Source organism: Paenibacillus odorifer (assembly GCF_000758725.1).
Classification (GTDB): domain Bacteria; phylum Bacillota; class Bacilli; order Paenibacillales; family Paenibacillaceae; genus Paenibacillus_AQ; species Paenibacillus_AQ odorifer.
Map to the genome: position 1 here is coordinate 980,418 of NZ_CP009428.1, position 57,671 is coordinate 1,038,088.

Genomic DNA, 57,671 nt, shown 5'->3' on the forward strand with positions numbered 1-57,671 from the left:
TACGTTTAATACGATATTGGATGAAATTAAACCACACAGCAATCATATTTATCTTCACGTAAAAGGGGAGCCGTTGCTGCATCCCAAGATAGGTGAACTGCTGGATGCTGCTCATGCCAAAGGGTTCAAGGTTAATATTACAACTAATGGCACGTTAATTCATAAAGCCGGACCTAAAATTCTTGGTAAGCCCGCACTGCGTCAGATGAACTTTTCTCTGCACAGCTTTGATGGGCATGAAGGGTCAGAGAACCGTGAAGGCTATCTTTCAGAGATAATTTCTTTTGTACGGGAAGCCTCTGCGCAAGGGGTCATTATTTCTTTCCGCTTGTGGAATTTGACGGAGGATAATCTGACGAATCTGGAAAGAAACCGTAACCGTGAAACCCTCGCCCTGCTGGAGGAAGCCTTCAACTTGGATTTCAAGATCGAAGAAAAGGTTGTGCCTGGCAGTGGTGTCAAGATTGCCCCGCGCGTCTACCTTAATCAGGATCATGAGTTCCGTTGGCCAGCGCTAAATGAGCCGGAAGATGACGGAAAAGGGTTCTGTCATGCCCTGCGGAGCCAAGCGGCGATTCTTGTGGATGGCACTGTTGTGCCATGCTGTCTGGATGGTGAAGGAGTAATTAACCTAGGCAACATCCATGAGACTCCGTTCTCAGAGATTGTGGAGGGGGAGCGGGCGAACAATTTATTCTATGGCTTCTCACGTAGAGAAGCGGTGGAGGAGCTATGCCGCAAATGTGGGTATCGGCAGCGGTTCGGAACCTAATGACTGGAATGCAAACAGAACCGGGACATGGCTATTTCATGAATCCTGGTTCTGTTTTTTAATTAACGGGATTGTATATATATAATAATAGGTCTTTATAGTCTCCACTTTGGAGCGAAGGAGGAGCATATGCTGAAATCACTGGAAGCCATCGCCTTATACCGTGAAGGTGTGCAAGATCATTTGGAGGATAACCTTTGGCTGAAGCTTATTGTCCAAGCGGAGGAGCAGATAGTAAATTTGGAACGTGTGGAATCTCTGGAGGAGCTGGATCGCAGGAATCCCGTACTGGATTATGTGGAACGTAGCTTGCAGATTCTGGACCAACTCCCCCGTTCTATTTGGATAAAAGAGCTGGTGGAAGAAACGTTAATTTGGTCAGAAACGGCTAAGGGAGGTACAGCAAAGGAGCGGCTGGTTTGGCAGGAGGAAGGGATTAATTGTTTTGTACATAATTTAGGTTCCGCACAGTTATATGAGAGATATTTAGGGAGGGCTGTCTCCGAGAAAGGTGCGATGATTCAGCGGCTAATTGAAACTCATGGACTCATAGGACAGCAAATTCGCGGAGAAGTGCCGCCGGAAGTCAATAAGCCACTCCATGATATAGTGGAAGATCAGCTGCTGACCGCGGAGGAACTGGAACGCCTGCTGACCGTGCTCAATCATTGCATCATCGGAGCTGTGTCTCCCGAGTTATGGCAGAATGTGCAGCATGAAGTGAAGCAGCTTATTGAGCTGATTTCTTCAGGCAATCTTGCTAGTCCTATGCCGATGAAGGAACGACTGCGCAGAATGCGGCTGGGACCGATCTCTAGAGGAGAGGATTTCACTACGGAATGGGCTAAGCTGACGCAGGAAGGCTTCCATGCTGAACGGTTGGAGTCATTAAGTAAGATCACCTTCTGGTATGTAGAATCTGCACTACAGACCTTTTCGCTGGAGCAATTTCTGAAGGTGATGGTGCTTGCTGCCCAGAAGGCGCAGAATGAATCCTTAAGCCATATCAGCTTCGAACATGTCATGAACAGCATTTACTACGATTACAAGGGTGTTAAGAAGACCAACATTTATAAGAAGCGGATTATCGAAAAATATTTAGCGGAGCTTACATGGAAGGATATCGAGCAAGGGACTTTGCCTGCTGAGAACCCTCACCTACTCTTGCGGCAATATTCTAAGGAACATCTGCCAGACACGGTATTTTTTCAATTCCAATTCTCGGCAGCGGCTGAGAAGCTGATCGAATTCTGTATGGAAGCAGAAAAATCACCCTTGTATGAACGTGCTGTATTGCTGTTATTCGACCTATTCGAGCTGCGCAGGGACGCTTTCGACCGTTTTCATAATGAAGATACCTACTTAAGCCAAATGAATAATACAGCAGATTATAAAGCCGTAATTCTGGATCATGTCACTGGACAAAAAGTGCTGGATATCGGTCCGGGCGGCGGTGTGTTGCTGGATTTACTGGAAGAGCGTATGCCTGAGGTTACTCCTATCGGCATTGATATCTCAAGCAATGTAGTGGAAGCCTTGCGGCAACGCAAGCAGCGGGAAGGTCGCCAGTGGGAGGTGCTGCAGGGAGATGCGTTGAACCTTAAAGATTTCGTGGAGGCTGGAACGGTGGACACGGTAATCTTCTCTTCGATTTTGCATGAGCTATATTCTTATGTGCCGCTAAATGGTAATAAGTTCAATCACGACACCGTCTCCGCAGCTCTGCGAAGTGCCTTTGCGGTATTGTCAGCTGGCGGGGTTATCATTATCCGCGATGGGATCATGACCGAACCTGCATCATTGCTGCGGAGAGTTCACTTTTTGGAAGAGGACGGTCTGATGTGGCTGGAGCGTTATGCGAAGGATTTTGCTGGACGTCAGATTCAGTTTCAAAGATTAGGGGAACAAGAAGTGCTCATGCCCGTTAATGATGCCATGGAATTTTTATATACGTATACCTGGGGGGAAGAGGCTTATATTCATGAAGTCCAAGAACAATTTGGTTATTTCACCCCTACGGAGTTTGCCTCATTTATTGAACAGATTTTAGGAAAGCAGGCGAAGCTTGAGATCTTCCGGCATTACCTGCAAGAAGGTTATACCGAAGCTTTGCGTGATAGAGTAAGGTTCATGGATGAGAGCGGACAGGAAGTGGCGCTGCCGGACAGCACCTGCTTTATTGTGATTCGGAAGGAATAGCCGAAAAATAACATCAGCTGCATCTAAAAAAGCAATCGGCAGACCCTCTGATGCAGAGGAGATCCGATTGCTTTTTTATATAGAGAATCTTGCCCTTGTTAAATTAGTATTTCTAGCTGCGACTTGTCAGATTCTTCAGCTAAACGTTGAATTTCTTGATAGGTAGCTAATTGTTCCGTCCGCTCATTGGTGTTCTCTTCAGAAGGTTTAATTTCTGTTGAACCTGCTTTATCGATCTGATCTTTAATTTTATCTCCCGTGTCTTTCATGGCATCGCCTAACGTTTCGTTCATTTCCGATAGTTTATTTTCTATTTTGGATAACTGCTCCCGTTTGGCTGTTGCAGAATGAGTAGAACGAGCCTCATCCAGCTCTATTTCCTTGGTCAGAACTTTAGCCTCGCCACGCATCTTAGTGTGGGTAGAAGAAACTACCTCCATTTGGCTAACATCTTGGCTTACAGAAACAAGCGTATTTAATCTTTCGTTTTGTATCTCTTGCTCGGTTTTAGGTTCATCCGATTGATTTTCTTTTTGAGCATTTTCTAAGTTCTTTTGTTGCTCTTCGAAGCTGTATTTTGCAATTTGTTGGTCAATCGTTTGGAGCTGCTTGTCGAACTCCTTAAGTTGATCTTGAATAGATTCGAGATTATGCGAACTTTTGGTAGTTCTTTCAATCAGACTGTTCTTACTGTCGATGATACTTTGTTTTTGTTTAAGCAGGGAGTTAACCATTCCGTCCATTTTGGATTGATTTTGAAAAGCGGCCTTTGCAGATTTACTTATTGATAATTTGTCTCCATTGCCATTACCACTAGTATTGCTGTTTGATTTCATGGTTTTATCGTTAGTTTGGTGACTAACAGAGACATTAAACCTCGTTCCCATAGATGAGGTCATATTCGTTATGTGCATGGTTCTTTATCCTCCTACGACGATAAGATCTATCTATAATATATCGGCAAATCAGCAGTAATACTTAATAAGGAGAGCTGTTAGCCGCAGCGCTGGTTGATGGATACTTAACGGCTTCTTTGTCCTAATTATCCTGGAATGTTATTCGTTTGCAGCGTGTCTAAAGATTTGATTAGCCTATCTGAACAAAGCCCGGAAGAGGAAGCTGTTTTCGATTCCAGGCTTTTTCATGTCTATTTTCCAGTGAATTTTTGTCGGAAGTGAGAGGGAGAGATGCCTTCTTTTTTGGAGAAGCAGGAAGAGTAGTAAGTAATATGATGGAAGCCAACCTCTTCAGCAATGCGGGCGATGGACCAGGAAGTCTGAATTAACAGCCGCTTGGATTGTTCTAGACGATAGGACAGGAGATAGGCCATAGGGGTCACACCATATATTTTCAGCATGTTTTTGGCGAGATAGTTGGGATGATAGTTAAGTTCTTTTTGAAGTAAGGAGTTAGTTACATCACGAGTATAATTTTGCCGAATGAACAATTCAATCTTCTCGGCGAGATGAATGGCGGTTGCATCTGATGCCTCGGCGAGATCGCGGTCCAAGAATTGCAGAAACTGTTGAAAGGAGGCTTGGCGCTTCCAGTTGCGCATCGATTGGGGTTCTTGTTCCAGATGGAAAAAGAACTCTAATACCTCCATTGCCTTCTCTGAAATTTTCATATACTTCGGAATAAAAATCGAGCATATATCGCAGTGATTTAAATAAGCTTTTTGTTTATGGCTCTCGATGAGCTCGCTCTGATTTTCCAGACATTCGTTCATATCCTGACACTCGATCCAGCTGCCGAAAGTCTGAAAATGAATCCAGATGATTTCTGTTTCGATAGGACAGGGGGCAAAGCCATAGTGATGGGCATCTGGTCGAAGGATGAGGAATTCTCCTTCCTTTAGCTCCCAGTGCACCTCGTTCTCGGCGATAGGCAACGTACCCTTTTTAACAATGATTAGATCAAATACGCCGATGCAATTACGACTGATATGATAGTCTCCAGCATTGTAGTGAGCACGGCCACAGTCTATGAAATAAGGAATAGGCGGTGTGATAAAGCTAAGAATCGGTGAGTTCATCGCGAGCCTCCAAAAGGTTGTAATTCCTAAAAATCAGGTTGGAATCCATCGTTTTTGCATGAAGTAGATGAGACTAGCCCGCACCTTTCCTAAACTCCGAAGGCGAGCATTTCATCGCTTTGCGGAAAACCTTTATAAAATAGCTTACATTATCAAATCCGACCTCGAATGCGATGTCGGATATTTTTCTTTCACTTTGCTGCAGCAGATCGGCAGCCTGGCGAATCCGGTAAGAGTTGATGTAATCGACTGGCGTTTTACGAGTCATCATTTTGAAGAAGCGGCAGAATTGCCCCTCGCTCATGGGAATAAGCTCTGATAGATCACGGGTACGGATCGGTTCCTGATAGTTATCTTGGATATAAAGGATCACCTTTTTAAGGCGGTTAATCTTGGTAGTATCTGCATCATCCGATTGGCTGCGGTTCTCAAATCGGCCCTCTGCGGTAATCTTGGAAAGCATGATTAGCAAAGTTCCTTTCATAAAGGTCTCAAATCCGGGCATTTTATTAGCGTATGCCTCCATCATTTGCTTCAGATGATGAAGCAGTTCCTGCTGCCAAGGGATAGCGGGTGTAATATGTCTCGGAAAGCTTTGGCGTTTCTCTTGCAGTGGCAAAATCGCGTTTTGCTGGATCGTATCGTACTGGGCGCTAGCCAAAAGATCAGGCAGAAATACAAGCGCACAGAATTTGCAGGGGGTGTCTTCGTTCAGCACATAGGCGGCGTGTATATCGCCAGATTCGATAAATACCGCTTCTCCAGCTCGGAGAGGAAAATATTCTGTGTCTACTTGGAACAGAATTTCTCCTTCTAGCAGCATAAAGAACTCCGCTTCTTCATGCCAATGTGTATCAAGTACATGCGTTCCGGATGGAAGCTCGATCCAATAAGCTGCGAGTGGAAACATACTATCTCCATGAACTCTGTTTTCTTTTAGCAAACTCTGAGTTGTACGGTCCATATAAACGCCTCTTTTCTTAAAAAACATCAAAATAGTGTTATAAATGAGCTATATAGTATTAGTTTTGTTCATTTTTTATCGGTATAATGCAACTATAAACACCAAATTGAAAGGTGGCAAGTACACAATGAAATTTACTGATGGTCTCTGGCTGGTTCGTGAAGGTATCACGATTAACGGCGCAGTTCAAAATTATGTTGTAGAAAAGACTCCCGAAGGATTAACAGCAATTACACAAACGACTCCAATCACAGGGCGCGCAGCAACGCTGAATTCAACCCTGCTTACTGTAAAATTCCATTCCCCGCTTCCAGGCGTGGTAGGCATTAAAATTATTCATCATGATGGTGTACAGGAACGTGGTCCGGTTTTCGAACTGACTAAAGGAACTGGCGATCATGTGAAGATTGAAGAAACGGATCTCGAAACCGTGCTGATCAGCGGCGGACTTCGTGTAGTGATTCGCAAAGGCGAACAATGGGCGGTTGACTTCTATCGCGGCGAAGAACGTATTACAGGCAGTGGCTTTAAATCCATGGCTTACATCACCGACCAAGACGGCAACACGTACATGCGTGATGAGCTGGATCTCGGCGTAGGCGAATTCGTATATGGTCTGGGCGAACGTTTTACAGCTTTCGTGAAAAATGGACAAACCGTAGATATCTGGAACAAAGACGGCGGTACTAGCTCCGAGCAAGCTTACAAAAACATTCCTTTCTATGTATCAAGCAAAGGTTATGGCGTATTCGTTAATCATCCGGAATTGGTTTCCTATGAAATCGCTTCAGAAAAAGTGAAAAAGGCCCAATTTAGCGTAGCTGGAGAAAGCTTGGAATACTTCGTAATCGATGGACCTACCATTAAAGACGTTATTAGCAACTATACTGCTCTTACAGGTAAACCAGCGCTTCCACCAGCATGGACTTTTGGATTGTGGCTGACAACTTCGTTTACTACCAACTATGATGAAGAAACTGTAAATTCCTTCGTAGAAGGTATGGCAGAACGTGATCTGCCGCTGCATGTATTCCACTTTGACTGCTTCTGGATGCGTGAGTATCAATGGACTGATTTTGAATGGGATAAACGTGTATTCCCAGATCCAGAGGGCATGCTGAAACGCCTGAAGGAAAAAGGCCTGAAGATCTGCGTATGGATCAACTCTTATATTGGCCAACGTTCACGCTTGTTTGAAGAAGGCAAGAAAAACGGATACTTGATCAAAAAGCCTAACGGTGACGTTTATCAATGTGACCTGTGGCAAGCGGGTATGGGACTGGTGGATTTCACTAACCCTGCGGCTTGTGAATGGTATGCCGGCTACCTGCGTGATTTGGTAGATATGGGCGTAGACAGCTTTAAGACAGACTTCGGTGAGCGGATTCCTACAGATGTAGTTTATTTCGACGGATCTGATCCGATGAAAATGCACAACTACTACACGCAACTGTACAACAAAGTTGTATTTGAAGTATTGGAAGAGAAGCTTGGCAAGAATGAGGCAGCATTGTTCGCACGTTCTGCAACTGCTGGCGGCCAACAGTTCCCAGTTCACTGGGGCGGAGATTGCTACGCAGATTATGAATCCATGGCAGAAAGCCTTCGTGGCGGTTTGTCCCTAGGTTTGTCCGGTTTCGGTTTCTGGAGTCACGATATCGGTGGTTTCGAGAACACTGCTCCGGCACATGTATTCAAACGCTGGTTAGCTTTTGGACTGTTGTCCAGCCACAGCCGTCTGCACGGCAGCACTTCGTATCGTGTACCTTGGGCGTACGATGATGAAGCTTGTGATGTTACCCGCTTCTTCACGAAGCTTAAATGCAGCTTGATGCCTTACCTGTATGATGTGGCTGGCCAGGCTGCAGAGCATGGCTGGGCTTCTATGCGGGCGATGGTTATGGAATTCCCGGAAGATCCAACATGCGAAGTGCTCGATCGCCAATACATGCTGGGTGATTCCTTGCTCGTAGCGCCTATTTTCCAAGAAAACGGCGAAGTGAAATACTATCTGCCAGCGGGTCGCTGGACACACCTGCTATCTGGTGAAACTGTACAAGGCGGATCATGGCGCAAAGAGAAATATGATTTCTTCAGCTTGCCACTGTTCGTTCGTCAGAACTCCTTGCTGGCAATCGGCAGCATCGACAACAAACCGGATTATGACTTTGCGGATGGCGTGAAATTTGGCCTGTATTCACTTGAAGAAGGTACTACTACTTCTGCAACCGTACGTGATCTTAAAGGTGCTCCTGAATTGACTGTGAAGGCTGCCCGCAAAGGCAACAGCGTAACAGTTACTGCAGAAGGCAGCGGTAAAGAATTCTCGCTTTCCCTTAAAGATCTGGGAGCTATCGCTTCCGTAGAAGGTGCAGAGCAAGTAGATGAGACTACAGTGAAAGTAAACGCAGGTGCAAAATCCGCATCGTTTACCATTACACTGAAATAAGATGATTTCTTAAAGCATATTGATATAGCCATAACCTCTCTTGTAGACTGGGTGAATGATCCGTTCCCTGGTTTATAGGAGAGGTTTTAGTGTTACAATCTTAACTAATAACGGGGGAAACGTTATGAATACTAATTTAATTAAGGGAAGTGGAGTTTTGAATCAGACGGACTATACCTCTGCTACGGTTCTTTCAACCGCCGCTAATTTTATAATGAATAGGCAAGAACCTTTTACACATACCTTCCGGACTTATATTCGTTTACGGGAAAACGGCCCGTTGCAGCTAAAATTTTGGCATAGCAATGCGGTGGATTCCACCTGGGACCAAGGGCTTGAAGCTTCAGGCAGTGAACCTGGGGGCAGTTGGGTGATCGAATCGGCTTTTATCGCGGATGGAGGCACTGAGCCAAACGGAGGTATTCTTGAGCATACACAACATGCTGTCACCTTTGAAGGCAATGTCTCCAAACCAGTAGCGGCCGGTGAATGCTTCTGGAGTGATGAGACAAGCATTAATCTACCCGATGGCCATTACTTAGCTTTTACATGGACGATTAAGACAACCGCTGCGGGCAAATCCATTCCTTTCAATGTAGAAGGCATGCTGGCAACCGCTTATGATGCGCCCGGAAATCTGGCTGCACAGGAATCAGCCGATGGATTTACAGAATCCGACAAGCTTCTGGTACTGCCAAGCTATATCGGGTATAAGAAAGCTGTGAATAAGAAGCTAGTATTTTTGGGAGATTCGATTACTCAAGGTGTGCGGACATTAAAGGACGGATACGAATATTGGGCAGCGAGAATTGCGGATGGTCTTGGTGCAGAGATTGGCGTATGGAATCTCGGCTCAGGCTGGGCTAGAGCGTATGATGTGGCTGCGGATGGCCCTTGGCTTCACAAAGCTAAACAGAGTGATGAACTGATGATTGTCCTCGGCGTAAATGATATTGATATTGGCTGCCGCTCTGCAGATGAGTTACTTGGTGATCTGACAACTATTATTGCTAAGATCAAAACAGCAAATGCTGATGCTAGTATTATTCTAAGTACGGTGCCGCCGTTTAATTTTCAGGAGGCAAGAGAAGAAACTTGGCGTAGAGTGAATCATGAAATCCTGACTAACCCACCCGCTGGAGTAGACCGTGTGTTTGATATAGCAAGCCTATTATCGTTGCCTGCACCAGACGATCACCGGATCAGACCGGAATATATGAGTGGACAAGACGACCCGCATCCGAACGGCATAGCCGGTAAGACGGTTGCGGACGCCTTTTTAAACTGGTATTGATCAACTCTTAAATGTGTCCCGGTAGTCCTTAGGTGAAGATCCGACCTGCTTCTTAAACACTTTGCTGAAATATTTAACATCATGAAAACCGACCATTTCGGAGATTTGGGTCAGCTTCAGACGAGGATTCTGCAATAGCAGCTTAGCTTTATCTATTCGGATATTAACAATAAAGTCGGAAAAGTTAATACCGTATTCCTGTTTGAATCGGCGGGAAATATATTCACGGCTAACAAAAAACTTTCCGGCCACTTCCTGTAAGGACAGGTCGGAAGCATAATTAAGCTCGATATATTTGACGATATCATGCATCGGATTACGTTCTTTAGCTTGTTTCAGGGCGATTACTTCGGCCAGCTCCTGCATTAGGGTATACGACCAGTCACGCCAAGCGAATAAGGAGAACGAGTAACCGTTCGTATAAGGAGCTGGGTGAAGCTGGTCGGCCTGTTCAAGCTCGGCCAGTGCACCTTCAGCTTCAGGGCCTAACATTTCCCGAACCAGCTGGGAACGAAATAATAGAGCATCATTTTTCCATGAGTTTAGGATTTCTGGTGTAACAATCCCGCCTCGGCTAAGCTCATCTACCCAGTGCTGCGCAGCTGTTGATAATATTTCTGGACTTCCGCTGATGACTGCCATTTTCCAATCTTCCTTGACGTCAGCAAAGTTCGTTGCTGATATATTACCGCGAACCTCTGCTTTGGCGATCTCTTTACGATCTCTGAACTCTTCGGAGGAGGAGGAGAAATGGCAGTAATCCTCATGAATTAATAAGTTTCGGCGTTGTAATGCCTCTGCCACCTCTGCACGCTGATAAGGTAACTGCTTAGGTAAGCTGCCGATGCTGCTGATTCCAAAATGCATTCGGACCTGCAAGGTAGAGTAGATGCCATGATTGATTCTGCCTATTAGCTCGACCACAGAGGTTTGAATATCCCACAGAATAATCGCAATCTCCGGAGGACCTCCCCAATAACGAAAAGCAACACCCTTATGCGGACTGTGCAAAAATTCATTACAAATATTGACGATGGCGTAGTTCATTAGCTCGGTGTCTCCGCCAAAACGTTTAATCAAAGGATTGTTACCCGCATCTGTCTGCACCAATATTAAGCGAGCGGAATGGATGTTTTCCGGAATGATCCTATCACTGCATAACCTCCGCAAAGATAAATCAGAATTGATCGGATCATCAATTAGTGCGGATAATAGCTTTTCCCCATAAATGGGCTTGAACTCATTAAGCTGAATACTCTGTTTCTGCCGCTCGCTTCGGTCATCTTCTTCTGAGCGCCAGGCTGCAACTGCCTTAGCTACCGCTACATTGATTGCCTCGGCTTCGATGGGCTTCAGGATATAATCAATCCCCCCATGCCGCACAGTCTGACGTACGAACTCAAAATCATTATGTCCGCTGACTACAATAAACTTAGTGTTGCCGGCGAATTCGTTCACCCAGGTCATTAACTCTATCCCGTTACCTGATTCCATCATCATATCCATAATGACTAATGCTGGTTTAGCCTGCCGGATGATCTCGATGGCTTCATTTCCATTTCCGGCTTCCAGAATTTCATCGATTTGATGGGCTTCCCAGTCGACAAGCAGTCTGACTGCCTTTCTAACTCTTGCCTCGTCATCAACAATCAACGCCTTCATATCTTTTCACGCTCCGCTATAATTTCAATTTCCAATTTCACTACTACTCCGCCTGCTCTAAGGTTATCAACAGTTAAAGTGGCGCTATCTCCGCACACAAACTTGAGTCGAGCCAGAACGTTCGGCAGACCAATACCTGATCCTGAAGTCTCCTTGGTTTGCTCTGTGTTTCTTAATAAATCTATATCTGTTCTAGTAGGATGCTGTAGCTTCTGCTTTAAAAGATCTAACTTCGCTGAAGGAATCGCATTTCCGTTATTTTGGATACAAATTTCCATCCGGTTGTCATCCACTTTTGCTGCGGTGATTTCAATGAATCCGTCACTGCGGGAAAGATTAAAGCCGTGTTTGAAATAATTTTCAACAATAGGCTGTAAAATCATTTTCGGCATAAACGTCTCTAAAAGTGATTCCTCCATATCGTAGCGGAAACTGAACTTATTTTCAAAACGTTCCTTTTGCAGTTCAATGTAGGCTTTGACATGATCCAGCTCATCCTTAACAGTTACGATCTTCTCCTCATTGTACATGCTGTAGCGCATCATTTTGGCTAGAGCTGAAAGAAGTGAGTAAATTTGGGGCACTTTAAGTTCTAAGGCCAGCGTGCCAATGATCTGCAATGTGTTATTCAGAAAATGCGGGTTGATTTGTGCCTGCAGAGCCCGCAGCTCATTGGTCTTATTGGACAATTCCAGCTTGTACTCCCTTAGGATCAGGTTGTTGATCGTGTCCATCATACTGCGGAATCGCTCGGTAACCACGCCAATCTCATCTTTGCCCATAGGTTGAATATCAACATCAAGATTACCGGTCTGCACCTGATTCATGTAACGAGTCAACTGCTTGATCGGGGCTGTGATTCGAAAAGAGATCAGAGTCGTTAAGGTGGCAATTGTAATTAATAGTAGAACAAGGAGGATTATATTGATCGCTGCCGCCTCGTTGGCTTCCCGGAAGAGATAGGACGTAGGAATCTGCTTCACGAGGGTCCAATTTAAACCTTGGGTTTCGATTCTCTGGTAAATAAACACAGCATCTTCCTCTTCAAAATACCCTTGGGAGCTTTGATTGGTAGCGATTTGCTTGTTGTACCAGGAGGCATGTAGACGCTTGCCGTATTCCTCACTGTTGCTTCCGTATACAATCTTGCCATCGCCATCCAGCAGCCAAATGTTTTCCTGTTTCTGATCATATAACTGACTGACGATGTCGGTAAGAGCCGTTAGCTTAACATCGATCGACAGGAAGCCGATTGGAGTGGTAGTTGGAATCCTTTCAATTCGTCTATGCAATGTGAACACAGGCTCCGGTATGAGTTGCGGGATAGGTGAAGTTAGGCCGTAGCTGTGACTTATATGTGTACTTTGTATAACCACAGGAGAACTGCTAGTGATATCTGAGTCGGCATAGGGAGGAATACCCTGCCAACGTTTGGGTGTATTCTGGGTGAGCAAAGTGGCTTTTCTATCCTTGGCACCGTACAGATACACCTGGGATATATCTGGCATGGATGAAGAAATGTAATTTAGAGAAGAATAAATTCGTGTATTTGCTGCCATATCCTCATATCCCGCTTCGAGCAGTCTGTAGAAATCTGAATCTGAATAAACGATAAGGGAGAGACGATTGATCTCCTGAATCAGACTTTCGATGTTTCTATTGCCTTGAAAGAGGAGGTTCGTATTCTCGTCTACTGCCCTTGTTCTTAGGGATTGAGTGCTATAGTGATAGCTAATAAACATGGTGGCCATAATACAAATTAACGTTGGCAGTAGGATAAAAACGATCAATTTTGTGCGAATCGTGTTCCATTTCATCGAAATTTGTCACATCCGATCAATATTTTACACCTGAAAGATCACTTTAGTAGGTGTGAGGTACCCTGAAAAAAACAGATAATATGTGTATAAAGCATAAACAAGTAAGTGAGCAAAAGAAAGGGGGGGGCAATAAATGCGCGGCACTAAGTTGTCCCAGTTAGGTCAACAGCTTTTTTTCGTTGGTCCGGCAGTTTTGTTTTTTACCTTAATAACGATTATCCCATTTTTGATGGGGATGTATTACTCTTTCACAGATTGGAACGGTGTATCCGGTAATGTAAGTTGGGTCGGATTTCAAAACTTTTCCACTATTTTCTCAAATGACCCTGACTTCTGGTCTTCCTTTTGGTTTACGGTAAGATTTACGGTGTTAGGTGTGATTTTGACTAACGTGGTAGGCTTCTTCTTGGCTTATCTGTTAACTAAACCTTTAAAGACACGTAACATGCTTCGGACCATTTTCTTTATGCCGAACGTTATCGGGGGGTTGTTGCTTGGTTTCATCTGGCAATTTATCTTCATCAAAGGGTTCGCCACTATGGGCGACCTGACGGGATGGTCCTTCTTTAATCTTCCTTGGCTCGGTGATGCCACAACAGGATTTTGGGCGATTGTAATGGTCTTTGTTTGGCAGTCTTCCGGTTATCTAATGGTTATCTACATTGCTTCGTTGAGTAACGTATCCAAAGAAGTACTAGAAGCGGCTGATATTGATGGGGCTTCCCGTTGGCAGGTGCTACGCAATATCGTAGTTCCACTAATTATGCCTGCTGTAACTATCGGATTATTCTTGGCCATTTCCTGGTCATTCAAAATGTTTGACCTTAACTTGTCCTTGACGAAGGGCGGACCGTTCAAATCGACAGAATCCGTTGCTATGAATATTTACAATGAAGCCTTCCTGAACAATCGTTACGGGCTGGGTACTGCAAAAGCGCTGCTGTTCTTTGTAATTGTAGCCATCATTACTCTGATTCAGGTCCGTATCACGAAGAGCAAGGAGGTTGAAGCGTAATGAAACCTACAGAAAAAAAGAGATGGAATATTGGCACGGAAGTGATAATGATCCTCCTGGCCCTGCTCTTTCTCTCTCCATTCTATTTCTTGCTCGCAAACTCGGTGAAATCCTTCGGTGAAATTCTGAGTGATGCGGCAAGCTGGCCAAAAGTATTTATGTGGTCGAACTATTCAACCGCTTGGAAATTAGCCCGTTTCGGTGAAGCTTTCCGAAACTCGGTTATTATCACAGTGATCAGTGTTATTCTAATCTCTCTGTTCAGTGCGATGGCATCCTATCGTATGGTTCGGGCGAATACGAAATTCAATCAGTTCTTGCTGCTTATATTTGTAGCGGCAATGGTAGTTCCGTTTCAAACGATCATGATTCCAATTCTGAAGGTCGTAAATGTTATTGGAGTAAACAACTCTTTCCTTGGTTTGATTATCACGAATCTAGGGATCAGTGTTCCGATGGCGATCTTCCTGTTCCACGGCTTTATCAAGTCCGTTCCTCTTGAAATTGAAGAGGCGGCTACAGTAGATGGATGTAATCCTATTACCGTGTTCTTCCGTATTGTGCTTCCTTTGCTGAAGCCAATGGTGATGACAACAATCGTGCTAAACGCACTTGGAATATGGAATGACTATCTGTTGCCATCCTTGATTCTTCAGGCACCAGAGCTTCGGACCATTCCACTGGCGACTTTCTCCTTCTTTGGTCAATACACCAAACAATGGGATATGGCACTTCCGGCTCTCGTAATCGGGGTCGCACCAATTATCATTTTCTACCTGTTTATGCAACGTTACATTGTTGAGGGAATAGCGGCTGGCTCGGTGAAAGGTTAACACCGAGCCCTCCGTTCCAAATATTTTTTAAGCAGTCCACTATTTTAAGGGGGAATATATAATGAAGAAGAAACACTCCGCAGTTGCTCTATCAGCAGTAATGGCAATGAGTTTAGCTCTAACGGCATGTGGTGGTAATAATAACGCTTCTAGTAACTCACAAAATGGAAGCGCTGGCACAAATTCAGGTGAAGTGAAGACCGTTAAGATCTTCCAATTCAAAACTGAAATCGTAGAAGGCCTCAATGAGCTTAAGGTTGAATTCGAAAAAGAATACCCTAACATCAAGCTGGATATCCAAACAGTTGGTGGTGGTGCGGACTACGCAGCAGCATTGAAAACTAAATTCGCTTCCGGCGATGCGCCTGATATTTTCTCCAATGGTGGATATGCAGAAATGGAACTTTGGGGAGACAAGATGGAAGATCTGTCCGACCAACCTTGGGTAAAAGATCTGATTCCTATGGCTGCAGAGCCTATGACTAAAGATGGCAAAGTATACGGTATGGCAATGAACCTTGAGGGTATCGGTATTGTGTATAACAAGGACTTGTTCGCTAAAGCGGGAATCACTGAAACTCCAAAAACATTGTCACAGCTTGAAGAAGCAGCTAAAAAGCTGCAAGCTATCGACGTAACTCCTTTTGGTAATGCATATCAGGAATGGTGGCTGCTAGGTAACCAAGGGATCAGCGTAGCCTTTGCACAACAAGATAATGTAGATGAATTCATCAAAGGTTTGAATGAAGGAACTGGTACAATTGTAGGCAATAAAACGTTTGAAGAGTGGAGCAAGTATCTCAAACTGACTTTACAATACGGACAAAAGAATCCTTTGACCACAGATGCTAACACTCACCTGGCAATGTTCGCAAAAGGTGAAACTGCAATGATGCAAGAAGGTAACTGGGCACAAACTCTTGTTGATAACATCACTCCTGATATGAACATTGGTATGTTCCCTATGCCAATCAATGAAGATGCTGAGAAGAATGACAAAATGACTGTAGGTATCCCTGCGAACCTAGTAGTCAACAAAGAATCCGGTTCTAAAGAAGAAGCAAAAACTTTCTTGAACTGGTTGGTAACTTCCGATATGGGTAAAGAGTATATCGTTAAAAAATGGAAATTCATCCCTGCTTTGTCCACAATCGAAGCAACACCTGAAGACATCGGTATGCTTGGAGCAGACGTATGGAACTATGTAAAAGAAAACAAAGTTTATGGCCTGCAATCCTCCAAATTCCCTGATGGTGTAACGCAAGAATTTGCCAGCGTGATCCAACAGTTCATCGCTGACAAGGTTGACGTTAACGGCTGGATGACTGGTATGCAAGCTGCATGGGACAAGCTTAAAAAATAAGTAAAGCACATTTATAGAGAAGATTTAATGGATATTAGTGGTTAACAGAAGCGCTCTCCGTATACCTCATCAATTTGAGACGGGGAGCGCTTTTTTTGGGAACCAGGGCTGAATATCAAGGGATGGGGAGAAGCGCCAATGAAACGATATGATCATGTTCAGATGGGTGTGGACTATTACCCGGAGCATTGGGATGAATCCATGTGGGAACCAGATATCAAGTTGATGAAAGAAACAGGTGTTAAAGTAGTCCGGGTTGCTGAGTTCGCATGGAGTCGACTGGAGCCAACTGAGGGGAATTACCAGTTCGAGTGGTTGGACCGCGCGCTGAACCTTTTTCATCAATATGATCTGCAGGTTGTGATGGGTACTCCAACAGCTACACCGCCAAGATGGTTAACGACGAAATTTCCAGATGTGCTTCCGGTGTTTGCTAATGGAGAGACCTTTCACCCGGGGGTACGTGGACACCGCTGCTATAACAGCACATCACTGCGTGAGTATGGCAGCCGTATTATTCTGCGTCTTGCCGAGCGTTACAGTGAACACCCGGCTGTCATAGGCTGGCAGACTGATAATGAATTTGGCATGTTGGATTGTCATTGTGACGCTTGTAATACTGCTTTTCGAGCATGGGTACAAGCTAAATACGGAACACTGGATGAGGTCAATGCAGAATGGGGAACCGTAGTTTGGAGCGGGGAGTACAGCGATTGGAATGAGCTTACCGTGCCGCTGGGCGGATCACCTCATCAGAATCCATCTTTTCTGCTGGATTTTCAGCGGTTTCAGTGGGATTCGGTGGTAGCGTTTCAGACGGCGCAGATCAATATTTTGCGTATGATTTGTCCAGAGCATTTCATAACCCATAACTTTCACAGCTATCCGCAGCGTCTCGATATGTACGCAGTGGGTGCAGATCTGGATGTGGCTGCGTTTGATTATTATCCGAATACTTCGCCAACCAAACAAGATACGACGCCTTATAGCGGAGCGCTTTCATTGGACGTAACCCGTGGCATTAAACGTCAAAACTTCTGGATTATGGAGCAGCTGAGTGGATCGCCGGGTTGTTGGATGCCGATGTGGCGAACCCCTTATCCAGGACTGATTCGTGCCTATGCATGGCAGGCGATTGCTAGAGGTGCGGATACGGTTGTTCATTTTCGCTGGAGAAGTGCAACTTCAGGAGCAGAACAATTCTGGCACGGGCTGATTGACCACAGCAATGTTCCGGGACGCAGATTAGCGGAGTTCACGCAGCTATGTCATGAGGTTAATAGGCTGAGCGACAAGCTCCAAGGAACGATGCTGAAAAACGAAGTGGCTATCCTCCATTCCCATGAAGAGAAGGCCGCACTGGATATTCAGCCGCAGGCAGAGGGCTTTGATTATTATGAGAACATTAAGCAGATTCACCGGGCGGTAACCAAGCTTGGCATCGGCTGCGATGTTATCGACCTCAGACAACCGCTTGATGGATATAAAGTAGTGATCGCTCCGAATTTATATTTGCTGGATGAGGAGATCGTACGTAATCTGGAGGATTTTGCCCTCGCTGGCGGGACCTTGCTGATCACCAACCGTAGTGGTGTCAAAAATATAAACAACATCGCAGTCATGCAACCGCTGCCCGGGCAGCTGAGCTACTGTACCGGCGTTGAAGTGCTGGAGTATGATCCGATTGGCGCTGAAACACATGCCATCATGGACGCGGAGGGTAACCAATACGAATGTACGCAGTGGTGCGACATTCTCCGGCCGGTAGTGGCCCAGCCGATTGCTTGGTATGGTGATGATTTCTATCGCGGCACACCCGCTGTAACTGTTAATTCCTTCGGTAAAGGTCAGGTTTATTACTTCGGAACTCATGCGGAAGAGAAGTACTGGTCAGTTCTATTAGAGAACCTGACTAAGGAAAAAGGGTTGTTACGCTTTGAAGGATTGCCAAACGGAGTACAAGCCTCCGTGCGGACTGGAAATCAGGGAAGCTTCTTATTCCTGCTTAACCTGAGCCGCGAGTCGGTGATCGTTCCGTTGCCACGAGAATACAGCAGCCTGCTGGATAATAAGATTCGATCGGGAGAGCTCCAGCTCGAGCCGTATGGAGTAGAGGTGCTGGAGATTTGAGTGGTTTTGAGTAAGGAGGTATTGAAGTGGGTTTGAGAGTGTGGCAGAAGAGAGGAAAGTGGAGTGGGGGATGTGTAGAGTAGGGTGAAGTGAAGGTTGGTGAAGATGGAGTGAGGGATGTGTGGAGTAGGGTGAAGTGAGGTTGGTGAAGATGGAGTGAGGGATGTGTGGAGTAGGGTGAAGTGAGGTTGGTGAAGATGGAGCGAGGGATGTGTGGAGTAGAGTGAAGTGAAGGTTGGTAAAGATGAAGTGAGGGATGTGTGGAGTAAGGGAAGAGCGGTGTAGGGGAATGTGTGGAGTAGGAATAGTGAAGTAAGTGGAAGTGTGTAGTAAAAAATGAGTGGAGTAGGGCATGCAGAAACTTTAACAGAAGCACAACAGAAAATAGTTGCACTTCGTACACTTATTTGAAGTGTTGGAGTGTTTAATTGGTTTTAGTTGCACTTTGTGCAGCTAAAAATCGGCTTATCCCGCTGCAAGGCCATTTTCCGAGAATATAGTTGCACAGAATACACTTATATGGATAATTTCTGCCTTGCAGGCTATTTTAAGTGTACAAAGTGCAATTATTTCGTTTGACTTACTCATACTGAACTGAAGAGAGCTGCACAATGGACTCCATCATGATCAGATTTCCACATGGACTCCAACATGATCAGATTTCCGCATGGGCTCCAACATGATCAGATTTCCGCATGGACTCCATCATGATCAGATTTCCACATAGACTCCTATCATGTACAGATCTACACGATCCAGCTCAGAGGTGCCGCACACTCGCAGCCAAATGCACCCAGCCAACGTACCGTACCGCACCGCCCATTTCTACACAATAGTAGCGCATACCATACTCTTACTACGTTCTAGCCGCATATTCCCAGCGAGCAATTTTTCCACAGTGGGCGGGACATTTTTAATGCAGGCGTCTAAATTGCTCCGGCGTAGTCCCGGATTGCTTGCGAAATGTGGCTACATAGTGACTGACATCGCGGAAGCCGACTAGCTGGGAGATAGCTTTTACCGTAAGATCGGGTTGGCTTACGAGCATTTCTTTGCTTTTGCGGATGCGTAAACGTACGAAATAGGCATAAGGCGAGAGGCCGAAAGTTTGGACGAATAGGTTGTTAAGATAGCGCCCAGATACCCCTAGTTCATCGGCTAGATCGTTCAGTCCGAGATCAGGATCGCCATAATGGCTGTCCATCCATTTTAGCAGTGGCTGCAGCTTATCTACATTGCGGGAAATCGCCGTATTGTTATGAAGCTGGCCATATTTACTCAAAGTAAGCAAAAAACGATAAGCATCTGTGGAGGCGCCGAGACCAAACATATCCTGGTAGGCATCATGACGATCCAGCATTTCCTTCAGCAGATTGGGGAGAGGCGCTTCATTTTCCCAACGGTAAAAAGAATTACTATTCATCCCAAGCGTCTCCAAAATTGATTGTGCCGAATCGCCACCGAACGTTAGATAATAGGTACCCCAGTTTTTAGTGGAGGCCTCATAACGATGGGGTGTATAGGGAAGTAGTAATACGCCGCTGCCTTCAGGCAAGGAAAAGGTTTTATTGTCAAAATGGATAATCCCTTCACCTTCTGAGGTTTGAAGCCAATGATACGTGTCATAGCCATCGGGGCGGGATACTTTTTCCTGATCATGATTGTGCCCCATACTGTCTAAAGTGATTGGCAAGTGCTGTCCACCTTCATGGACGAATACGATCCTGCGATGCATGATTTCGGACAATGCTATCCTCTCCTGTTAGTTCTATATTCTTATATGTATGAGACATTATTTTATATTTAAAGGGCAACCTTAACCATTTACAATAGATATATAATTATACTATAAAGGGTGTGCGAAGTGTGATTAACGATAAATTACCTAAAATTTGGTACGGTGGAGATTACAATCCGGAGCAATGGGATGCGCCTGTATGGGCTGAGGATGAACGGATGTTCAAGCTGGCGGGAATTGATGTTGCCACAATTAATGTGTTTTCCTGGGCTTTAATTCAACCTTCCGAAGATACTTATGATTTCTCCTCATTGGATGAATTAATGGATAGACTATATAAAAATGGAACTTATGTATGTCTAGCTACAGGAACAGGAGCGCATCCAGCTTGGATGGCTCACCGATATCCTGAAGTGACACGTGTCGATGTCCAGGGCAGAAAACGTAAGTTCGGTGGACGTCATAACTCCAATCCGAACAGTTCAGTTTACCGCAAGTATGCAGCGAAGCTGGCTGGTAAGCTGGCAGAACGCTACAAGGATCATCCGGCACTGGTAGCTTGGCATATTTCTAATGAATATGGTGGCTATGATTATTCCGAACAGTCCGCTGCTGCCTTCCGTGTCTGGTTGAAGGAGCGTTATGGTTCGCTGGATGCTTTGAACAAGGCTTGGAATACACGCTTTTGGGGACATACGTTTTATGATTGGGAAGAAATTGTGGTGCCAAATGAGCTGAGTGAAGAATGGAACGGTAACCGTACTAACTTCCAAGGGATCTCGTTGGACTATCGCCGTTTTATGTCTTATAGCTTGCTCGAATGTTACAAAATCGAATATGAAGCGATCAAAGAACACAGCACCAACGTACCTGTTACAACGAACCTGATGGGCTTTTATCCGGAGCTGGATTATTTTGAGTGGGCCAAGCATATGGATGTAATTTCTTGGGACAACTATCCTTCACTGGACACACCGGTCAGCTTTACAGCAATGACACATGATCTTATGCGTGGATTAAAAAATGGCCAACCGTTCATGCTGATGGAGCAAACACCGAGCCAGCAGAACTGGCAACCGTACAACTCTTTGAAACGTCCAGGCGTTATGCGCCTATGGAGTTACCAGGCTGTAGCGCGTGGTGCAGATACTGTGTTGTTCTTCCAGCTGCGTCGTTCGATAGGGGCTTGTGAAAAGTATCATGGAGCGGTAATTGAGCATGTGGGTCATGAACACACACGGGTATTCCGTGAATGTGCTGAGCTGGGCAAAGAGCTGGAGCAGCTTGGAGATCAACTACTGGATGCGCGCAGTGCGGCTAAAGTAGGGATCATCTACGATTGGGAAAATCGTTGGGCACTTGATCTATCAAGCGGTCCGTCGGTTGCCTTGGATTACGTGAATGAAGTTCACAAATATTATGATGCGCTGTATCAGCAAAATATCGAAGCCGACATGATCGGGGTCGAAGAGAACCTGTCCAAGTATGAAATTGTTATCGCACCTGTAATGTACATGGTCAAGCCAGGTTTTGCAGAGAAGGTTGAAGCCTTTGTAAAAGCGGGCGGCACATTCATTACGACTTATTTCAGCGGTATTGTTAATGAGAACGACCTTGTAACGGTTGGAGGTTATCCAGGCGAATTGCGTAAGGTGCTTGGAATTTGGGCAGAGGAAATCGATGCATTACTGCCAGGTATGAGCAATGAGCTCGTGCTGGATAAAACGTGGGGTAGCTTGAGTGGTTCTTATAAATGTGATCTGCTCTGCGATCTGATCCATGCCGAAGGGGCAGAAGTTTTGGCAGAGTACGGTTCTGATTTCTATAAAGGAATGCCTGCACTGACTGTGAATAAATTTGGAGAAGGTAAAGCTTATTATGTGGCGACTAGCCCAGAAGCTGGATTCCTGCAAGGTTTCCTAGCGAATCTGTGTGCCGAAAAGAACATTCAGCCGCTGGTAACTGCACCGGAAGGTATCGAATCTGTTCAACGTGTGAAGGATGGCGTATCTTATCTGTTCTTGCTGAACCACACCGCTGGTGATTTAAGCGCCGATATTGGGGCGGCTGAGCGTACTGATCTACTAACAGGTAATGTAATTAGCGGTTCAGCTGTTGTGCCGGGTCGCGGAGTATTGATTTTGTCGTATAAAAAATAGTTGAGTCTCATCTAACCTATATAAATTTGAAATCCCCACTACAAAACGCTTTTATGAAGCTGATCGTAGGTGGGGATTTTTTCTGTTATCTTTTGGTGTTTCAGTCGCTGCTCATTTTGCCTTCAGCCGTACCCATTGGGTTTCCGCTGCTTAAAGTAATGCTCTCCGCCAAAGTGGAATCGGATTTCAGCGTATATTGGATAATGTCACCAGCTTTCAGGTCAGCTAAGCTGATCGTGTTCTCCTGACGCGTGCCATTGTCGGAGGTCACCGTTACAATTTTGGTATCAGCATCAATTGTAATATCTGTGGTTTCCTCGGAGAAGGTTTGCTGCATCCCACCACCCTGTGGTCCACCATCTTGTCCACCGCCGTCAGGGCCACCTCCTTCCGGCATCCCCCCCTCTGGAGGTGTACCGTTTTCTGACCCTTGATCACCTTCGGGTCTTTCCTGTGGAGTACCGGCCTGACCATTTTGCTTATCGGCTCCAGCCGTATCTCCAGTGCCTTGTACGGGCGGGGAAGGCATTTCTGACGTATAGATTGTAATCGTGTTGTCGCTAATACTCTTAATCTTGCCGAAATTCATAGACATGTCAGGTCTGCCGTTTTGTTGATTGTCGTTTCCTTGAGATTGCTGTGCCTCAGTGTTATCTGCGGGTGCCGTGTTCGCTTGGTTATTAGCGACTGCTGTTCCTTCGGCCTCCGAGTTCGTGCTGCAGCCAGCCAATAGTAGAGAAGCGAGTAGACTTCCTGAGATCATAATCGGTATTAATTTCTTCATTTATTTTCTCTCCTTAATAGTTTTAGATTGATTAGGAGAAATATATCAGACGGTTCTGAAAGGTTGCTTAAGATCAGCTGAAAGTTTGCCTAAAGAAATAGATCAAGGAAATGCTATATAATAATGATATAAGTGGGGTAAAACTCTACAAAGGTAAGTCATGGTAAGACATAACCAACGTTCAGGAAAGAGGCAGTGCATGAAGAATTTACTCGTAACAGGCTACCGTGCGCATGAGCTCGGTATTTTTGACAATAAACATCCGGGAATTCCTTATATCAAAAAGGCGCTGTCTAACAGATTAAAACCGCTAATTGAAGAAGGCGTCGAATGGATTATTACCCCCGGCCAGTATGGTGTCGATCTTTGGGCTTGTGAGGTGGTAAGTGAACTCAAGACTCAATATCCTGAATTGAAATTGGGGATCATTACGGCGCATACTGGACAGGAAGAGAAGTGGAAGGAAGAGAAGCAGGAGGAATACCGACGTATTATTGCGGGTGCGGACTTTTGCAGGGCGGTCAGTAATGCCCCTTATGACGGCAGCTGGCAGTTCAGGGCCAGAGATGACTTGTTGTTCCGCAAAAGTGACGGAATATTGCTCTTTTATGATGAGGATGCGGCGGAAGGCAGCCCGAAGTTTTTTAAAGAACGAGCGCTGAAGCTGCATGCAGAGGGAGACTACGAGCTGTTTCTTATTCATTCTGATGAGATTCAAAATATTGCCGATGAAGAAAATCAGCGAGATTATGAATAAAGCTACGAACGAAGACATCGCGAAATAAAAAAGCCCGAATCGGCATTGGGAAATCACCGTTACGGGCTTTAGTTTCTATTTGAACGAGAGGTGGAGAATAGGATGAGTGAGGTCAATCAAGCAGATATTTGTTATGTTATTTTGCTTAGCCCGACGAATCAAGACCGTAGAGACATGGAGATTATTCGTGGTCATGTTAAACATTTACAAGAGCTGGACCGCAAAGGACAATTAGTGCTGTGTGGTCCATTTAGTGATTGTCCTGGCGGCATGGTTATTGTAAAAGCGAACTCACGCGAAGAAGCCGTTCTCCTTGCCGAAAAAGATCCTTACGTGCTGTCTGGCATTCGTAGCTATGAAGTGCGTACATGGAGTCTGTCCCATGAGGGAAACAGGCATTTAGGTATTGTTCCACTCCAGGAATAGGTTTAATCAAATGAAGCTTTTTAGCGAAGGTGCTTTTCGCACCTTGTAATGCTGCTCATAAGCATAGGCTAGCTTGATAAGCGTGGGCTCCTGATAAGCTTTTGCTGAGAAGGTTACACCAAAGGGAGCACCGGCCGACGTGTACCCAGAAGGAACGACGAGGGACGGATATCCTGCTCTGGAAGTAATTCTGGCGCCAAAATCGGCAGGGAACAGCAGGGCATCCAGATTGTATTCTTTCATAGTGGCATCGATGCCTTCTTCCTTGCACAGCTTCAGGTCAGTCGCACGATGGCGTAAATATTGAGCTTCGCTTTGTGTGCCGGAGGAGGTATATTCCGCATCTATTAACGTAGCTTGACTAAATCTCAAAGTCTCCACAGGGTGTGCATGATTAAAATCAATAATATCCTTCAAGGTTCGCATAGGTGCTCCGGGGCTCAAATGAGATAAATAAGCATTCAGTGCTGTTTTGAATTCGTTTAATACCACCGAAGAGTAACTAATTTCGCGGGCGGTTTTAATATCCGCGGGATCAATGATGGTTGCTCCAAGCTCTCTCATCCTGTTGACGGAAGCGTTGAACAAGGCAAGCTGCTCATCTGTTAGCTCCTCAAAATAATAATCACGTGGTATCCCAATTCTAGCTCCCTGCAAACCATTCGGATCAAGGAATACAGTATAATCCCCGTGGACTTTACCTGTATTTGTTCCCATCGCTGCATCGTGCTGATCATTGCCCAGCATGGCGTTTAGTAGCAACACGGCATCTTGAACGGTTCTAGCCATAGGCCCTGCGGTGTCTTGTGTATTGGAGAGCGGCAGGATTCCTGAACGGCTGAGCAGCCCCACGGTTGGCTTAATGCCGATGATGGAGCCCAAATTACCGGGATTAAGAATCGATCCTGAAGTTTCTGTGCCAACAGAGACCGTACAGAAATTACAAGCGACAGCTACTGCTGAACCAGCACTAGAGCCGCCGGTTGGCGTAGAAATATTGTAGGGGTTAAGGACTTGCCCGCCGCGGGAGCTGTAGCCAGAGGGCATGCCGTTCGTCATAAAATTGGCGAATTCGGTCATATTAGCTTTACCCATAATAATGGCTCCGGCTTCACGCAGTTTGGTAACTATAAACGCATCTTCCCCGGCAAAAGAATTCGCCAAAGCCAGCGAACCCGCACTTGTATGCATTTTGTCCCCAGTATTGATGTTATCTTTCAACAACACAGGTATCCCGTGCAGCGGGCCGCGAGGGCCATTAATTGCCCGTTCCACATCCAGAGATTCTGCGATAAACAACGCATCAGGATTAATCTCCAGTACAGAGTTAATCGTCAGGCCGTTTTTGTCGTGATCAGCAATACGTTCATAATACATGAGAACTAGTTGTTTTGACGTAATTTCTCCGGCTTCTAATGCAGCTTGGATGTCCGGTATGGTGGCCTCTACGATTTCAAAACTCATATGCGTTCACGCTTCTTTCCCTCTAGGATATGGCTTCTCCTTCATCTAACCATAATTTGGGTGTTGTTGGTAGTTTTCTTTTTAGACTTACATTTTGATTGGCCATTTGATATATTCAGGTGTGCATTGTAATTTTTTTATTTTTCTAGATTAGGAGCTAAATTAAGAACATGAAAAACCACAACTTTGCTTCAAAAATTATCACTTTTTTTGTGGTGATGATAAGTTTTGCTGTTTTATTTTCAAGTCAAGCCTTTGCGGACGACAGTGATCTCAAATGTTATTTGGACGGTAAGCAATTACATTTTAATGTAAGTCCTATCCTGAAAGATGGAGTTACATATGTACCCATGCGGTCGATATTTGAAGCTTTAGGCGCAACTATAAAATGGGATAATCATGCGAAGTCGGTCTCAGCGGTTAAAGGGGATATTAACATTTTTTATCTGGTCAAAGAAGGAAGAGTAATTGTAAACGCCAAAGAGAATGAGCATGTCTTAAAGGGTATCAATTTTCAAAATAATACACTCGTCCCTCTAAGATTTATTAGCGAAGTGTTGGGTAGTAGTGTCACTTGGGATGAAGGTGCAAAATCTATTTACATAACCTCACCAGTTGCCGAGGAGAAGCTTATTGCTCCGGTTAACAGAACAATTTCAGTAGGAAGTCAAGAGCAATCAAAATCGTTATCAGATGAGAGAAACAGGTTTGTTATAAACGTAAAGCACTACGGTATTAAAAATAATCAGTTGTATAGCTTGCTCGAATTTTCTAACATGGATAATAAAGACATCTCAATAAATTTTAAGCCCGGTGATCAAAAAATCATAAAGACGTTCTCAAAGGAAAAGGATCCCATGCCGACTCTGAAAATTGAAAATTGTACGGAAGTAACCCATAAAGTAGTTATCGATAATATGGGCGGGAATATATATAAAATCCCGGAATTTTCAGTTAATCAGGCGTGTGTCAGTTCCAACCAATCCCAACAAGATGCGCTTGATGTATGGCGGAACAACAATTCCGGCCTCTCGGAATTAGGCAGTAACCTCGTGTCTGTCCGTAAATATATTCAAGATCAGACGGGTGGGCTGCAAAACTTTGTGATCCCAGCCAATAAAGCTGAACAGCTGATCTTGGTCGCCCCAGTTGGAGGGAAGGATAGGTTGGTTGTGGAGGGCAGTTATTTTGTAGGAGGTCTATCAAATAAGACTATAGAATTCCAACTAGATTATGAAGTGGTTTCCGAGCTCGATTTGGGTATTTATAGTTACATATATACGGAACCTGTATATTAAGGATCGTTTTATTAGAAAAGAGGTGTCCGAACGGCCAAAATAAATGGCTGCTCAGACACCTCTTTTATTGTTAGTGTGTAGATTAAAGTCTGACAATTACTCCTGTGCTGCTGTAAACCCCTCTTCCGCTAAATATTCTTTAGCTTCCTCAAGCGTTTCAAACGCCATCTCCAGATTGAGGTCGGCATAGACATACCATAAATCATCCTCAAGCTTTAGGGTTAGGGTATGGCCCTCATCATTAGTCCAGAGTGTATCGGCAGTTGCCGCAGCCTTTTTCTTTCTTTTGCTGGCTACAGGAGCATCAGGAATGTAAATAGACAGTGAGGTGATGGAGGCATCCAGCAAACTCCGCAGCTCGGATTCCGAGTAGTCGCGAATATTCACGAAGCCCTTATCGTCTGTCTCGTAGCCCCGCAGTAAGCCTGCGAACACATAGCCATTACCATTTGGATGCAGGTGAAAAGCAACGGTTTTCTTATCATGCTGGCTTTCCTCGTAGTGATAGTTCACGCGCCCAAGGGATACATTTTTGCGTTCCAGCTGGGGGTAAGAGTCGAGAATCGCTAATTTTTGTTCAAAAGTAAGCATATACAGCCTCCGGTTTTCGGTGTGATTGTGCACATGATTATACCATGTCGATGGATCGTAGACTATTTTTTTAGTCATCAAGCGGCAGAGACAGCACGAAGGTGCAGCCTTTGTCTGAGTGCTCCTCAAGCACGAGGCTTCCGTTCATAGATTCGGCCAACAGACGGCTGAAGGTTAGGCCGAGTCCTAAACCACGCAGTGTACTCTGCTTGTCGCTGCCCCGGAAGAAGGCTTCGAAGACATGCTCACTATGATTGGATGAGATGCCAAGCCCATTATCTTGAACACGGATTTCGGCAAAGCCATGACCTTGCTGCTCCAGCAGTTCTATCGTAAGCTGCACCCTTCGATCAGGAGCTTTGGCTTGTACGCTGTTATTAAGTAGATTGACGATAATCTGCTGGATACGAAGGGAGTCCCCACGCAAAAACAAGGGATTGATCGGCATATGGAGCACGGGTTCAGCAACTTCTTCCGCCTGTGTCAGCTTCCATTGATATACGATTTCGGATATCAGGGGTACGGCATCCAGTCGGTCGTGACGAACGGAAACCATTCCTGCAGTCAGGGCATTGTAATCCAGAAGGTCGGCTACCATTCGCTGCAACCGCCCAGCCTCCAGCAGGGCAATATCCAGAAATTCCACAGCTTCATCACCTTCAACGACCCCTTCGCGGACGGCATGCACCAGGCCTTTAATAGAAGTTACGGGTGTTTTCAACTCATGGGAGACTCCGGCCAGCATTACGGCTCGAGACTGCTCAAATTGCTGTAACTTGCCTGCCATCTCTTCAAAAGACATCATCAGCTCATGAATTTCCCGCTCTTTAGCATCCTTATCTAGAACGATATCATAACGGCCATGGCTGATTTGAGCCGCTGCCTCGACTACCTTCTGAATGGGTTTTGCCAGTTTACGAGATAAAAGGTAAATGGTTAGCCAACTTAAGATGATTAGAAACAGCAGCAGTATGGAGAAAAATATGATCTCCTCCTGTGGAATATGCCGCAGCGATTTTTTGGATTGCAGAACAATAACCTGTCCCAGTGTTTTGTCATCCGAATTTATGGAAGCCACAGCAGCTTTAAACTCCGGACTACGGGAGTCGTTCAGGCTATCATTAAGCTTATATCTCATTTCCTTGTCAGTTAGAGGTGGCAGGGAGAACAGCATTTGACCTTGTTGATCTGTAATGATCACGCACATCTCTATGGTTAACTTGAAAAACCGTTTCCGGTCTTCGATCAGCTTTTCGAGATTTTGGCTGATTTCAATGGAGCCTTCCATATTTAAGCTGCGATCTGCAATCTCCTGTGCCAAAAGCCCCGCAGTCTGCAGACGATTGCTCATAGCCTCCTGACGGATCCACCATAATGTAGCTAAAGCTGTGAGGAGCAGGCCTACACTAATAATGAGCAGATAACGTATCGTCCAGTAAGAAAGGATAGAGGTGCGTTTGGCGTTGTTTCTCTTTAAGTTGTCCATAATTGATATCCCGTCCCCCTTAGGGTACGGATTTCCCCCTCACTAGTAGGCCAGTGCGACAACGCTTGGCGTAGTCTTTTGATCGACAAATCTACCGCCCGGTCGCTTCCTTCATAATCCATTTCCCATACAAATTCTATTAATTGCTCACGCGTACAAATCTGATTAGGCCTTTCAGCGAGAAATAACAGCACTGACATATCCCGAGGACTAAGACTCAGCTCAGCCCCATTCAAAAAGACAGCACGTGCTGTGAAGTCGATAAACAAACTGCCATAATGCCGTTTACGGCTGCCATCTGACCACTGCGAGGGACGGCGTAAGACAGCGTTCACACGTGCCACCACTTCCTCGGGAATAAAAGGTTTAGACATATAATCATCCGCACCACCGTCGAGGCCGGCTAGCCGGTCATTGATCCCATCTCTTGCCGTCAGCATGATCACAGGGCAGCTGCTTTTTTCACGGATGAGCTTAAGCAGTTCAAAGCCGTCCATGTTTGGCAGCATGATGTCTAGTAATACTAATGAAGGAGGAGATATAGCAAAAGACTCCAGCGCAGCGCGTCCATCAGCTACACGGGTGACTTGAAAGCCTGCTTTTTTCAGATAAGCACTGAGGACCCTAGAGATGGCTTCTTCATCTTCTACAACAAGAATGGATTTCGTCAAATTGGAGTACCTCCAGTCCATAAAATTTACGACAAGTTTAACACATCATAGCCCGCTCTGCTCTGACTTCTTCCTGACATATTGCTTTGTTAGAATGAGGGACGAGCTTGAAAGCATACAGAAATTATGAATATTGGAGGGAACAGGATGAAGAGAAAAAGAATAGCCTTGATCGCTGCAGGAGTTATTATCGTAGGAGTAGTCACAGGTTATACATTACTGGATAAATCGCTGGGCAATAATGTAGAGATCGAGTCCGTGATTCCAAATCAAGCAACAACAGCAGGTGCTGGAGAGACAACAAATAACACTGGAGCATCAGCAGGGGTGGCGGTCACAGCCGAACAATTAAACGGGGATTGGACCCTTGCGGAGACCTCTAAAGTCTATTGGTCAGTGACGACCTCTAAAGAAACAGTAAACTTCGTAGACAACAAAGTTCAGGGCACCTGGAAGGTAAATATAGAGGATTCTACTTCGATGGCCGGGGAAGGGACAGTGGATATGAGCGCTCTGGATTCTGGCAATAGCCAACGGGACGAGCATGTAAAAGGAGAGGATTTTCTATCCGTTACGGAATTTCCACAATCCACGTTTGTAGTGAAGTCATTTTCGGAGCTGCCGGCAGAATGGACTGAAGGAGCAACTGTGCCTGTTGAAATGCAGGGGACGCTTACCGTAAAAGGAGTAGAAAAGGACGTCACCTTTCAGTCGCAAGCGGCGTATAGCGGGGGACAGTTGATGTTGTCGGGAACGACAACAGTAGCCTTTTCTGACTTTGGTCTAAGCAATCCCCACACCGTTGTGCTGGATACAGAAAATAATCTTGAGGTTCGCTTGGAGCTTGTGCTGACAAAATAGTAGCTCTTCCGTAAGGATAACGCTGCTGTGAATTTTATAGAGAGACTGTACTGAAGAGATTTTCCCAGGCCGTGTTGGCGTTTGGGAGAGTCTCTTTGGTTTGGAATGAATTGTATGTTTTAATAGTAGTATCTGTCGAATAACTAGCAATAGTGGAGGTGTTCTTTATGATCAAGGTGGCGGCAGCAATTATACATAATGTAGAAGGGCAGATTCTTATTGCCCGGCGGCGGCAAGGTAAATCGCAGGCAGGTCTGTGGGAATTTCCTGGTGGCAAAATAGAGCAGGATGAGAGCATCGCAGAGTGTCTGCAAAGAGAGCTTCAGGAAGAGATGGGCATCACAATCCTTCCCTATGAGAGCTTTGGCATAAACGAGCATAACTATGGAGAGATAAAGATCCAATTGATTGCTTGGAAAGCGCGGTATCAGGGAGGTGTAATTGATCTGGTGGATCACGACGAACATAGGTGGGTGCTTCCGGCTGAGCTGGGTCAGTTCATGTTTGCTCCGGCAGATCTTCCTTTTGTAGAACGTCTACTGATGGAATCAAAGCCGGATTGAAGGGAGATAGAATATAATATAGAAGAAAGGAAGAGCTTAAATGCCTGTATATGAAAAGCTAGTGCGTGACGGCATCCCCGATTTGATAGCTTCTCAAGGGAAAGATTTTAACACAAGGATATTAGAGTCCAAAGAATACATAACTGAACTACGTAAAAAATTGCAAGAAGAGTCGGAGGAATATTTTCAGGCAGCAAGTGATGAAGAAGCTTTGGAGGAGCTTGCCGATATGCTGGAAGTGATTCAGGCTCTGGCGGAGACACATGGGAGCAATAGCATGGAGCTGGAGAAGCAACGTGCAGAGAAAGCTAAACGTCGCGGTGGATTTAAGAAGGGGATATATCTGATTGAAGTGGAAGGAGAATAACGGGGAGATTATTTTTCCGCACAAGGAGGGTAAAACGTTGTTCAAAACCAAACTGACGATGATCTTAAGCAGTGTGGTGGCCTTGATTCCTGTAGCTATTTATTTATTCCTTTATTCCAAAATGCCGGATACCGTCCCGATTCATTATGATGGGAACATGGCTGATCGATTTGTAAGTAAAGCTAGTCTGGAGGTTATTTTGCAAAGCGGGCTGGGTTGTTTGGGATTCATAATCATGAAGCTTTTACAGTTCCTTTTGCAAAAAGCGTTTATTCAAAGCTCTAACGAGCACTCAGCGGCCTTGAGCAAGATCTGGAATATTGCTATTTTGGTGGTGACGGTGGTGTTTGCTGGCATCAGTTCCTATACATTCATTAGAATGGTCTGATAGAATTAAAGAGACTTAGCAGAAGGATTAGGAGGAACATGCAAATGAAAATGGACAACGCTTACAAGGTGAGATGGGGAATTATTAGCACAGGCTGGATTGCTCATCAATTTGTTACTGATTTGGCGCATGCCAGTAATGGTGTGGCTTATGCCGTTGGGTCAAGATCTCAGGAAAGTGCCGATGAATTTGCTAAAAATCATGGGATTCCGCATGCCTATGCAACCTATGAGGAATTGCTGAATGACCCAAATGTAGACGCGGTATATATTGGAACGCCGCATCCTTTTCACAAAGAAAATGCTTTAATGGCGCTGCGTGCAGGCAAAGCTGTCCTGTGTGAGAAACCTTTTACCGTAAACAGCGGTGAATTGGAAGAAGTTGTGGCCTATGCTAGAGCGCATAAGTTATTCCTGATGGAGGCGATGTGGAGTCGCTACATCCCGGCGATTGTAAAGGTTAGAGAATGGATTGCTGAGGGCAAGATCGGTGATGTTCGTTTGGTGAAGGCAGACCTAGGGTTTCGTACCGACTGGAACCCGGAAGGCAGATTGCTGAATCCGAAGCTGGGCGGGGGTGCGCTGCTGGATGTGGGGATTTATCCGGTTTCTTTTGCCTCCATGGTGTTTGGACCTCATCCTGAGTCTATTTCCAGCACAGTGCACATAGGTGAGACTGGAGTGGACGAGCATTTCTCGATGCTGCTGTCATATGGTAACGGGAAAACCGCTTCGTTGAACGGTGGTATTCGTCTTAACATGTTGGAGGAAGCGCATGTGTTTGGCACAGAAGGCCGTATTATTGTAGAGGGTACATTAGTGAACCCGAAATCGGCTGCGCTTTATATAGGAGATGAGAAGGTAGAGAGCTTTGTGGATGACCGTGCTTCTATTGGATATTGTTTTGAAGCGGAGGAAGTAGGACGGTGTCTTCAGGCAGGGCTTACAGAGAGTCCGGTGATGACATTGGATGAATCGTTAGCGATTCTGAAACTGCTGGATCAAGTGCGTGCACAGTGGGGGCTTAAATACCCTGGAGAGTAATTAAAATATAAATTAAACACCCCTCGGTGTAGTGCTGCACAAGTAGCTCCGAGGGGTGTTGTTATATTAACTAAGCTGCGCTAGTTCTGATTATTGGCGTTTTTGCCTGCCTGAACCCAGCCGGCCACTTCAACGGTACGCTTCGCTTGATGAAAAACAGCGTCACGGATCCGATCCTGATCTTCGATCATTTTACCGTCTCCATCTACGCTGACACTTGTTCCGTAAGGGTTGCCTCCCGCACCGAATGTGACTGGATCAGTATAACCGGGTGCTGCAACAATTGCTCCCCAGTGATACATCGACGTGTAGAGTGCCAAAATCGTAGCTTCTTGTCCACCATGCGGGTTCTGTGCTGAGCTCATGGCGCTGACGACTTTGTTTACTGTTAGTCCTTTGCCCCAAATGCCACCGGTTGTATCAATGAACTGCTTCATCTGGGAAGCAATGTTACCGTAACGGGTTGGGGAACTGAAAATAATCGCATCTGCTTCGACTATATCGTCGGGTGTGGCGACTGGGATATCTTTTGTTTCTTCAGCTAGGGCCTTCATGGCTGGATTTGCGGCGATTTTATCCTCGGGGACCAGTTCCTGCACCTTCAGCAGTTTTACCTCAGCTCCTGCTTTTTCTGCGCTTTCCGCGGCCCATTGTGCTAGCTGGTAGTTAGTTCCTGTGGCACTGTAGTAGATGACAGCTAATTTGATTTTTGACATGCTGTAGTCATTCCCTTCGAGTGTAGTTCCATACTATTAATTACCCTAATGGTGTCTTTATAACCCAGACTGAAATCAATCTATTCGAACTGGACAGACAGATGTCCACTTTGCCTGTGTATACTAAGTTCAATCACAGGAAATGAGGGAGAATGATGAATACTTATTTTGTAGAGAAAGCGAAAATGACCTTGGCTGGGGTTAGCATACGCACAACTAATGAAGTGGAAATGGGACCTGATGGAGGTTTGCCGCAGCTGTGGGAAACTTATTTTCAGAGTAATATTGCGGGGCAGGTAGCTACGGTAAATCCTGAGTATATCTATGCGTTGTATACGGATTATGAGAGTGATGCGAGCGGAGCATATACCGTTGTGATCGGGCATGAAGTAGCTGAGGAGAGACATTTAGAGGGAAACCAGCTAGAGGAAAACGGGCTAGAGGAAAGCGAGCTAGAGGAAAGCGAACTAGAGGAAAACGAGCTAGAGAAAAGCGAGCTAGAGGAAAGCGAGCTAGAGGAAAGCGAACTAGAGGAAAACGAGCTAGAGAAAAACGAGCTAGAGAAAAACCAACTAGAGGAAACCCAGTTCACCTATGCGGCTGTACCGGAGAGCAAATACATGGTTTTTACGACGAAAAAAGGTCCGGTATTTGAAGTGGTCGCGCAAGCGTGGGGGGAGATTTGGGCGTACTTTAAGGAGTCTAGGGAGGCAAGAACTTACACGGGGGATTTTGAGATTTATGATTCGCGAAATTTTGATCCTGCTGACACGCAGGTTGAGATTTATATTGCGATTGAATAGATTAGGGGAAAGATGGTTTTTATGTGCTTAGTGGGTTAAGTGCTTAAGCGGGAGGTTTTATAGGGAAAAGTTTTATTTTATAGGAAATTGTTTAAAGGGAAGTATTTTAGAGGGAAAAAGGGGTTTAAGGGAGTTGCTTCTGATAGTAGTACCAAGCAACTTGCGAGAGAAAGGGGGCTGCCGAGAGGTAGTCCCTATTTTTGCTGACGTGCCGGGTACCGAGGTGAAGGGTTACTTGACGGTGGAAGAGAATATGACAACTTAAAAGAATATATACATTTGAAAAGAATATATACATCTAAAAAATATGTACATCTAAAAAAATATGTACATCAGTAAAAAATAATGCACAACGACTCTTATCTCATATGGGGATGTGTTGTTAATCCTTGCTGAGGCTTGCATTTAGGCAGACGGGGGGAGACATAAGAGAAGCCCTAGAGTATATATACTTAACTAATGTGTCTGCGGAAAATTGTACGGTAAAAATCCCGTAGATTTGCTGGATTGAGACAAAGTGGCAGGAATGAACGGTATAAATCCCGTAGATTTTCTGGATTGGGCAGAATTGGAGGGATGAACGGGAAATATCCCGTAGATTTGCTGGGTTGAGCCAAAGTGGCGGAAATGTACGGTATAAATCCCGTAGATTTGCTGGATTGGGCAGAAGTAGAGGGAATGAACGGGAAATATCCCGTAGATTTGCTGGATTGGGCAGAAGTGGCGGGGATGTACGGTAGAAATCCCGCAGAATAGCTGGATTGAGACAAAGTGGCAGGAATGAACGGTATAAATCCCGTAGATTTTTTGGATTGGGCAGAAGTGGAGGGAATGAACGGGAAATATCCCGTAGATTTGCTGGGTTGAGCCAAAGTGGCGGAAATGTACGGTAGAAATCCCGTAGATTTGCTGGATTGGGCAGAAGTGGAGGGAATGAACGGGAAATATCCCGTAGATTTGCTGGGTTGAGCCAAAGTGGCGGAAATGTACGGTATAAATCCCGTAGATTTGCTGGATTGGGCAGAAGTAGAGGGAATGAACGGGAAATATCCCGTAGATTTGCTGGGTTGAGCCAAAATGGCAGGAATGAACGGTAGAAATCCCGTAGAATCGCAGGGTTAGGCGTAGGTAGCAGAGATGTACGGTAAAAATGCTCTACATCAGCTGCATAGCGTCGAATTAGTTAGAAATAAGAGCAAAAATGCTCTACATTAGCCGCAAACGCCGCTCGGACCTAGTCAAAGTTAGTTTGGTAGGGGAGCTAGTGGTACTGGTATTGTTAATGGAGTTAATGCGCTTATGGAACTGATCTAGTTGGTGAAACTAACGAGTTGATAGAGCTTGTGTAACTTTGTAACAGCTGGAGTTGGTGAAGTTAGTTAAACTAATGTGGTTGATAGAGCTACTCTAGTGGTAGAAACTAACGAAGTTGTTAGAGCTGAAGTAAATGGTGTAGTTGGCAAAGCTAGTTAGTTAAGCTAATGTGGTTGATGGAGCTTAAGTGATTGGTGAAGCTGATGTAGTTCATGTAGTGCATGTAGTGCATGTAGTGCATGTAGTGCATGTAGTGCATGTAGTGCATGTAGTGCATGTAGTTCGTTGAGTCGGCGGATCTGATGGAGTTGAGTAGAGATGCCCGATTAGCCAGCACACCAATATACAGAAATGGAGAATGCCAAATGGGAAAACAATTTACCGCTATACTACCAATACATGAAGAGTTTATTCTTCGGCAGCACCTTTTTTTCGTAGGGTCGGCGCCGCTTTCAGAAGATGGGCATGTTAACCTTTCGCCGAAGGGGCATGATTGTTTTCGGATTTTGTCTCCTAATCAGGTGGCCTATCTAGACATGACTGGCAGCGGTAATGAGACGAGCGCGCATCTGCTGGAAAACGGAAGAGTGACGGTTATGTTTTGTGCGTTTGAGGGGACGCCTAACATTTTAAGACTGTATGGAACAGGGGCTGTGATTTTGCCTGAATCAGCAGAATGGGAAGCACTGTCCCCTATGTTTACATCTCTGCCTGGAGCCAGACAGATCATTTTGATAGATGTTCATAAAGTGCAGACTTCCTGCGGATTTTCGGTTCCATTCATGAATTATGCGGGTGAGCGAGATACGTTGCAGCGTTGGTCTATCCAAAAGGGCGAGGCAGGTCTGAGAGAATATAGAGGAGAGAAGAACACTAAGAGTATAGACGGGCTACCCACACCTCTTGGACAAAAACTGACTAGACAGGATCTCCCATACTCATGACCAATAGAAGGAACATACAACCCATAGGATTATTCACCCAAGACGCTAGAAGCTTCCCGCGACTTTCAAGGTAGTTCACCCAAGTTGCTAAAGTTTCCCGCAACTCTCAGGGTCGTTCACCCAAGAAGCTAGAAGTTTATCGCGACTCTCAAGGACGTTCACCCAAGTTGCTAAAGTTTTCCGCAACTCTCAAGGTCGTTCACCCAAGTCACTAGAAGCTTCCCGCGACTCTCAAGGTAGTTTTCCGCAACTCTCAGGGTCGTTCATCCAAGTCGCTAGAAGTTTATCGCGACTCTCAAGGACGTTCACCCAAGTTGCTAAAGTTTCCCGCAACTCTCAAGGTCCTTCATCCAAGTCGCTAGAAGGTTCTCACTACTCCCAGGGTCGTTCACCTAAAGTCGTCAGAAGGTGACACCCTACACTCAGAGTTGTTCACACAACCCGCTAAACTTATCTCACTACTCATCATGGTCGTTCACTTGTCGACATAGGTTATGCCACCGTCACTATATTGAATCTCACCCACCACACTACTAACTTCACATATTCATAATAAGTAATCCCGAAATCCCGAAATCCCGAAATCCCGAATCCCGTCTCCTGCATCCCATAATCTCTACCGCCCAAAGCTCATGCTACCCACGGATTCCACTATAAACACAGGAACATATTGCTCGCCTATGTCTGTTCCAACAAGCTCATATCCATTCTGATATTGGCCACTAACTAACGCGTTACCTGTAACGGAACCCACTTCTCCTTGGAGCAAAATATAAATCCCATCCGAGTAAGCAAGACTATTACCGAAGTTATCTACGACGATTTCACCATGAAAAGAGACCTTTTCAAAAGGATGAGTGGTCAGATCCGCAGCTGAGATTACAGCATACTCCTGAACAATCTCCGCGAATTGATAGATGCCATCTACTTTACGGTAAAGTGCCGTTTGCCCGTCAACACCGTCTCCAAGATCCGCATTAGGCACGAAAATAGAGTCATCGGACTGCAGTTCATAACTATCGCCAGCTATTGAAAATAACTGCGAAATACCATTCGATTTCATCTCATATGCTGTGAAAAGGGTGCGTCCACCTTCAACCTCAGATTGGGCTAAAACCACAGGTACACCTGAAGAGTTTGCCAACTGTTCATTAAAAGTAAGACTACGCAGACTCTCGAAGCGTGGCAAGCTGTTTCCGGTTAATGTGACCACATTGTCGTCGTTATTCATCGCGGCATAATAGAGCACGCCACTGTTATCCGTCCCGGCGACGATCACTTTTGTGCCCGATAGTCCTTTGCGGGAGATGACGTTGTCGTATTTGTCTTGCTCTTCACCGCCAGGAAGGAGGCGAACAGGCTCAGCGATATTCCAGGCCAGCCTAGCAGCGGCAATGTTTGTCGAAGTATCCTCTAGCGGAGCAAGCTCTCCGTATAATTGTATCGCCTCAGCATATTGACCTTTAGTAGTCAGACGTTTGGCATTTTTTAGTAGCTTAGTCTTACTAGTATCGATCAAAGTCAGCACCTTGGATGAAGTGACACCTGCCGATCCTGCAAAATTACGATAAGCTACAGCATGCCCAGCAAAAGCTGTGATATTGTCACCTTCGAGATCTTTGTTCAAGATGATCTTCCCGCTGCTTTCTGCTTGTTGAAGTACCCAAGGAGCTTCGTAATTATGCTGGCTATAAGCACTCATCAGGGACAGGGTGCTTTCCAGCATGCCGGTAAAGTTTCCTGCTCCTGCTAAGGATTTTAATATAGCTGTATCATGGCTTTTGAACTTGGAGGCTAGTAAATCCACTTTGGAAGCTGCACTTCCATAATAAGCATCAGGAATCTGCAAAAGATTCCATTTAAAGTTCTCTTCATTACTCACCCCTCCACTCTGGTTCTGGGCAAGCTCGGCAAGGAACTGCTCCTTAAACTGACGGAAATAAGAGGTGAACTGGTCTGAAATGCCTGAGGCCGACGATAACTGGCGATAATAGGATTCATAGGGGCCGTCTGGCTTCATATATGTAGCTTTTAAACTGAGCAGAGCTTGGTAGCTCTTCATAAATCCGGCAAAATCCTTAGTCGCTGCTTCCTCCTTAGTAGAGGCTACCAAAACATTCAGAACTTTGCGGATATCTGTGATTGGAGCTAATTCATCCAGACGCTTTGCGACTCTTTCTTCCAGGTAATGAATAGAATGGTTGGCCGCTGCTTGGCGGTACTGATTCTCTGCATTAATCAGATCCCCAGCAGCGTAGAGACGGTCGGCTTTTTTGGTGATTTGTATTTTATCTGCGATGAGAAAAATCTTCTGTCCAAGCAGCACAAGCATGCATATACACAAAATGATCATAAAGTTTCGCAGGGTTATTAATTGTTTGAACGTCATATAGAGTAGCCTCTTTTTTCAAAATATAAGAAAGCCTAAGAAAGTATAAGTTTTACAGTATACATCATCCTTATATTTCTGTGAGAAACGGTTGGTTATCATCAATAAGGATGATGTTTGCTTTATATTGGCTCATCTTAGCTTTCAGGTCTATTGGACCTCCGGGTCCCAGCGATATTTGGCTTCACGAATGTCAGCTACCCTAAGGTCCAAGCCGTTCCAAGGTTCATGGGGATTCGCAGCAATGAGTTTGGACAACCGCATAAAACGGTCTTTGGGCAGATCTTGCACGTATCGGCCAATCATATTGGAGTAGAGCAGGGCATACCGCTTCATTCTTACCGCCGCTCCCGCAACGCTCGTAAGGATGGTTAAGCCGTTAGCCATCTGGCGAATCTCCACTTCATAGTTCTTCACATAGCGTAGTGTGCGATCCTTAATGAGATCGGGACGGACTTTAGCGATCTCGCCGATATATTCGGCTAGCAGTGGTTCGAAGTCTTTTAGAAGAAGCTGCTCCAGTTCTAGATCCATATCCTTGCGGAGTAAAAATCCATGCAGCAAAGCCACTCGCTGCCGCGCGATCCGGTCGCCGCGAAGCAGGATGGAGAGCTCGCGCAGCTTCTCATAGGCAAGAACATCATCTTCACGGAGTACGGAGACAGCTTCCTGACGGTTGACCTCCAGCCCTTCCTTGATGATGCCGATCCCACGACCAAGCAGCTCATTGAGAGAACGAAGATTCTCGTTCTGCCTTACTTTTCGCTGCGTATAGTACAATAGTCCAGCAAGCACAAGACCCCCGGCACCACACAATATCATTTGTTGGATGCTATTTCCAAAATAGACAGAGGCTAGTGTGAGCAGTAAGATGAATAGTAGGCGGGTATGCATCTTCCGTCTGGCTAGTGATGCTGCGTGCTGCTTTACAGCAATAAGTGAGGCTCTGCCACATTTGCTACAGCGGTCTTCGCCAAGAGCGGTATACCGTCCGCAGTGGCGACAGATGCGCAGCTTGTCATAAGCGTAACGAGGGGCCTTAAAGGGCCGGAAGGTAACGGGTCTTTTCTTATTCACGGCCTTTATCGCCTCCGTTCAAAGCGGCTAGCAGTCGATCGTTAATATCATCACGTGTCAGTGGTTTGCGCTGATGTGCGGCATAAATGGAAATCTGAATTACGGCAATTAGGAACGTAATCCCAAGAATGACGTATGAAATCATGGAACAATCCTTTCTCATGGACGCTCTGCAGTCCAGATGGCTTTTAGAATGATAATCTTCTATGCATCAATGCACTGGGTCCGGCGGTCCTAAAGTTGAAGTTTACAAGGTTTAATTATATCATAATGGCATGCTATTTACAGATTTTAGCGATAGTGCTGAACCTGTCATATGTGCCTAATATAACACAAGAGGAGCCCTATTTATGCTTCGTAAATATCAAAGTATTAGAACAACCAAGACTCTCTTTCTACGTATCTTTCCGGTATTGCTCCTGGCTCTTTGTCTAGCTGCCTCGCCTTTTGCAGCTGTTAAAGCCTATGCAGCAACGTCGGCGCAATCTCACATTGATGCTGTGCTTCTTATTGATGTCAGCAACTCCATGAAGACTAGTGACAAGAACAAAATCGCCAACGAAGCGATGAAAATGTTCATAGATATGTTATCCACCCAAGGTGATAAAGTAGGTATTGTTGCCTATACCGACAAGGTGCAACGGGAAAAGGCTCTGCTGCAAATTAGCTCGGAGAGCGATAAGCAGGATTTGAAGGATTTTATTGATGGTTTGGACCGAGGAGCTTACACCGATATCGCTATTGGCGTAGAGGAAGCTGTGAAGGTTCTGCAGAATGGAAGTGACCCTTCCCATGAGCCTATCATTGTAATGCTCGCTGACGGCAATAATGATTTCAACAAAGCGACAGGCCGGACGCAAAGTGAATCAGATAAAGAGCTGAAGGCGGCCGTAGAGGTTGCCAAAAAGAATGGCTATCCCATCTATACCATTGGACTTAATGCAGATGGCAAGCTGAATAAACAAAGCCTCGCCGACCTGTCCAATGAGACAGGTGGTAAAGCATTTTCGACGGACTCAGCAGATGATCTGCCGCAAATCCTGAGTGAGATTTTTGCCAGCCATTTGAAGCTGAAGGTAGTGCCTGTGCAGTCGATTACTGCAAATGGCGATTATCAGGATGTGACCGTCAACGTGCCTAACGGCAGTGTTTTGGAAGCCAATATCTCAATTATGTCTTCACAGCCTGTGACAGCGAAATTAACGGACCCGTCAGGGAAAGAAGTTGCGATCCCCTCAAACAATGTCCTGCTGTCCAAGTCTTCTACTTATAGCTTGATTAAGCTACTGTCACCGCAGGAAGGAGATTGGAAACTTCAGGTTAAAGGTGTGCCAAAGGATAAGATTGATATTAATCTAGTCTTTAACTATGACTTGGAGCTTAAGATCGATGCGCTGCCATCAGCAACCTATAAAAAGGGTGATAAAATCGACATCACCTCGCATCTGTTCAGCAACGGTACTCAGGTAACACTCAGTAATTTGTATCAAGATATGAAGGCGGTACTGCTTGCTACAGATATCGATACAGGTGATGTGCAAGAAATCGAACTGGATAACTCCGGAGCTGTCTTCAAGGGTACATTTGAGGTAAAAGAAAGCCATAACTACGAGTTGAAGGTACGGGCAGAGGAAAGCAGCTTTTATCGGGAAAGTGCACCTGTCCAAATCAGCGCGAAGACAGGCGGAGCAGCAACAACAGCACCTTCTACAGGGACTGGCAATGAAGAACCCCTGAAGGAAGCTTCATCCAAAACCCTGTATTACATTATAGGGGGCATTCTTTTAGTGCTGGCAGCTGGTGCAGCATGGTATGTGCTGAATAAGAAATCGGCACGTGGTTTTGTAGGACAGCTGGTAGTAGAGGTTAAAGACAGCAATACGGGTGAGAAGACCTACCCACAATATAAGAAGCTTGCAGGCTTCAAGGGCAAGTTCACCCTTCATCAGCTGCTGCAATTGGCGCCTGAACTGAAGGAGAGCGAAAGTGTTATTTTCACACCGGCTAAGAATGACCGATTGCTGTTACGCAGCGGAGAAGGTGTTACTGTGGAGAGATCCGGACGTGCTGCGGATGCTTCGCGTGGTCTTGAACTGAAGAGTGGGGACCGCGTTTCAGTATCTCTACAGACGGTAGATAAGACGATTTATCTGGAATATTTAGTATAGTAGGCAATGGCAATGTATGCCGCAGAAATAGTTTTGCTGCAAGATATCTGAAGTACAGCTTCCGCAAAACTTTTAGGAGGATAAGCATATGAAACCAGTAGTAAGAGAGCATATACAGCAGTTGGATGTATCACTAGGCGGCGGGATTGTCAGCGATAAAATCAGGGTGGATACGATTGATAATCCGATCCTGATCATTGGACTAGGCGGCACGGGCATTGATGCCCTGCTGCGTCTTAAATATCAGATTAACCGCCGCTTTAAGCTGCCGGAGGATCCAATATCCAAGAAGAAACGGGACAAGCCGGATAATGTGGAATTTCTAGCTTTTGAGACGAATGAACAGGATCGCGGAAAAAAATACAAAGGCATTGGGCTGGACCCGCAAAATGAATTTGTACTCCTGGCGAATGCTGAAATCGGCGGACTGCTACAGAACCGTAGTATTCTCGATTCTTATATTACAGATTGGCTGTCACCTGAGTTAAGTATTACAGATGGTATGAATGGTGCCGCTGGCGTGCGGCAGGCTGGACGTCTGCTTTTGTTCACCAAGATTAATCAGGTTGTAGGCGCGATTGATAAGAAGATCAAGACGTTATCCGTAGGCACTAACAAAAAGCTGATGGTCTTTCTGCTGACAGGTCTGTCGGGCGGTACAGGCAGTGGGGCTTTCTTGGATATTGCCTATATCGTACGCGGTATTATTGAACGTGACTACGGATCAGCCGGTATTGACCGTGTGAACACACTGGGTTATCTCTTTACACCTGACGTGAACCTGTCTAATAAAAGTCTAAGTGAGCACACGCGTGAATATATTCGCAAGAACGGTTATGCAGCGCTAAAAGAGCTGGATTACTGGATGAATGTGGACAGTCGTGGTGAGCGATTCCAGCAGCAATACGGTAATATTTTGACGGTAAATTCACCGCTGCCTCCATTTAATCTATGTCATTTGATCTCTGCAACGAATACCGAGGGTAAGCTGCTGGAGAATGCGTACGATTACTGTATGAACGTAACGGCGGAGAACATCACGAACTTTATGGCGAGTGAAGAAAAACAGTCTGGTGAAGAATTCGCCATCCATGACTATATCAGTAATATCCGCACCAACATTGCGCAGATGAACAAGACCTACCCAGCTAACTATGAATACAACATTATCGGTGCCTCGTCTGCTGTGCTTCCGATTGAGGAAATGACGACTTACCTGGCTTTCCGCTTGTTTGATAAAATGGAAAAAATGTTCCAGCAGGCCCCTGGTCAAGAGGATGTAGAGAAATTCGCACGTAAGCTGGGGATTGATCTCGACAGTATGATCAAGACGTTTGAATCCCGTGTGCCTGAGCCGTTGCCAGGCTACGAGAACAGCGAACGCTTGAGCCATGCCAATGTTGTTAAGAATCAAGTGGTAAGCATGGATACAGAGCTGGAGCAGAACTTCCTGGCTCGTGCCCGTGAAGAATATATCAAATCGAAAAAGCAGTTGCCTGGCGAAATTGTGGGACGTTTCAGTGAAGAGCTGGAGCGCATCTTCCTGCACCCAGAGCAAGGGCCATTCTACGTTTCCCGCCTGCTGTATACCGAGAAGGGCTTCTGTATTTTGAAGCTGATTCAGTCTTATATTGAGGCTTTACGTGAAAGCTTGTTGCGTTTGCCACGTGATATTGAGACGGCTCAGGACAGTGCGGATGAGAAGCTGAGCGATGCCCGCAGTGCTTTTGTCTCCAAAGAGAAGAAGAAAAATGCTTATATTGAGGCTAAAATCAATGAATATTGGCTGCACGCCGATGTAGAACGCACTGAGCAAATGATTCAATTTTACGAGGACTTATATGAGCTCTTAAACGATGAGAACAGCCGGATTTACGGTGTGTTTACAGAGATTCTTAGTGCGCTTAGCTCGATTTTTGCCAAAAACGGGGACATCCTTATCAATGGCGAAGAGCAGGCAGACTATAAAGGAAACAAAACTTATTATTGGAACATTGTGAACGTGCCGGATATTTCGGCAACCATCTCCAAGATCATGGATCAGAAGGACGGCGACGACCTGATTCGCGACTTCACCCGTGAAATGCTGAAGCATTCCGGACGTTGGGTCAAAGAGCAGGAGATTGATATCGTCCGCTCGATTTCGGAATTCCTTAGCGATAAGTTTGGGGATCTGATTACCCGTTCGATGGAGGATTTCCTTGTGATGAAATTCGGCCATGAAGAGCCGCTGGATAAATTCGTTGAGCGGATTATTGCCGGTAAATTGGACGAAGAGGCTGTGCCTACCTTCCACCTTAGCAATAGCTCGGGCAGCTTACATTTCCCATCATGGGGTTTCGTTTCCGTGCCTGTTAAAGCGCCGGGTATCCTAAAAGGGATTCGTAATTATCAGAATAATGCGCTTGGCAAATCGCAATTTACGATCAAGGAAAGCCAAGTGAAAAACCGTATTTTCTGGCTTAACACACGTAACGGTGTGCCACTTTTCGTATACACGCCACTGCGGGTGTTTGAAGAGAACTATGAGCGGACCATTCTCGACAAGGAAGGGATTGGCCGCCATCTCGTGATGACGGATAAGAACAACTGGACGTATCTGCCTTCTCCGATTCCGGAAAAATCATGGGGCGACACTTACGTCAATTCTCGTGTACGTGATTATAACGCTAGAGTGCGTGCAGACTTTGCAAAAGCGCTGGCAAGTGGAGTCATTATTGAAAAAGGTGTAGATGAGAACACAAGTAACAGATATTCTGTTGTGTTCACCAAACCTTTTGATCTGGACACCATTTTGAGTGGTTTCGATATGCAACTGCAATCCACACGCCCGAATCTCGGTGAAGTGAAGAAGGCGGTTGATGAGCTGAAGAGTCTGCGTGAGAAGGGCTTGGAGCGCGAAGGCATTAAAGATATCTTTGGCAGCATCAACAAGGACATGGCGCAGGAGAATCTCATTCGTTCACCGCAGCTGATTTCACGTGTTCGTGTCGAGCTGTCCAAATATGCTGAACTGACTGCCAAAGCCGCTGAGCTTGAAGGTGTGCTTCATCAATATCTGGACGAAGATAAGTGGATGGATCAGTTCATTGAAGCTTTGTATACGGACAGCATTATCAAAAAAGGCGCACTCTACGTTTATGACCGTGATGAAGAAGAGGACGCTTGGGAGCCGTTTGCTAATTTGATGAAAGAGCGCAGCTACGTAGAGTATGCCGTGTATCGGCACTTCCGGGAGCTGGATGAGAAGAGCCGCAGCGTACTGCTGCGTAAGGCAGCACGTCGTGCAGGTGAAATGACTGCCGCTGAAGACGTTACCCCGCTGCTCTATAAGCTGGAAGGACTGTATGTATCATTCCTGGAAGCACGCGACAGCTTGGAGTACGAACGGGTTGAGTATGAGAGCGGCGATGAGATGTACGGATTCTACAAGAGCATGACTAGCAAGCTCGGCAGTATCCGCAGAAAGTTGAAATAGGCCTATGATCAAAACACAGGCATTATCTTATGGTGAACAATATGCGGTACAGGAAGAGGCACAGCGCAGCAAAGGGGATGGACGCAGCAGCATCCATTACCCTGCCCTGTTTCTGTTCGTAGGCGACAAGGTTGCTCCGGCCATCGGTCCGGTGCTGGATAGCTGCGAACGAAAATGGGATAACGCCGGCGGTGTTATGGCATTACATGCTGTGTCAGGTGCAGCAAAAGAGGGAACAGACGGAAGCAAAAGTGAATCTGTTGCGGGAGGGAAAGACCGGGTGCTGGCCATGGCCTTGCCGGAAACGGCAGGGTCAGATCCACGCACTGTGCGTCATGAACTTTACCGCAAGTTTCATGAGGATACACGTTATCTTGCTGAAATGAATAAAGTTATCCGGCGGCTGAGCAACAGTATAGCGGATTATGGACGTCTATATTCATCTTTTGACGTCATCCATCTCTCTATCATTACGCGGGTTGATGATCCGCTTAATGTATTGCTGCCGGAAATTACACTGCTGGCTCGTGCTGTACTCGGCCAGTCCTTCAAGTCCGTACAGACAGATCTCTACGCTCTGATCAATGAGCGGGAGCAAGGGGATAATTTTGGATATTCCAGCTCAGTAGGGCTGGCTTTTCTGCGTGAATTGGACAGAATGCAGGCTACGGACTATAAGTTTAATGCGCCGTTACTTGTGACGGAAGACGGTCTGTCGATTCCAGTTGGCCATGGTCCTTCCGCATTATTTGACCTTGTGTATCTGCTCTCCGATAAAAATGAGCGCGGTATGATGTCTGCACACGGTATGGATGACAACTACGAGATTATTTCTCATATTAGTCTGCTCAAAAATCGGGTCCGCCCGGCTTCTGATCAGGCTACTGGTCATGGCGGATATAACAATATGACCTTCAAAAGCGGCATCAGAGGCAGCACTGGAAGACAAGGCTACGCCTCTGCTGGCTTTTCCGGGGTAAGAAGACCTAATGTTCAAATTGCTTTGGCAGTGCTGTATCATGCGTTCCGGCGGCTTGTCTCCGATATGAGTGAGGGCAGTTCGTGGACTATACGTGAACGGCAGGCGTTGTTAGGGCTGGACCCTGACAGCTTGCGGGAACACGCGGTACAGCTACTTCCGGAGAAAGACGGCCTGAATGAAATGACGGGTTTAATGAGTCACGGACGCCCTTCCTATAATGAACTGAAGCAGCTGTCACTTCGTGAAGCTGAACGGCAGTTGTTCGGTGAAGGGGGCGAAGCTTATTTCCGCAATAACTTTGTGGCAGAGTCAAACCGGAGAGTAGAGGGAATGAATCCATTACGCCAATGGCGCACTATGCTGGCGGCACAGGAAACATCTACGCCTGCGGTAACCTTTTATCAGCTTGCGGAGTGGACGGCAGATCGTGATGAAGCCGGAAGTGTGCTCCATCTTTTACGTCAGCATATGGCAGGCTTGCGTTCCGCGATTCTCTCCATGCAGGAGGAGCTTGAGGATCTTTATGCAGAAAGCGTGGAGCGCCAGCCGTTCCAGCGTGTGCCGCTTTTTGACAAAAGAACAGTACGTAACTTCATTCATTACTTATTCTCAGCCGTATATGGCAAAAAATATGAACTATTGGGCCTAGAAAGTGAGCTTGCCCTATGCAGTCGTTTGGAATCTGCACTTGAGCAGCTTCATATGGAAAGTATGGCTCGTGTGAAAGCTATGGAGACTTTGGAGGAAGAATTGCGTATTACTGTTATGGACAGCATTGGGCGAACAAACGAAACAACGGGCCAGAACGTAATGGAATACTACCGCGTAGTCACAGAAGAAGTGATGAAGGATATCGAAACCCGGCGTGGACCTGGAATATTCTTCAGTGAGAAGTACATGGGCAGTATCTCCAAGCTCTTAGAACAAGGGAAAGAAGCTGTGATTGAGCGTTTGATTGATATTTGCCGCCGGGAGCTGCTGACAGCAGAACCTTTCAATTTATCTTTTGAGGAAGAGCTTCTGCGGCGTGCAAATGTTGCGGCTGCCTATGAGAATCGTCAGGTTCTATCGAGGGAAGAGCTGTTCAAGCGCTTGTATCATAATTTGGAAGAGGGCGCGGCCATTAATGTTCGGCTATTCGAATATACGCAAGAGCATCGTCATGAGGAGAAATATTTCTTCGGAGACAGTTCATCAGAATTCCTACGCTACGCATTTGGAGTGGATGAGACAACTCGGATTTACCGGTTAGGATTCGTGCATGAGCAGCGGAGGAGCGGAGTGGAGAAGCTCAACCTGATGGGCGGCTTTCATTTAGAAGACCTGCTCTATTATCGCAACGGTAAGGTCTATTATGAGACTTATGCTCAGAATGGCTATCAGCTCCATGGGCTGAGTGAAGATCAGCTTCCTGAGATGCGCTGATGGCGTAATAGATGGGTACCCTCACTTTGAGTCCCTTTATTGCCTTTGTGCAATATTGATACAGTAGATTTAAGTAGATTTCTGGGATAGGGACATTTCTCCTTATTTCCAATGCACACTGTGCAATAGAATAGAAATAGTTGTTCCTCCTACTCCATTCTATTGCACAAAGTGCAATCTGGGGGATGATAACACATCCGGGTAGCCCGTTTATCAGGCAGCATAACCCCCGGAATGTTTAAAGGATAATAGTACAATTCAGGTTTTCCCGGAAAGGAAGTATAACGATGCAGAGAAAAATCAATCTGCTGCTGCTCTTCTTCAGTCTGATCGGCGGCGGGGTCGCCTTTCTTTTTGGCGAATGGCTGCTAAGCTGGTATAACGATCTGCCTTCCATCCTGCTTGTGGGTATTTATTTTGCCATTGTGGCGCTGGGTGTCGGTGTAGGCTGCCTGCTTGCAGAGATGATCTCGCCACGACTGAACGGAGCTTCATGGAAACAACGCTACCTGGGGTTATCGTGGAAACTGCTGCCTCTGATGATTGTCCTTGCACTTGGAGTTGGAGCCTTAACGGAGTTCGTTTATGAACTGAATTTTGGCGGTGCCAGACCGGTTAAGAATGTGGTGATGGCTATCGATGACTCAGGCAGTATGACGCAGAGTGATCCCGATAATAGCCGGTATTCAGCAGCAAAAGCGTTAATTACAAAAATGGACACTGACAATAAGGTGGCCGTGGTGACCTTTAACAACGAAGCTGTAGTTGTCCAGCCTTTAACGCCACTTTCAAATTCGGAGAATCGTGAGAAGGTGCTGACTGCAATCGATAATCTGCAGCCAACCGAAGGCGGCACGAATATTAGCGGTGCGGTCTCGGAGGCACTCAAGGAAATTGATAGTGACGGCAAAAAAGACCAAGGAGCTATGGTCATCTTGTTGTCTGACGGAGTGAGTAATTTCGATACCACAAGAGAGTTGCAGGCTTATGTAGAGCGCGGTATTGCCGTGAATACCATTGGTCTGGGCTTGAATGATCCAGCAGGCAATCAGCTGTTGCAGGATATTGCGAGAGTGACAGGCGGACACTATTATGATGTCAAGGATTCAGCCCTTCTGGGCGATGTGTTCCAGCAGATCTATGACCGTCTGGGAGATCGGACGCTGCTAACTGAGCGCAGTGATTCAACGGCAGACAGTCCTTATTATGCTGCGGTTCGTATATTATCATTGATGTTGATGGGGGCTGCGCTTGGATTAGGTCTGGGAATTATGTTTGATAACCGTCATTTGGCTAAAAGCTTTGGGATTGGCGGCGTAATATCTGGCTTGTTCGCAGGACTGATTCTGGAATTTGGACTTAGCGGTGACTCCTTTACAGATAGTCTTATTCGTCTTCTGGCTGTTCTAATATTAGCTGCTATTATTGCATTATTTACAGGCGTCATTCCGGTAGGTGAAGGACGTATTTATCGAAATAGAAGAAACAATAACGCAGCGCCTGCACCAGCATCGGATAACTTTCCGGGTCGGCGCAGAAACCGGAACAGCAAAGGATTCTAGTGTAGCGGAAAGGGGTTTACATTAATGAGGTACGCCGAGGTTAATGCTTCCGCTCCGGGAATAACGGATGTGACATCCCAAGTGGATGACCGATTCTGTACGCTGAGATGGCGCTGGCCGGACGGCGTGCAGGCGGTGTACATCCACAAAACCTCCGCAGAAGCGGCTGACATGGGAACCGGAGATGATCCGCCAGTAGGGATGAAGCTCTACACTCGTGAGGAATACAAATCTAACAATGGTTATCGTGATCGATTGGATGATATCGGCCTGATATCCTATACCATATTTGCTCGTCTTGCTGAGAACGGTGAGACTGTACTGGTGAGGCAAAGTGATGGTGTGAACCGGGTGATGGTCAGTGCAGGCAAAGCCCGAATCTATTATTCCATTCAACAAAAAAAAGCCTTATTCGGAAAACAAAAGACCGTACATATGGCGATTACGGCAGAAGTGCCCGTGGCACGGGATGTCCTCTGTTATGTCAAGAAACGTGGAGGGCATCCGGCAGGGAAAGAGGATGGTATTCTCTTTCCCTTCGTACAGGATTTCGCTCCTGGACGCAATGTACTTCCGCCGATTGAAATCGGTAAGGATGATTTTGTACGCATCTTTTTCACCGATGGCAAGAAATATGGGCTTTATTACGAATTGGTACCGGAGTGAGACTCGGTCTACGTGTACAAGCGGGTAATGAGCAGTGCGTTCATAGCAAGTACGTAGATACAACTTTTGGGAGGATGAGTAGATGTCTTTTTTTAGCCGTTTTATGAAAAAGAATCAGCCGGAGCCGCGGCCGCTTTTTTACGATATAGTGTGTCCGTATTGCTTCACCAAATTCTCTCCGGAGGATGTCGTCTTTCGGGCTATGCACAGCCGGGAGGACGATGAAAATTACGCATTGGGTGAGGATGACGCCTTGAACAAATACCGTGAGCGCTTCGGGCTCGATACGGTAGATGACATAGAAGCGATTATCAACCCGGCGGATATTCCGGAAGAATATCATCATTACACGGATCATGTGTTAACTGGGCTTACGGATCGTTACGGTGTGCTTACGCGCAGACGGCTTTGCCCGGCCTGCCATAATGAGCTGCCGGTGACTGCCGGGAAGGTGCCAAGTAACATCATCTCGATTATCGGGGCATCCCAAGTCGGGAAATCGGTGTATATGACCTCGTTGATCCACACGTTGCAGCATACTACAGCAGGTCATTTTGATGCCGCTTGTATGCCGCTTAATGCAGAGATTAGCCGTAAGTTCCGTACATTGTATGAAGAACCGCTTTTTGAGCGCGGGGATCTGCTGGCTTCTACACAGAAGGAAAAAATGCAGGAGCCTTTTATCTTTCAATTTGTCTTTAAGGATGAAAATAAACCGCCACTGACACTTGTATTCTTTGATGTAGCAGGTGAGGGGATGGTGGATCAGGATTATCTTGGACTTCATGGTCAGCATATCAAGAACTCTGCGGGTATTCTGTTTATGGTCGATCCGCTGCAAATCCGTTCTATCCGTGAAAAAATTCATATTAACATCGGTGACCGCCCCGGAGAATGGGTCTCACAATATGACGAGCCGCGCGATGTGGTGCTGACGATGTTTGGTGATTTTATTGCCTATCAGGAAAAGAGTAAGACAGACATTCCAACAGCGGTTGTACTTGCAAAAAGTGATATGCTGCATTCGCTGAAGGATGAGGATGGCGATTATATCAAGTCCAACAGCAATGTGTTCAATAACTATGTTCATCGCAAAACATTAAACATGGACGAGTTCCATAACATCGACGGGGAAATTCGCAGATTTATTGGTAAGGTGGACAGACCCTTTAAAGATACGATGGATGTTTATTTCGCGAATACGGGTTATTTTGCAGTATCTGCGTTGGGCAGCAATCCTGTGAATCAAAAGATTGAGGGTGTAGTAAGCCCGATTCGTGTAGACGAGCCTTTTATTTGGCTGCTGCATAAGCTGAAGTATATTGAGGGGAGCGACGGCCCGTGAATGGTTTCTCAGGGTCAACAATCGCCCAACAGATGTATACCCGCGAACGTCGCGGAGTGTTTCGTTCCACAGAAGGCTTCGATACGGTAGCGAAATCAGATAGTCTAGACAATAATTTTGTGAAAAAAATCCTTCATCCCTTCTGCCTCTACGATGCTCCTGCGGAGTTGACCGCGCGTGGGGAGAAGGATGAGGCTGCATATCCTGGTGCGCTGCACCTATTTCATGCCGAGAACGGGGATACAGTTATTGGGCTTAGTCGTTATCAAGCGGCCGATTTCACAGGCCAACGAAGCGCCTTTTTTGCACATAACTATGTAGTTCCTGCTTCACGTTCCGAAGAAATTGTCCAGAGCTATGGGGACTGGCTGCATGCTGATTTTGCAGAGAGTTATACTGGAGAGCTTGGTGGAACTTTGCCGGAGCTGCCCTCTATTCCAGTTGTTCGCACAGACCGCAGCCCTGACCCAATCGCAGGCTTACGCTTGTTAGGGATTGATGAAGGGATATTCAAGGCGTTATTGCAAGCTGTGATGCTCTCTGTAGCAGGTAAGAAAAAAATCTACGTGGCTCTAAACGTACCTATCACGGAGTTGTCCGCGCGGGCGGTGGAGCTTACAGAAATTCTGTATAGCGTGCTGCCGTATGAATTCCGCCGTAGATTAGGCGTGATTACGTATGCGAATGAACCGAAAAGCCGTAAATATATACATCTTAGCTTTGTGGAAAAAGGTTCGCTGCGTCCCGGTGATCGCAGTATTGAGAAGGATTATACCTTCGATTTGGCTTCCAGACGGATGGGAAATGTCGATTTTGGTGAGTCCCGCCAGCCTTATGCTGATTTGGTGTGGAAGCTGTTACTGCTGAATCCAGGAGATATTAACGACTTTGTAAGCTTCGCCGATCAGATTCTGCGTGGAGAGAGTCCTGAGCATAAGCTATCCCTTGCTTTCTATAATGAGCTGGCTATATTTTATGAGATTGAGCAAGGGAACGAGCATTTATATACGGAGAATAAGAGTGCGGTGCTAAGTGGTTTGCTCTCTTACCTTAAACCAGACGGTGCAATTCATTCTAGAATCCGCTTGAACGATATTTTCTTAGAACGGTTCGACCGGGAATTTGATCTGATTCGGCAAAGGAATGTGCCAGATCCGGCGATTATGGAATGTTTTAAGGAGTATTTTGTACTTAAGGATCACAATTACAGGGTCAGAATCGTGGATTATTTCATCAATGGGATGCTTCATAGTGTGGAAGCGGGCCGCAAGGATATCTTGAGTGCCGCTTACGGGATCATTGAGAGTAATGATGAGTTAAGTGGAGCCTACTTCCAGCGCGTGATGTCTGAAACATATTTCCGTAAGCAGCTACTTGAGCCTTATATGGAATCAAGACTAGCTGCGGCGTCCAGATCTGCGGATATACTGAGCTTTGTACTCCATTGGGGGCGGTTCCTGCCAGTGGCGTTAGAGCAGTCTTTTGCTCAAAATGCTGTGAAGGATTATTTGCTTGAAAAGCTCCAGCTGGAACATGATCCGGTGGCTTCTGTAGCGGAAATTCATGAAATTGTAGATAAGGCAGAAAAAGATCGCCGCAAAGGAACAGGAGTTGCTCCTAAGGCACTCTCCCTAATGCAGGATCTTGCTGCTTCAGCAGATAGATTCTTACTGAACCGCTTATCGCTTTCCGATATGACGCAGGAGGAGCTTCTGGAGGTAGTTTTTTTACGGTATGGTAATGTTGTCGATTGGCAGCCGCCACTGGATAGGATTAGCAAGCAGAAAGAGAATGCGCTGCGTGCAGCTTACCGCTGGTTTGGTGAAGAGAAGCCGAATGAAGAGATTTTTACAGGATTGTCTCCGCAGGAACTAGACGATGTGCAGCTACTGGGTCGTCGTTTGCTAAAAGAGGCGCGTGTTCTGGAACCCTTTGAACGGCTTCCGCTAGCCTTTTACTATACAACTCAGCGTGAAGGGGGTCCGCTGGATTACGATGCGCTTCTGGAGCTGTTAAAGCGTAAATCCGGTTCCGACAAAGAAATCATCTATCGGTTTTTTGCTTGGTCGCAAGGCAATCCTTTATTTACGGTTTCGAATAAAAAGCTGCAACCGGGTTACCGTAAGGCGATTCTGAAGTATTTCCTGAGCAGTGATCGTGAAGCGTTCAAGAATCGGGAATTCCGAAAGAACTATGTCGCGGCAGCTCGGCCTGCTCTGCAAAATGTGTACAATGAAGCCCGCTCCCAACTGGCTTCCCCGCTGGCGCGCTGGATCAGCCGCAGCCGATTTCGACTCTTAATCTCCGGCTCCATTACGGGTATTCTGGTGATTATTGCAATTATCGTATTCAGTATGTTACGCCCGGATGATACGAAGACGGCTCTGCCGGGGACAAGCCCTGAGCCGACCCCTGTTCAGAGTGCAGGTAATGAGCTGCCTCCGGCTTCAGTATACTTGAAGGATCAGAGCGACGAAGGAGATAAGGGGAGCAGCATATTGGTGTTCACCTTCGCAAGTGCAGATGACTGTGTGCAGTTTCAACCGACTGAGATTAGTTTAATGTCTTCGTCTACAGAGATAGATAAAAGCTTTAAGGTCGCTGCTACGAATGGCACTTGTCCAGTGCCGTCAACGGATGGGACGGATGAGGGAAACGCCGCAGCCGATTCAGATGCCGCTGGCACTACTGGAGGAACAGCAGAAGGTGCAGATGCTCCTAACGCAGTAGCTGATGCTTCTCCGTCTCCTACGCCTTCCTCTGATACTGAGGACAGCACTGGGTTGCCTTCCGCAACAGCTGTGACTGAAGGTGAACAACCATCCTATCAGGTTGAGGTTACATTGGAGCCTGGAGCGACAATTCTAGAGAAAAGTATGATCAAGGCCGGAAGATTTACATTGATCGTAGATCCCGACCCTAATTTTCCACCAGCTTCTGATTCAAGTGCTGAACCCTCCCCAACTGCAAGTCCGGAAGGAACAGCCGAATAACAAGCTTTCTGAACAGCAATACCTACCGGCAGGTGGTGTATTGCTGTTCATTTTTTTGCTGCCCATACTAAGCTTTTCTATAGACATGCTATGTATTAATAGATATGATTATGGATGTCAAAATAAGATACTACATACTGGAAAAGGTGCAGACTCTATCAATCTAGTCGTCTGCTTAAAAGGGAAGTCCGGTGCATGAGTCCGGCGTGGTCCCGCCACTGTATGTGCGGAGCGTTTCTTCTATAAGCCACTGCCCTGAAGGTAGGGTGGGAAGGTGAAGAACAGCGATGAAGCATTAGCCAGGAGACCTGCCTTTTTTGTGAGCGTTTCTATTCTTCGTGGGGTAAGAATGTGGAACATATACAGATGGACTATCGGCAGGAAGCAAGCGCCGGAGCCTCGATTTGTAATCTTCCCTGACCGCCCTCCAAAGGGGCGGTCTTTATGTTATGCGTCTTATTCCCAGCAGTACCCATTCTTATACAGAAAGAGGTTAAACAATGAAGAAAATCATGTCTTCCAAGTTTGTAGCACTTGGGCTGGCCTTATTCATGGTCATTTCAATTCTAGGAACATCTCTTGCTCCGGCAGGACAAATATTTGCAGAAGCGAGCGCTGGCTCCGGTCTGGAAGCAACTGCTGCGGAGCGGATTAATGTTGCGGATGCGACTTATGCGGCTGCAGAATATCTCTTGAAAGGTGGCGTGCAATCGGATTGGCAAGCTATTGGATTAGCGCAAGCAGGATATAAGCTGCCAGCCAGTTACCATTCAGAGCTTGAGAAAAAAGTAAAGGATGCAGCTGGCAATTTCGCCAATGTAACCGATTATGCTCGAATCGTGCTCGCAGTGAGAGCGATTGGTGCAGATCCTACTAGCTTTGCTGGTAACGGAACGACTCCTGGCTATAATCTGATTGAGAAAATTTATAATAACAGCAAGCTCAGTGAACAGACGCTAAATAATCCGGTATATGCCTTACTTGCGCTGGATTCTGGTAAATATAATATCCCAAGTGACGCGAAATGGACGGCGGATAAGCTCCTTACGGAGATTCTCTCCAAACAGAATCCGGATGGGGGCTTTGCATTAACCTCGGGCGCAAGTGAGTCTGATATGACAGCGATAACCTTGACGGCTCTGGCGGCACATAAAAATAATCCTGAAGCCTACTTAGCAGGGCTACAAGCCGTAGCTTGGTTATCTGCAGCTCAAGATAGCCATGGGGGTTACGGTGACAGTGCTGAAAGTAGCGCACAAGCAATCCTTGGACTCACATCCTTCGGAGTTGATCCTAGTGGATTAGAATACACCAAAAACAAAGTGGATCTAATGGAGAACCTGCTTAGCTATCGTCTAGCTGATGGTAGCTTCACCCATAGCCGTGGTGGAAGCAGTAATGTTCTGGCGACAGAGCAAGGACTTCAGGCGCTGGTTGCGTATAATTTGCTGTATAAAGGAAGCAACAGTAAGCTATACGATTTTTCCAAATCCTCCGTTCAGAGCTCACTCATCTACGCTCCTGTAACGATTGAGGGACCACGGGCCACGTTGGCACAAGGGTACGCCTATGCTGGCAACGCACTTGGAGCGTTAGAGAAGCTGGCGCTTCAAACGAACTTGCCGATCACGAATCCTTCGGGCAGTTATGTGACTGGCATCGGAAGTATTGCTGCTGGAAGCTTTGGTGGTTATGACGGATGGATGTATGTTGTATCACGTGACGGAAAATGGATTAATCCCGATGTAGGCATGAGTGATTTTGTACTTAAAGATTCAGATCAGGTACTGGTTTATTATGCCGGAGATGACACTAAACTTGTGGATTCCGTTACCCTTTCCAAAGCAAATCTTAAAGAGGGCGATTCTTTTAACGTCATTGTAACTAGTAAGACGTGGAAATGGGACGCTGCTACGAACACTTCCTCTCCTGTAACTGCAAAAGCTGCGGGTGTTCAGGTCCAAATTGGAGCTCAGACGGTAACGACGAATGCTAAAGGTGAGGCCGTATTCTCAGGAAATGTGCCCGCAGGTGACTATACACTGACTGTAACTGGCTACCGCGAAGGTAAAGCGCCAACGGTTGCTAAATATACAAAAGCTATAAAGGTAATTTCTAAGAATGTAACAGCTTCACTTACCGTTGAAGGCCCGGAAGGATTGATTAGTGAAGGGACTTTAAAAGCCTCCAATGCTCTTGAAGCGTTGCAGCAACTAGGGTCTACCGATGATTTTAAAGTAGATATCACCAAATCGTCTTATGGCAACTTTGTATCAGGTATCCATGGAGTTTCGCAAGGTACTTACGACGGATGGTGGAGCTTCGTAGTATCACGCGGCGGGGAGTGGATATATCCAAGTGTGGGTATGGATGCGTTCGAACTACAGGAATCCGATCGTGTGCTTGTCTATTATGCAGGTGAAAATACACAGGTTATAGATTCTGTGGCGCTTTCCCCAACGCAGCCAAAAGCTAATGAAGCTTTTACCGTAAAGGTTTCTCAGAAAAAGTGGGTGTGGAATCAGGACAGTTTCACTTCTGATCCGGTTACCTCACCAGCAGCAGGTGTGCAGGTTTCGATTGGTGATAAGAAGGTAATCACGAATGAACAAGGTGTAGCTGTTGTTGATGGGGGTCTCCCGGCAAATAGCTATACAATGACTGTTACCGGCTATGC

Annotated in this window: 44 protein-coding genes and 1 riboswitch (2 of these 45 cut by a window edge); of the genes, 29 read left to right on the forward strand and 15 right to left on the reverse strand. The window is 45.9% G+C overall.

The window, feature by feature from the left end; genetic code table 11:
- A protein-coding gene (locus PODO_RS04185) for a radical SAM/SPASM domain-containing protein (RefSeq protein WP_036680750.1) crosses the window boundary here: on the forward strand, positions 1-772 show its 3' portion. Its footprint begins 104 nt before the window's first position; the window shows 772 of its 876 coding nt (coding positions 105-876); its start codon lies beyond the left edge, outside the window; the stop codon is at positions 770-772.
- A 129-nt stretch (positions 773-901) separates the two neighbouring features.
- A complete protein-coding gene (locus PODO_RS04190; protein ID WP_038568826.1) occupies positions 902-2,971 on the forward strand; it encodes a class I SAM-dependent methyltransferase in 2,070 nt (689 codons plus the stop codon).
- Positions 2,972-3,069: 98 nt separating this feature from the next.
- Here the strand turns inward: PODO_RS04190 and PODO_RS04195 are convergent, their stop codons facing one another.
- The 3 genes from PODO_RS04195 to PODO_RS04205 all read right to left on the reverse strand — a co-directional run bounded on the left by PODO_RS04195 (position 3,070) and on the right by PODO_RS04205 (position 5,970).
- Positions 3,070-3,885, reverse strand: coding sequence for a hypothetical protein (locus PODO_RS04195; protein ID WP_038568828.1), 816 nt, complete (start codon positions 3,883-3,885; stop codon positions 3,070-3,072).
- Between the two features lie 233 nt (positions 3,886-4,118).
- A complete protein-coding gene (locus tag PODO_RS04200; RefSeq protein ID WP_038568830.1) occupies positions 4,119-5,006 on the reverse strand; it encodes a helix-turn-helix transcriptional regulator in 888 nt (295 codons plus the stop codon).
- A gap of 73 nt (positions 5,007-5,079) precedes the next feature.
- Positions 5,080-5,970, reverse strand: coding sequence for an AraC family transcriptional regulator (locus PODO_RS04205; RefSeq protein WP_036680763.1), 891 nt, complete (start codon positions 5,968-5,970; stop codon positions 5,080-5,082).
- 127 nt (positions 5,971-6,097) lie between these two features.
- Here PODO_RS04205 and yicI point away from each other — a divergent pair, with 127 nt between their 5' ends.
- Together yicI and PODO_RS04215 are read left to right on the forward strand one after the other, a co-directional pair.
- Entirely contained in the window at positions 6,098-8,419 is a 2,322-nt protein-coding gene (gene yicI / locus PODO_RS04210; protein ID WP_038568831.1) for an alpha-xylosidase, read from the forward strand.
- A 124-nt stretch (positions 8,420-8,543) separates the two neighbouring features.
- Complete coding sequence (locus PODO_RS04215) at positions 8,544-9,713, forward strand: SGNH/GDSL hydrolase family protein (RefSeq protein ID WP_038568833.1); 1,170 nt, start codon at positions 8,544-8,546, stop codon at positions 9,711-9,713.
- Here the strand turns inward: PODO_RS04215 and PODO_RS04220 are convergent, their stop codons facing one another.
- Together PODO_RS04220 and PODO_RS04225 are read right to left on the reverse strand one after the other, a co-directional pair.
- Positions 9,714-11,375: a response regulator transcription factor gene (locus tag PODO_RS04220; protein WP_038568835.1), complete on the reverse strand. Its 1,662-nt coding sequence runs from the start codon at positions 11,373-11,375 to the stop codon at positions 9,714-9,716. It abuts the gene before it with no gap.
- On the reverse strand, positions 11,372-13,192 hold the full coding sequence (locus PODO_RS04225) for a cache domain-containing sensor histidine kinase (RefSeq protein WP_038568837.1): 1,821 nt from the start codon (positions 13,190-13,192) through the stop codon (positions 11,372-11,374). The genes PODO_RS04220 and PODO_RS04225 overlap by 4 nt, the downstream gene beginning before the upstream one ends.
- 136 nt (positions 13,193-13,328) lie before the next feature.
- Here PODO_RS04225 and PODO_RS04230 point away from each other — a divergent pair, with 136 nt between their 5' ends.
- From PODO_RS04230 to PODO_RS04245, 4 genes are all read left to right on the forward strand, one after another.
- Positions 13,329-14,210, forward strand: a complete 882-nt coding sequence (locus tag PODO_RS04230; RefSeq protein WP_036680772.1) for a carbohydrate ABC transporter permease — start codon at positions 13,329-13,331, stop codon at positions 14,208-14,210.
- Positions 14,210-15,043, forward strand: a complete 834-nt coding sequence (locus tag PODO_RS04235) for a carbohydrate ABC transporter permease (protein WP_036680774.1) — start codon at positions 14,210-14,212, stop codon at positions 15,041-15,043. The genes PODO_RS04230 and PODO_RS04235 overlap by 1 nt, the downstream gene beginning before the upstream one ends.
- A 61-nt stretch (positions 15,044-15,104) precedes the next feature.
- The gene (locus PODO_RS04240; RefSeq protein WP_094902687.1) at positions 15,105-16,406 is read left to right on the forward strand and encodes an ABC transporter substrate-binding protein; all 1,302 of its coding nucleotides are present in this window, start codon (positions 15,105-15,107) and stop codon (positions 16,404-16,406) included.
- Positions 16,407-16,544: 138 nt separating this feature from the next.
- Complete coding sequence (locus PODO_RS04245) at positions 16,545-18,536, forward strand: beta-galactosidase (RefSeq protein ID WP_038568841.1); 1,992 nt, start codon at positions 16,545-16,547, stop codon at positions 18,534-18,536.
- A 913-nt stretch (positions 18,537-19,449) separates the two neighbouring features.
- Here PODO_RS04245 and PODO_RS04250 read toward each other — a convergent pair.
- Positions 19,450-20,283 (reverse strand): AraC family transcriptional regulator, encoded by an 834-nt coding sequence (locus PODO_RS04250; protein ID WP_244886422.1) that lies wholly within the window; start codon positions 20,281-20,283, stop codon positions 19,450-19,452.
- A 119-nt stretch (positions 20,284-20,402) separates the two neighbouring features.
- On the opposite strand from PODO_RS04250, the gene PODO_RS04255 reads away from it, so the two are divergent.
- Complete coding sequence (locus PODO_RS04255; protein ID WP_038568843.1) at positions 20,403-22,433, forward strand: beta-galactosidase; 2,031 nt, start codon at positions 20,403-20,405, stop codon at positions 22,431-22,433.
- Positions 22,434-22,533: 100 nt separating this feature from the next.
- Here PODO_RS04255 and PODO_RS04260 read toward each other — a convergent pair whose 3' ends face one another.
- Complete coding sequence (locus PODO_RS04260; RefSeq protein WP_038568845.1) at positions 22,534-23,217, reverse strand: hypothetical protein; 684 nt, start codon at positions 23,215-23,217, stop codon at positions 22,534-22,536.
- Between the two features lie 199 nt (positions 23,218-23,416).
- Here PODO_RS04260 and PODO_RS04265 point away from each other — a divergent pair, with 199 nt between their 5' ends.
- Together PODO_RS04265 and PODO_RS04270 are read left to right on the forward strand one after the other, a co-directional pair.
- Entirely contained in the window at positions 23,417-23,974 is a 558-nt protein-coding gene (locus PODO_RS04265) for an SLOG family protein (RefSeq protein ID WP_038568847.1), read from the forward strand.
- Positions 23,975-24,076: 102 nt separating this feature from the next.
- Positions 24,077-24,400 carry a YciI family protein gene (locus PODO_RS04270; RefSeq protein WP_052096790.1) on the forward strand — a complete coding sequence of 108 codons (324 nt, stop codon included), beginning with the start codon at positions 24,077-24,079 and terminating at the stop codon, positions 24,398-24,400.
- A 6-nt stretch (positions 24,401-24,406) separates the two neighbouring features.
- Here PODO_RS04270 and PODO_RS04275 read toward each other — a convergent pair whose 3' ends face one another.
- Positions 24,407-25,864 carry an amidase family protein gene (locus PODO_RS04275; protein ID WP_038568849.1) on the reverse strand — a complete coding sequence of 486 codons (1,458 nt, stop codon included), beginning with the start codon at positions 25,862-25,864 and terminating at the stop codon, positions 24,407-24,409.
- Between the two features lie 170 nt (positions 25,865-26,034).
- On the opposite strand from PODO_RS04275, the gene PODO_RS04280 reads away from it, so the two are divergent.
- On the forward strand, positions 26,035-27,162 hold the full coding sequence (locus tag PODO_RS04280; RefSeq protein WP_038568851.1) for a copper amine oxidase N-terminal domain-containing protein: 1,128 nt from the start codon (positions 26,035-26,037) through the stop codon (positions 27,160-27,162).
- Positions 27,163-27,258: 96 nt separating this feature from the next.
- On the opposite strand, the gene PODO_RS04285 is transcribed toward PODO_RS04280, so the two are convergent.
- The 3 genes from PODO_RS04285 to PODO_RS04295 form a co-directional block, all read right to left on the reverse strand.
- Positions 27,259-27,753 (reverse strand): hypothetical protein, encoded by a 495-nt coding sequence (locus PODO_RS04285; RefSeq protein WP_038568853.1) that lies wholly within the window; start codon positions 27,751-27,753, stop codon positions 27,259-27,261.
- Between the two features lie 70 nt (positions 27,754-27,823).
- Complete coding sequence (locus PODO_RS04290) at positions 27,824-29,239, reverse strand: HAMP domain-containing sensor histidine kinase (RefSeq protein ID WP_036680794.1); 1,416 nt, start codon at positions 29,237-29,239, stop codon at positions 27,824-27,826.
- A complete protein-coding gene (locus PODO_RS04295; protein ID WP_232061150.1) occupies positions 29,227-29,910 on the reverse strand; it encodes a response regulator transcription factor in 684 nt (227 codons plus the stop codon). The genes PODO_RS04290 and PODO_RS04295 overlap by 13 nt, the downstream gene beginning before the upstream one ends.
- Before the next feature lie 147 nt (positions 29,911-30,057).
- Between PODO_RS04295 and PODO_RS04300 the strand changes: the two genes are divergently transcribed.
- From PODO_RS04300 to PODO_RS04320, 5 genes are all read left to right on the forward strand, one after another.
- A complete protein-coding gene (locus tag PODO_RS04300) occupies positions 30,058-30,771 on the forward strand; it encodes a YceI family protein (RefSeq protein WP_038568856.1) in 714 nt (237 codons plus the stop codon).
- Positions 30,772-30,938: 167 nt separating this feature from the next.
- Complete coding sequence (locus PODO_RS04305) at positions 30,939-31,334, forward strand: (deoxy)nucleoside triphosphate pyrophosphohydrolase (RefSeq protein WP_036680800.1); 396 nt, start codon at positions 30,939-30,941, stop codon at positions 31,332-31,334.
- A 40-nt stretch (positions 31,335-31,374) separates the two neighbouring features.
- Positions 31,375-31,701: a nucleoside triphosphate pyrophosphohydrolase gene (locus PODO_RS04310; protein ID WP_036680802.1), complete on the forward strand. Its 327-nt coding sequence runs from the start codon at positions 31,375-31,377 to the stop codon at positions 31,699-31,701.
- Between the two features lie 37 nt (positions 31,702-31,738).
- Positions 31,739-32,089 (forward strand): DUF1648 domain-containing protein, encoded by a 351-nt coding sequence (locus tag PODO_RS04315; RefSeq protein ID WP_081387265.1) that lies wholly within the window; start codon positions 31,739-31,741, stop codon positions 32,087-32,089.
- 44 nt (positions 32,090-32,133) lie between these two features.
- Positions 32,134-33,132 carry a Gfo/Idh/MocA family protein gene (locus tag PODO_RS04320; protein WP_080742404.1) on the forward strand — a complete coding sequence of 333 codons (999 nt, stop codon included), beginning with the start codon at positions 32,134-32,136 and terminating at the stop codon, positions 33,130-33,132.
- 80 nt (positions 33,133-33,212) lie between these two features.
- Here the strand turns inward: PODO_RS04320 and wrbA are convergent, their stop codons facing one another.
- Positions 33,213-33,848 carry an NAD(P)H:quinone oxidoreductase type IV gene (gene wrbA, locus PODO_RS04325; protein ID WP_036680804.1) on the reverse strand — a complete coding sequence of 212 codons (636 nt, stop codon included), beginning with the start codon at positions 33,846-33,848 and terminating at the stop codon, positions 33,213-33,215.
- A gap of 152 nt (positions 33,849-34,000) precedes the next feature.
- Here wrbA and PODO_RS04330 point away from each other — a divergent pair, with 152 nt between their 5' ends.
- From PODO_RS04330 to PODO_RS04335, 4 genes are all read left to right on the forward strand, one after another.
- On the forward strand, positions 34,001-34,651 hold the full coding sequence (locus PODO_RS04330; protein ID WP_155288083.1) for a GyrI-like domain-containing protein: 651 nt from the start codon (positions 34,001-34,003) through the stop codon (positions 34,649-34,651).
- A 133-nt stretch (positions 34,652-34,784) separates the two neighbouring features.
- Entirely contained in the window at positions 34,785-34,916 is a 132-nt protein-coding gene (locus PODO_RS32115) for a hypothetical protein (RefSeq protein WP_256715983.1), read from the forward strand.
- Positions 34,917-35,269: 353 nt separating this feature from the next.
- Positions 35,270-35,407, forward strand: a complete 138-nt coding sequence (locus tag PODO_RS30885) for a hypothetical protein (RefSeq protein ID WP_155288084.1) — start codon at positions 35,270-35,272, stop codon at positions 35,405-35,407.
- A gap of 923 nt (positions 35,408-36,330) precedes the next feature.
- Complete coding sequence (locus PODO_RS04335) at positions 36,331-36,909, forward strand: pyridoxamine 5'-phosphate oxidase family protein (protein ID WP_038568865.1); 579 nt, start codon at positions 36,331-36,333, stop codon at positions 36,907-36,909.
- A gap of 616 nt (positions 36,910-37,525) precedes the next feature.
- On the opposite strand, the gene PODO_RS04340 is transcribed toward PODO_RS04335, so the two are convergent.
- The 3 genes from PODO_RS04340 to PODO_RS30890 form a co-directional block, all read right to left on the reverse strand.
- Entirely contained in the window at positions 37,526-39,298 is a 1,773-nt protein-coding gene (locus PODO_RS04340; protein WP_038568867.1) for a hypothetical protein, read from the reverse strand.
- Between the two features lie 150 nt (positions 39,299-39,448).
- Positions 39,449-40,375 carry a hypothetical protein gene (locus PODO_RS04345; RefSeq protein ID WP_038568869.1) on the reverse strand — a complete coding sequence of 309 codons (927 nt, stop codon included), beginning with the start codon at positions 40,373-40,375 and terminating at the stop codon, positions 39,449-39,451.
- Positions 40,368-40,538 carry a hypothetical protein gene (locus PODO_RS30890; protein ID WP_155288085.1) on the reverse strand — a complete coding sequence of 57 codons (171 nt, stop codon included), beginning with the start codon at positions 40,536-40,538 and terminating at the stop codon, positions 40,368-40,370. Before PODO_RS30890 ends, PODO_RS04345 begins: the two co-directional genes overlap by 8 nt.
- Before the next feature lie 187 nt (positions 40,539-40,725).
- Between PODO_RS30890 and PODO_RS04350 the strand changes: the two genes are divergently transcribed.
- The 8 genes from PODO_RS04350 to PODO_RS29845 form a co-directional block, all read left to right on the forward strand.
- Positions 40,726-42,543 (forward strand): vWA domain-containing protein, encoded by a 1,818-nt coding sequence (locus PODO_RS04350; protein WP_036680809.1) that lies wholly within the window; start codon positions 40,726-40,728, stop codon positions 42,541-42,543.
- Positions 42,544-42,631: 88 nt separating this feature from the next.
- Positions 42,632-46,021, forward strand: coding sequence for a tubulin-like doman-containing protein (locus PODO_RS04355; protein ID WP_036680810.1), 3,390 nt, complete (start codon positions 42,632-42,634; stop codon positions 46,019-46,021).
- Between the two features lie 4 nt (positions 46,022-46,025).
- Positions 46,026-48,428, forward strand: a complete 2,403-nt coding sequence (locus tag PODO_RS04360) for a transcription initiation factor TFIID (RefSeq protein ID WP_051491149.1) — start codon at positions 46,026-46,028, stop codon at positions 48,426-48,428.
- A gap of 287 nt (positions 48,429-48,715) precedes the next feature.
- On the forward strand, positions 48,716-49,990 hold the full coding sequence (locus PODO_RS04365; protein WP_036680812.1) for a vWA domain-containing protein: 1,275 nt from the start codon (positions 48,716-48,718) through the stop codon (positions 49,988-49,990).
- A 24-nt stretch (positions 49,991-50,014) separates the two neighbouring features.
- Entirely contained in the window at positions 50,015-50,656 is a 642-nt protein-coding gene (locus tag PODO_RS04370; protein ID WP_036680814.1) for a hypothetical protein, read from the forward strand.
- Positions 50,657-50,738: 82 nt separating this feature from the next.
- Positions 50,739-52,001 carry a hypothetical protein gene (locus PODO_RS04375; protein ID WP_038568871.1) on the forward strand — a complete coding sequence of 421 codons (1,263 nt, stop codon included), beginning with the start codon at positions 50,739-50,741 and terminating at the stop codon, positions 51,999-52,001.
- Positions 51,998-54,994 (forward strand): GAP1-N2 domain-containing protein, encoded by a 2,997-nt coding sequence (locus PODO_RS04380; RefSeq protein WP_052096792.1) that lies wholly within the window; start codon positions 51,998-52,000, stop codon positions 54,992-54,994. Before PODO_RS04375 ends, PODO_RS04380 begins: the two co-directional genes overlap by 4 nt.
- A gap of 127 nt (positions 54,995-55,121) precedes the next feature.
- Positions 55,122-55,324: riboswitch (cobalamin riboswitch) on the forward strand.
- A gap of 170 nt (positions 55,325-55,494) precedes the next feature.
- On the forward strand, positions 55,495-57,671 hold the 5' portion of the coding sequence (locus PODO_RS29845; RefSeq protein ID WP_051491156.1) for a DUF4430 domain-containing protein. The gene runs 388 nt beyond the window's last position; 2,177 of the gene's 2,565 nt are visible here — the first part of the coding sequence; it begins with the start codon at positions 55,495-55,497; the stop codon falls past the right edge of the window.

What these genes read in the sequence shown, in the direction of transcription:
- PODO_RS04190 (WP_038568826.1), top strand. Translation starts at nt 902, where the DNA reads ATGCTGAAATCACTGGAAGCCATCGCCTTATACCGTGAAGGTGTGCAA.
- PODO_RS04195 (WP_038568828.1), bottom strand. Translation starts at nt 3,885, where the DNA reads ATGCACATAACGAATATGACCTCATCTATGGGAACGAGGTTTAATGTC.
- PODO_RS04200 (WP_038568830.1), bottom strand. Translation starts at nt 5,006, where the DNA reads ATGAACTCACCGATTCTTAGCTTTATCACACCGCCTATTCCTTATTTC.
- PODO_RS04205 (WP_036680763.1), bottom strand. Translation starts at nt 5,970, where the DNA reads ATGGACCGTACAACTCAGAGTTTGCTAAAAGAAAACAGAGTTCATGGA.
- yicI (WP_038568831.1), top strand. Translation starts at nt 6,098, where the DNA reads ATGAAATTTACTGATGGTCTCTGGCTGGTTCGTGAAGGTATCACGATT.
- PODO_RS04215 (WP_038568833.1), top strand. Translation starts at nt 8,544, where the DNA reads ATGAATACTAATTTAATTAAGGGAAGTGGAGTTTTGAATCAGACGGAC.
- PODO_RS04220 (WP_038568835.1), bottom strand. Translation starts at nt 11,375, where the DNA reads ATGAAGGCGTTGATTGTTGATGACGAGGCAAGAGTTAGAAAGGCAGTC.
- PODO_RS04225 (WP_038568837.1), bottom strand. Translation starts at nt 13,192, where the DNA reads ATGAAATGGAACACGATTCGCACAAAATTGATCGTTTTTATCCTACTG.
- PODO_RS04230 (WP_036680772.1), top strand. Translation starts at nt 13,329, where the DNA reads ATGCGCGGCACTAAGTTGTCCCAGTTAGGTCAACAGCTTTTTTTCGTT.
- PODO_RS04235 (WP_036680774.1), top strand. Translation starts at nt 14,210, where the DNA reads ATGAAACCTACAGAAAAAAAGAGATGGAATATTGGCACGGAAGTGATA.
- PODO_RS04240 (WP_094902687.1), top strand. Translation starts at nt 15,105, where the DNA reads ATGAAGAAGAAACACTCCGCAGTTGCTCTATCAGCAGTAATGGCAATG.
- PODO_RS04245 (WP_038568841.1), top strand. Translation starts at nt 16,545, where the DNA reads ATGAAACGATATGATCATGTTCAGATGGGTGTGGACTATTACCCGGAG.
- PODO_RS04260 (WP_038568845.1), bottom strand. Translation starts at nt 23,217, where the DNA reads ATGAAGAAATTAATACCGATTATGATCTCAGGAAGTCTACTCGCTTCT.
- PODO_RS04265 (WP_038568847.1), top strand. Translation starts at nt 23,417, where the DNA reads ATGAAGAATTTACTCGTAACAGGCTACCGTGCGCATGAGCTCGGTATT.
- PODO_RS04270 (WP_052096790.1), top strand. Translation starts at nt 24,077, where the DNA reads ATGAGTGAGGTCAATCAAGCAGATATTTGTTATGTTATTTTGCTTAGC.
- PODO_RS04275 (WP_038568849.1), bottom strand. Translation starts at nt 25,864, where the DNA reads ATGAGTTTTGAAATCGTAGAGGCCACCATACCGGACATCCAAGCTGCA.
- PODO_RS04280 (WP_038568851.1), top strand. Translation starts at nt 26,035, where the DNA reads ATGAAAAACCACAACTTTGCTTCAAAAATTATCACTTTTTTTGTGGTG.
- PODO_RS04285 (WP_038568853.1), bottom strand. Translation starts at nt 27,753, where the DNA reads ATGCTTACTTTTGAACAAAAATTAGCGATTCTCGACTCTTACCCCCAG.
- PODO_RS04290 (WP_036680794.1), bottom strand. Translation starts at nt 29,239, where the DNA reads ATGGACAACTTAAAGAGAAACAACGCCAAACGCACCTCTATCCTTTCT.
- PODO_RS04300 (WP_038568856.1), top strand. Translation starts at nt 30,058, where the DNA reads ATGAAGAGAAAAAGAATAGCCTTGATCGCTGCAGGAGTTATTATCGTA.
- PODO_RS04305 (WP_036680800.1), top strand. Translation starts at nt 30,939, where the DNA reads ATGATCAAGGTGGCGGCAGCAATTATACATAATGTAGAAGGGCAGATT.
- PODO_RS04310 (WP_036680802.1), top strand. Translation starts at nt 31,375, where the DNA reads ATGCCTGTATATGAAAAGCTAGTGCGTGACGGCATCCCCGATTTGATA.
- PODO_RS04320 (WP_080742404.1), top strand. Translation starts at nt 32,134, where the DNA reads ATGAAAATGGACAACGCTTACAAGGTGAGATGGGGAATTATTAGCACA.
- wrbA (WP_036680804.1), bottom strand. Translation starts at nt 33,848, where the DNA reads ATGTCAAAAATCAAATTAGCTGTCATCTACTACAGTGCCACAGGAACT.
- PODO_RS04330 (WP_155288083.1), top strand. Translation starts at nt 34,001, where the DNA reads ATGATGAATACTTATTTTGTAGAGAAAGCGAAAATGACCTTGGCTGGG.
- PODO_RS04335 (WP_038568865.1), top strand. Translation starts at nt 36,331, where the DNA reads ATGGGAAAACAATTTACCGCTATACTACCAATACATGAAGAGTTTATT.
- PODO_RS04340 (WP_038568867.1), bottom strand. Translation starts at nt 39,298, where the DNA reads ATGACGTTCAAACAATTAATAACCCTGCGAAACTTTATGATCATTTTG.
- PODO_RS30890 (WP_155288085.1), bottom strand. Translation starts at nt 40,538, where the DNA reads ATGAGAAAGGATTGTTCCATGATTTCATACGTCATTCTTGGGATTACG.
- PODO_RS04350 (WP_036680809.1), top strand. Translation starts at nt 40,726, where the DNA reads ATGCTTCGTAAATATCAAAGTATTAGAACAACCAAGACTCTCTTTCTA.
- PODO_RS04355 (WP_036680810.1), top strand. Translation starts at nt 42,632, where the DNA reads ATGAAACCAGTAGTAAGAGAGCATATACAGCAGTTGGATGTATCACTA.
- PODO_RS04360 (WP_051491149.1), top strand. Translation starts at nt 46,026, where the DNA reads ATGATCAAAACACAGGCATTATCTTATGGTGAACAATATGCGGTACAG.
- PODO_RS04365 (WP_036680812.1), top strand. Translation starts at nt 48,716, where the DNA reads ATGCAGAGAAAAATCAATCTGCTGCTGCTCTTCTTCAGTCTGATCGGC.
- PODO_RS04370 (WP_036680814.1), top strand. Translation starts at nt 50,015, where the DNA reads ATGAGGTACGCCGAGGTTAATGCTTCCGCTCCGGGAATAACGGATGTG.
- PODO_RS04375 (WP_038568871.1), top strand. Translation starts at nt 50,739, where the DNA reads ATGTCTTTTTTTAGCCGTTTTATGAAAAAGAATCAGCCGGAGCCGCGG.